This window comes from Citrobacter sp. GW821-FHT07H02, assembly GCF_059418505.1.
Genome location: NZ_JBWKPZ010000005.1, coordinates 57672 through 114832 on the forward strand (window position 1 = coordinate 57672; position 57161 = coordinate 114832).

Consider the following 57161-nt stretch of genomic DNA (forward strand, 5'->3'; position numbering starts at 1 on the left):
GCCGGTGCAGTTTGATGAGATTAAAAAGAATAAAGATCTGACGTTGCATACCGTTGATGCGCTAAACGTCGGGTATCTGGCGTTTAATACAGAGAAGAAACCGTTGGATAATGTTCTGGTCCGCCAGGCGCTGAATTACGCCACGGACAAAAACGCTATCATAAACGCGGTCTTTTTAGGTTCTGGCACGGTTGCAAAATCGCCCATTCCGCCGAAGATGATGGGCTTTAAAAAAGACCTTAACGACTACACTTACGATCCACAAAAGGCGAAAGAACTGCTGAAACAGGCCGGGCAGGAGAAGGGCTTTGAAGTGACGCTCTGGTCGATGCCGGTTCAACGTCCATATAACCCCAACTCGCGGCGAATTGCCGAGATGATCCAGAGTGACTGGGCAAAAGTGGGCGTAACGGCAAAAATTGTCTCTTTTGAGTGGGGCGAGTACCTTTCCGGCATGCGTAAAGGCGAACACGATACTGCACTGTTTGGCTGGATGTCTGATAACGGTGACCCGGATAATTTTGCCGATGTCTTGTTAGGGTGTAATAGCATCAAAACAGGATCGAATGCCGCACGCTGGTGCGATAAGGGGTATGATGCGCTTGTGCAGAAGGCGAAGCTGGTCAGCGATCCGGCCGAACGCGCGGCGTTGTACGGTCAGGCACAGGACATTTTTTATCAACAAGCGCCCTGGATAGCGCTGGCTAACGGAAAAACGTTCTACGCTACGCGCAGTAATGTGAGCGGTTACAGCGTAAGCCTGATGGGCAGCGATTTTTCAAAAGCGAAATTGAATTAAGACGTTAAGGAGAAAATATGTCGCATCTGGATGAGGTAAGTTTACGCGTCGATGCCGCCATTAACGAAGGCGTGATCAGCCATATGAATGAACTGCTGGTGGTGCTAAGCGATGATGGCGAGCTGAGTCGGGAAGATCGCTATACCCAGCAGCAACGCTTGCGGACCGCCATTGCGCATCACGGACGCCAGCACAAAGAAGAGATGGAAGCGCGCCGCGATCAGCTCACCAAAGGCGGCACGATCCTCTGATCATCCTAAAACGTGCGTCTGGCGACCAGCCAGGCGCCAATCACCAGCAACACCGCCCCGCACACGGGACCAGCCAGCGCCCGTATCGGCACCCCGTGACTTCGCACGATATCCAGCACTAAGCCACCAATCAATTGACTGGCGACCAGTACCGCAATGGTGGTCGCCGCGCCGACATATTGATAACCACTGATGCTGGCGAAAACAAAAAACGACCCTAACAGGCCGGGGAGCAGCGTCCACCAGCGCACGCTTGACATCAGCTCGCCAAATCCCGCCGCCCCCTGTTTGAACCCTAAAATGCTGACAAACAGAATAATGCCCACCAGCGAGTTGAGCAGCATCGCGATAAGGATAGTCGACGAGGTCTGGGTAATCCGCACCATCAGGGTGTTTTGTACAACCAGGCCAATGCCTGCGGCAATCAGGAAAGCAACGGTCAGCGTCTGGTTCATCTGTGTCCGTCCGGATCGATACGATCATCCAGTTGCAGTTGCATAAAGGTCAGATCCAGCCAGCGACCAAATTTCGTACCGACCTGCGGCATTTGCGCTGTTGTTTTAAATCCCAGTGATTCATGCAGATGCAGCGAGGCGAGGTTTTGCGACTCAATCCCGGCAACCATCACGTGTTTACCGCACGCACGCGCCTCATCAATCAGTCTTTTGAGCAGTGCTCGCCCCAACCCTTTACCCTGATGTTCCGGGTGAACGTAGACCGAGTGTTCAACGGTATGGCGAAAGCCCTCAAAGTTGCGCCAGTCACCAAAGGAGGCATAGCCGGTGACCGTGTCATTTTCTTCGCTGACCAGCACCGGATAGCCCAGGAACTGACGCGCTTCATACCAGGCGATGCGGTTGTCGACATCGACAGTTTGATCGTTCCAGATAGCGGCGGTGTGTAAAACGGCATGGTTGTAGATTTCTGCGATGGCGGCACAGTCATCTTTGCTGGCAAATCGAATGGGCATGTTGAACCTCAGGGTGTGTTCACTATAGTATTACGATATGAATACTATTGAAGACAATATAAATCAACGGATCAGTGTCAGAATTCGCATTGAACGCGAGTCACGGGGCTGGTCGTTGACGGAGCTTGCCGAACGGGCGGGCGTCTCACGGGCGATGATCCACAAAATTGAACGGGGAGAGAGCAGTCCAACGGCAACGCTGCTTGGCAGACTTTCGGGCGCGTTTGGCATTAGCATGTCGACGCTGATCGCCCGCGCCGAGATGCAGGAGGGCAAACTGTTGCGCTTTGCCGATCAACCGGTCGGGCACGATCCGCAAACGCACTATCTGCGCCGCCATGTATCGCCGCGCAGCGACCTGCCGATCGATTTGGTGCAGATTGAGCTCCCCCCCGGCAGCGACATCCCGATGCCGGCATCGTCCTACGCGCTGGCCCGACAGCTTATCTGGTTACAACAGGGGGAACTGGTGTTTGTTGAAGGGGATACCCGCCATGAAATGAAGGCAGGAGATTGTCTTGAGCTCGGACCGCCCAATGACTGCCGCTTTATTAATGAAACGTCATCCGCCTGCGTTTATCTGGTGGTGCGTTTAAATCCTGGCAGTAATTAAGGTTAGTGCGTCATCAGTGGCAGGAGACTAGTATTGAGGAATTCATGCCAAATATACTGGAGAACATTATGGGTCAACAAACACATCGTAATCGTCGTTGGGTATTGGCGTCACGTCCACATGGCGCACCGACTGCCAGCAACTTTCGCCTCGAAGAGAATGAAGTTGCGCGCCCACGCGAAGGAGAGGTTTTGCTGCGCACCGTTTACCTTTCACTTGACCCCTATATGCGTGGACGCATGAGCGATGAACCGTCCTATTCGCCACCGGTTGATATTGGCGACGTGATGGTCGGGGGCACGGTCAGTCGTGTGGTGGAATCAAATCATCCGAATTATCCTGCGGGAGAGTGGGTTCTGAGCTACAGCGGTTGGCAGGACTATGATCTTTCCAACGGCGAGGGTCTGGTGAAACTGGGTCACAACCCTGAGCATCCCTCATGGGCGCTGGGGGTGTTAGGAATGCCCGGCTTTACAGCGTATATGGGATTACTGGATATCGGGCAACCAAAACAGGGAGAGACGCTGGCTGTCGCCGCCGCCACGGGGCCAGTAGGGGCGACGGTGGGGCAAATTGGTAAGCTGAAAGGTTGCCGGGTCGTCGGTGTTGCGGGTGGTGCTGAAAAATGTCGTCACGCCATCGAAGTTCTCGGGTTCGACAGTTGCCTTGACCATTATGCGAAAGACTTTGCGGAGCAACTGGAGAAAGCCTGCCCTCAGGGAATTGATATCTATTACGAGAACGTCGGCGGTAAGGTGTTTGAGGCGGTTCTGCCGCTGCTCAATACGTCCGCACGCATCCCGCTCTGCGGCCTGGTGAGCGGCTATAACGCCACACACCTGCCCGAGGGCCCCGATCGGCTTCCGTTACTGATGGCCACGCTTCTGAAAAAACGGATCCGATTGCAAGGGTTTATTATTAGCCAGGACTATGGGCACCGGATTCACGAGTTTCAGCAGGAGATGGGGCGCTGGGTGAAAGAAGGGAAAATTCACTATCGTGAACAGGTCACTCTCGGTCTGGAGAATGCCCCTGAAACGTTTATTGGCCTGTTAACGGGGAAAAACTTCGGCAAAGTCGTCATCCAACTGACGGATGAAGTGTAAAGTAATAATGGCGGTGCAATGCCGCCATAAAAAATGGGCAAATTTGTCATTTGCGGCTTTAATTAAAGCACCGCAAAATACGTCACAGAACGTTAACAAGCGAAATATCACACTGGTAAACTATCACTTTTGGTTTTTATTTTTATTATTCCTGACCAGGTTCACTTTTTTAAAATTAAATCCCTTGCTTTATATAGGGGTTTAATTGAGATGTCGCTCGATGAATAACTGAAGGATGTAAAATGCCCGGTTTGGAAAGAACATCACATATCAGCCTGACGACACAGGTTGAGAACGGTTTGAAACACCAGTTGACGATAGGTGTATTAAAACCAGGTGCGAGACTGATAACGAAAAATATTGCCCACGATCTGGGGGTCAGTATTACACCTGTTCGGGAAGCATTACTGCGGCTGGTCTCCGCCAGCGCATTGGCTGTTGCTCCGGCGCAGGCCTTTATGGTGCCAGACATCTCACTGGCGAGATGGGAAGAGATCAACCACGTCCGCACCGAGCTTGAAGGTATGGCGGTAGCGGCGGCGGCAGAGGCGATTTCTGCCGAGCATATGCAGACGCTCACCACGCTGCTGGAGCAGTATCAACAGGCGCACGAAGGCGGCACGATACAAGAGCGACTTCTGGCAAACCACGCGTTACGATTTGAAATTTACCGTTATGCCAATATGCCAACGCTCTATCAAATGATTGAACAACTGTGGGTACGAATGGGCCCCAGCCTGCATTTTTTATATGGCAATGGGGTGCCTGACGGTTATCAGAGCCGTGTGGAGTATTATCACAGGTTGCTCGACGCGCTGGCGCAAGGAGATAAAGACGAGTGCCGCCAGTGTCTGAAAGAGATCATTGCTAAAAATGTGACCGTCATTAGAACGCAATATCTTAATTAACCTCTCCGGAATATAGCGGGGATAACCCCGCTATTGATGCATTACTTTTCTGCGCTATTCAACACGTCAATACCCTTGTGACCATTCGTGCCTTCGTGGAGAAATTAAGAAGATTACGCGGCGGGTGAAAAGAATGCTCCACATATTGATAAATAATGATTACTATTCGCATTCATAAAAAGCAACACCATGATGTTGCTCGTCGAAGCCGTGTGAAGCAGTTATACAGATATTTATCAAAGGGAGTCGTCATGCATTTACGTCATCTGTTTTCGCCGCGCCTGCGGGGTTCATTATTGTTAGGTTCACTGCTTGTTGCGTCGTCATTTAGCACGCAGGCTGCGGAAGAAATGCTGCGTAAAGCCGTAGGTAAGGGCGCATATGAAATGGCCTATAGCCAGCAGGAAAATGCGTTGTGGCTGGCCACGTCGCAGAGCCGTAAAATTGACAAAGGCGGCATCGTGTATCGCCTCGACCCTGTCACGCTGGAAGTCACTCAGGCGATTCACAACGATCTCAAACCGTTTGGCGCAACCGTTAACAATGCAACCCAAACGCTGTGGTTTGGCAATACGGTCAACAGCGCGCTGACGGCCATTGACGCCAAAACGGGTGATGTCAAAGGTCGCCTGGTCCTCGATCCCCGCCAGCGTTCAGAAGAGGTGCGTCCGTTGCAGCCCCGCCAACTGGTGGCGGATGAGGCAACCAATACGGTTTACATCAGCGGCATCGGTAAAGAGAGCGTTGTCTGGGTGGTCGACGGTGAATCCATCAAACTGAAAACCACCATCCAGAATACCGGCAAGATGAGCACCGGTCTGGCTGTCGACAGTAAAGCCGGGCGTTTGTATACCACCAACGCTGATGGCGAATTCATCACCATTGATACCGCCGATAATAAAATTCTGAGCCGCAAGAAGTTGCTGGATGACGGTAAAGAGCACTTCTTTATTAACCTGAGCCTGGACACGGCCGGGCACCGCGCGTTTATCACCGACTCGAAAGCGGCAGAAGTGTTAGTGATTGATACGCGTGACGGCAAAGTGCTGGCAAAAGTGGCGGCGCCTGAATCGCTGGCAGTGCTGTTCAACCCGGCGCGTAACGAAGCCTACGTCACCCATCGTCAGGCCGGTAAAGTCAGTGTGATTGACGCGAAGCGCTACAACGTTGTGAAGACGTTTGACACGCCGACCTTCCCGAATAGCCTCGCGCTTTCTGCCGATGGAAAAACCCTCTACGTGAGCGTTAAACAAAAATCGACTCGCGAGCAGGAAGCCACCCAGCCAGATGATGTGATTCGTATCGCACTGTAATCCCCAACAGGAGAGGGAAATCCTCTCCTGTCTTTCCTCCCACAAGCCGACATGCCTCGTTACACCCCGCAAGTAGCCTGGTCAACATCAGGGAATTACACTACCGTCACGTTTGGATGATTGAAAAATACAGGAATATTATGAAGAAGCCACTTATGTGCCTTTGCGCGGGCGTTATGCTTTTCACTCTGGCGGGTTGCACCACCGATTACGTCATGACGACGAAACAGGGGAAAACCATTGTGATTCAGGGCAAACCAAAGTTGGATAAAGAGACGGGAATGACCAGTTACACCGATCAGGACGGCAATAAGCGGGAAATTAACAGCAATGACGTTGCTGAGCTTATCGAAGCGAATTAATTTCGCTCAGCCGGAACGTGCTGTCCGGCTTTTCGCAAATGCCCGGTAAACGTTGCGTCACCGGGCATCCAACACAAATTATCGCTGATCCGCTGTTGCTTCTTTGAGCGCAGCATCCTCTGAAACGCCCGGCGCATGACGGTGAATTTCCGCAACGCGGTTACGTACGCCAAACCAACCGGCAACCAGCAAAATCGCAATCAACGGCAGGGAAGCGATGGTCCAGGTTCCGTTAGGATAGTCAAACGCCATCAGCACCAGCACGCTGAGCAGGAACAGCAGTGTGAGCCAGGAGGTGAACGGCGCGCCCGGCATTTTGAAGCTGACGTCTGCCGCTTTGCCTTCTTTAATCGCCTTGCGCAGACGCATCTGGCAGACCACGATGAATCCCCACGACGCAATAATGCCCAGCGATGCAAAGTTCAGCACGATCTCAAAGACCTGAGCAGGAACCAGATAATTGAGCAATACGCCGAAAATGTAGACGAACAGCGTCGCCAGAATTCCGGCATACGGCACCTGTTGACGGCTCATTTTCGCCATAAATTTAGGCGCAGAACCGCCCATCGACATCGAGCGCAAAATACGTCCGGTGCAGTACAGACCTGAATTGAGACTGGAGAGCGCCGCAGTCAATACCACGATGTTCATAATGCTGCCGACATAAGGTACGCCCAGTTTTGAGAAAAAGGTCACGAACGGACTCTGGCCTGCCTGGTAAGCATTCCACGGCAGCAACAGCACCAGCAGTACCACCGATCCGACGTAGAACAGACCAATTCGCCAGATCACGCTGTTAATCGCTTTTGGCACCATGGTTTGCGGATCTTTGCATTCCCCGGCCGCTGTCCCCACCATCTCAACGGAGGCAAAAGCAAACACCACGCCTTGCACCAGCACCAGTGCTGGCAGCAGACCGTGCGGGAAGAATCCACCGTTATCGGTGATCAAATGAAACCCGGTAGTATTGCCATCCAGCGGTTGGCCTGATCCTAAAAAGACGGTACCGACCACCAGAAAAACCACAATCGCCAGCACTTTTACCAGCGCGAACCAGAACTCCATCTCGGCAAACCACTTCACGCCGATCATGTTCATGGTGCCGACGATCGCCAGCGCGCCGAGGGCGAAGACCCACTGTGGTACATCCCCGAAAGCGCCCCAGTAATGCATGTACAGCGCCACGGCGGTGATATCGACGATCCCGGTCATCGCCCAGTTGATGAAGTACATCCAGCCTGCGACAAAAGCCGCTTTTTCACCCAAAAATTCACGGGCGTACGACACAAAGCTCCCGCTGGTAGGGCGATGGAGCACCAGTTCGCCCAATGCACGAAGAATAAAAAACGAGAAAATACCGCACACCAGATACACCAGCGCCAGCGCAGGGCCAGCCATCTGTAAACGCGCGCCAGCACCTAAAAAAAGGCCGGTGCCAATCGCGCCGCCAATGGCGATCATTTGAACCTGGCGGTTCCCCATCGCCTTGTGATACCCCTCCTCGTGGGTATTCAACCAGCGTCGTTTCGCAGCGTGTTGCTCAAGTGAGCTTGCGTTGTCTGTTTTCATTACGTTACCTGTTAGCCTGTCTGTCCGAAGGAACGCAGCTTGCCGTACCGCTGGCGACTCAAACGATTGCTTCGCTGCATGCCACTCATCTTTTCCCGTTATTCTGGGTAGGGATAAACATGGGTGGCGCAGCATCCTACCTGCTAATTTTTTTTGACGCAAAACCAATGCATAAGAATTCATGAAGTCAGAAGAGGCAGGGGATGGCCTCGATTCAGCCAGTGGGGGTTATTGCGAAAATGACAGCGGTTTTAGCCCGTATTCCTGGGCAGAAACCTGCAACTGGCCAGGCTGTTCTACACTTAGCGTTTTACGCACGCTGGAGGCGGTATGATGACTGTTTATGGTGTACCCGGTTGGGGATCGGCAATCAGCGAGGTCATGCTGACCCTGGCTGAAATCCCGTATAAATTTGTCGATGTCACCGGTTTCGATGACGAGGGACCGCAACGCGATTTATTGAAAATACGCAATCCGCTGTGTCAGGTACCGACGCTGGTGCTGGAAAATGGCGACATCATGACGGAAACTGCAGCCATCGCGCTGATGATCCTCGATCGTCGTCCCGATCTTGCTCCGTCTGTTCATCATCCGGAGCGGCAGCAGTTCCAGCGTCTGCTTATCTGGCTGGTGGCGAATGTGTATCCCACCTTTACCTATGCCGATTATCCTGAGCGCTGGACCACAGACGCGCCATTGCAGCTGAAAACATCGTGCCTGGAATACCGCAAGTCGCTCTATCTCTGGCTAAACGATCGGCTCATTGCCGAACCGTACGCCTTTGGCGAACAGCTCACGCTGCTGGATTGCTATCTGGGTGTGATGCGCAGTTGGGGGCCAGGACATGACTGGTTTCAGGAACATACGCCGAACATTAGCGCGATTGCCGACGCGGTATGCCAGATACCGCAACTGCGGACGGTGCTGAAAAACAATGAAATTATTTAATCCGCTTGCGGGTGGGTATGCTAGTTTTGATCGCACATTCACAATAAGGAGCCTGCTATGCCGCACGTCGATATTAAATGTTTTCCCCGCGAACTGAATGACGATGAGAAGACCGCACTGGCCACAGACATTACCGCCGTGATCGTCCGCCACCTGCAAAGTAAAGAGAGTTCGGTGAGCGTGGCGCTAAACGAAATCCAACCCGCAGAGTGGAAAGCGGTCTGGGACGCGGAGATCGCCCCCCAGATGGAGACACTGATCAAAAAACCGGGCTACAGTATGTAACCGGCTAGCGTGACCAACGATTCCGCCCGGCCTGTTTTGCCCGATACAGTGCGGCGTCGGCCTCTGCAATCGTCTGTTCAGCCGTTTTATCTTTCGCTGAACAGGCGATACCCTGACTTACCGTGACGTTGTCACTTACCGTTGACGCGGAGTGGGGGATTGCCGCTGTCTCCAGACCGGCTTTGATTCTGGCGGCCACCTGCTCAGCCTCCGGCAGCGACGCGCCAAACAGCACTACCGCAAACTCCTCGCCGCCGTAGCGCGCAACCACATCTTCCGGGCTACGCACCGACTGCATCAACACTTCCGCTACCTGCGCCAGACATGCATCGCCTTTCGGGTGCCCATAGGTATCGTTGTAGCGTTTAAAAAAATCGACATCGAGCATCAGCAGAGTGAACGCGCTGTCATTGGCGGTGGCGCTGTGCAGCACATCCTCCAGCGCGCGTCGGTTTGCCGCGCCGGTCAGCGCGTCTCGGTGCGCGAGGGCGTCAAGGCGAGAAATAAGCACGTTGTTATGTTGGTTCTGATACCAGGCTTCATCGAACCAGCGAAGCAGGATGACGCGCCCACCGAGCATAATCAGCGTGAAGATGACCCAAACGACCGCAAAGTGGGGATTGATACCGTGGTTAAGCACGACACTGGCAACCGGCACCGTGAACCACAGCGGTATCACGTAGGAAAGCAAAGTCGGGGTGTGAAAATAGAGCGCCACGACGGCACTGAGCAGCAAGATGGAACACAGTGGATAGGCAACCGGTAATTGCCACTGGTCGATGAACGAGTAGATGCACAAGGACCAGAGTAGGCTCAGCAGTACCAACAACCCCTGATTCAGCCACGATTTTCGCCGTGGCGAGAAAATCAGGATGACGCTGATCAGCACAATTCCCATCACCGCGCTGTCGATGGACTGGAGGAGGCTTATCTTCGCCTGATACAGGGTATCCGCATCAGTAAACAGGGCGCGACGAAAAAGGAACATCAGCGCAAAGCTGATGTTCACAAAAGCGAACCACGGCAGGCTGATCGCCATTCCGCGTTCAACCATATCTTCACGTTTGGCCCAGATGGTATAGGCAGGTTTTCTATTATTTGGCGTCATAAACTTCATACATACGTAAAACGGGCGGAAAGTCCCGCCCCCAGAGAGTGTGGATTAGGGTGTAATAACCGTGGAGCAGAATTCAACTTTATCCTTAACGTGAGGCGTTCATCCCGCCGTGACCCGTTTCCCGCTGGTGATAAAGGTTCCGGCGCCTAAATGGTGAAGGGTATTGAGCTTGTCGTCGTCAAATTGCCAGCGACCTTCCACAAAGGCTCGCTCGTCAGCAGAGGCCGAGACGACTTCGCCAAACAGTGTATCGTATTTCTCTTGCGCAGACGTCGCAGGCAACAACCGGCATTCCATCCAGGCCAGACATTTTTCTTCAATCATCGGCAATCCGAGCACCGGGCCTTTCACCACCGGGATCCCGTAGCAGTTGAATTTGTCTTCCACACGCCCTGAAACGCTGCCGACCGCATAGGTCCAGTTGGTGGCGGCCACTCCAGGAACCACAATGCCAAACATGCCGCTACGCTCAATCAGTTCGCGCGACCAGGTACTTTTGTCGACCACAATTGCGATACGGGGTGGCTCAAATTCGACCGGCATGGACCACGCCGCCGCCATCACGTTACGTCGTTCAGTGTGACTGTCCCGACAGGTGATCAGAATCGTCGGGCCATGATTTAACAGACGGCAAGCATGCGTTAACTCAACAGGGCGAAAATGGCTCATGGCAGTTCCTCAGAAAGATGAAAAACGTAACGGGAATAGTATTGATATTAACGGGATTAGCGATTTTGTCGCCCCGTTGTCGCTATTCACCGCACAAAATCGCCTGTGCAACAATAAAAATACGTTATAAATACAGGATGCTATCAACAGGAATGCCTTATGACGCCTTTTTTACACGCTTATTTTTCCCGCCTGGGTTGGTCAGCCACGGCGGCGGTCAACATCGATACCCTGCGGGCGCTGCATTTACATCACAACAGCGCCATCGTGTTTGAAAACCTTGATGTGTTGCTACCCCGCGAGATACAGCTTGACGATCAATCGCTGGAAGAAAAACTGATCGTTGCACGTCGTGGCGGATACTGTTTCGAACAGAATGGTGTTTTTGAACGGGCGTTACGTGAGATCGGATTTACCGTCCGCAGTTTGCTGGGACGAGTGGTGCTGGCGAATCCGGCGAGCATGCCGCCGCGCACGCATCGCCTGTTACTGGTTGAGTTAGAGGGTGAGCAGTGGATAGCCGACGTAGGATTCGGTGGGCAAACGCTGACCGCGCCGATCCGGTTGCAGGCCGACCTTGAACAACAGACACCTCACGGAGAATACCGTCTGGTTCAGGAGAACGAAGAGTGGATTTTGCAGTTCCGCCATCACGATCACTGGCAATCCATGTACCGTTTCGATCTCGGCATACAGCATCAAAGCGATTATGTGATGGGCAACTTCTGGTCGGCGCACTGGCCGCAATCGCATTTCCGTCACCATCTGTTGATGTGTCGCCATCTGTCGGACGGCGGAAAACTGACGTTAACCAACTTTCACTTTACCCACTACCAGGATGGTCACGCGATAGAGCAGATCAATTTACCCGATGTGGCCAGTCTGTACGCGCTGTTGCAGACGCGGTTTGGACTGGGCGTTGACGATGCGAAGCACGGTTTTACCGAGGCGGAACTGGCGGCGGTGATGTCCGCCTTTGATACCCATCCGGAAGCAGGAAAATAATTGGGCCAGTCTCCGCCGAAGAGCCATGCCCTCCGGCGGATTGACCTGATGACGAGGACCCATGAAACACTCTGCATTGCCATTTTTTGCCGGTCAGCACCGTCAGGAGCGCCTCGGTGCCCGCACCGTATTCAGCCCCCTGCCGGTGATGACCAATGTGCCGCCGGTGCGCCGCACCGACTGGCTGACCAGGAAGCACCCCCACTATATCGAGCTGGGGGGAGCGGGAGGGTCTCTCTTTCAAACACAAACCCTGTATATGTTTTGGGTGCTTGGCTTACTCCTCTCTGCTGGAATGTTTTGGGGGCCACCAGGTGATGGTTTGAGCAATGGTCAGGGCTGGGCCGGCGTCTGGGCTGGCAACTATCAGGAAGTCTGGGTGGGGCCAGGGCAATGGGTGATTGAATTTAGCTGGATGAATCTGGTGGGGGTCGTTCTGGGGTTGGGGATGGGGCCAGGTTTTGCTTTACTCCTAACGGTAAAAATGTTGTGGGAGCATCAGCAGCAGCTACGTCGGGTGTTGCCTTTTCGCTTTCACCGCCAGCGCCGCGAGGTGATGCTGTCGCGCTGGGACAAGCGCACCAGACGCACCGAGGTCCGGATTTTCCCCTGGGAAGATATGTGCGCCATGGTGGGAGAGGGCTCAGCCGTTTCGGTCAGCGGTGTCATGACCATGGCGAGCCTGTTTTTCGGTATCAATTCGGACGAGCGGCCCGGTTATTTCTGGTCCGGCATGAATGTCGGCACCCTCAGCAAGGAGGTGGGGGCCGGCGAGTGGGAGATGCTCCGCCGCTATATGGAAGAGGGCCCCGAGGCCATCGACGAGCCGGCCTCCGTCACCTTTGACGGCATGATTGAGGAATTCTGCCGGGAACGGAAGATACCCCGCAGCGCCTTCTCCCCCCTGCGCCGGCTCTGGTGGGAACTTAACGGCACCCGCTTTGGCATATTGCGCATCAATATCCAGAGCCGCTTGCAGCAGCGCTTCGCCGGGCGATACTTCGCAGCCCATCCCGAGCTGGCAGCCTGGAGTGCGCCATTGCCACCCGAACAGTGGGCCAAACCGAGCGAGCGGCTGACCCGTTGCAACCAGCTGTTGGCCGAGCAGTACGCCCAGGGCCGGACCATCTTTACCGTGGGTGACGTGCGCGAACTGCTGGGGGAGGTTATCACGGAGGAGGAGGAACAGGTGTTGGCACCCTAGGCCGCAAGATGGCGTGGTCTTGCAAGCGCCCCCTCGGGGCGGTTGTGTCGCATTAAGGCAGTGTCAGGTAATCTGCTGTTTTCTTGATGCTACCTGATCATGCAGGCACTGTTGCAAAGTTTTATCGCAGAACATTTCCCTGGCACATTTTGTGGACCAATACGGGAGTTGGCACAATAACTTGTGGCTGCAATTCCCTATTTTTCGGGAGAATCAAACTTTGCAACAGTGCCGTTCAACGCTCCCTGGTCAGTCAGTACAAAAAATCATCTTAACGTACAATAATTTTCGATATCCAAACTGACCCCTTACAGGTCAATAGCCCATTCGGTGCTAAATAAGATCACCGCGGTGCCGGAGATCGTCACTTTTACTGGCTGATTATCGCGGATAGTGACGTTCACATCGACGACGCCATCGCGCCCCAGCGCACGTCCCTGATGCCCCAGAACACGCAGCGTTTTGCCGTCGTGCGCCATCACATTGTGATGAACCAGCCATGCCCCCATTGGACCATTGGCGTTGCCTGTCACCGGATCTTCAACAATACCGATCGCCGGTGAGAACATGCGTCCATCGGTTTCATTTTTGCCAGAGCGGATCTGGAACGGAAAAAAGCCGTTGCAGCCAATCTGCTGGCTGATGGCCGTCAGTGCTGCAAGATCAGGGGAAAGGGCGTCAATATCGACGCCGGGTTTCAGCGGGATCATCACTTTCGAATGTCCCGTTGTCGCCACCTGAATCGGCAGGCCAGGGAGAATATCGTCTTCACCAAGGTGGAATGCGCTGATGATGGCGGCGCGCGTTTCACCCTCAAGCGGCGGCTCAAAACCCGGCGTACCTTGTTCCAGCGTGATGCGATAGCCGTTGTCTTGCGCAAGGATATCGACCCGGTGGCGTCCGGCGAGCGATCGTTGCCAGACGGTGCCATTCCCCAATCCAAGTACAGTGGCGCGAACATAATGCGCCGCAATGGTCGCATGGCCGCAAATCGGTACTTCAACCGTTGGCGTAAAGTAACGAATGCGTACATCGCTCTCGTCGCTTTTTAAGACGAATGCCGTTTCACTGTGGCGGAGTTCGCGGGCGATAAGCTGCATTTGCGCCTCGCTGAGTCCATCAGCATGTAACACGACGCCCGCCGAGTTACCGCGAAACGGTTCGGAGGTGAAAGCATCAACATGATAAACCTGGGGTTTCATTCGGGTTCTCCTTAGGTCGGAGAACCATCATAACGCGCCAGCCGCCGGAGAGTGAAGGCTATCCGGCGGCACAGAGGATTAGCGACGCGAGCGGACAATCTGGTAGCGACGCGTGAAGTATTCAAACGGCGCGCTCCAGACATGAACCAGACGGGTAAAAGGAAAGATCAGGAAGATGGTCATTCCCAGCACCAGATGCGCCCGGAAGACCAATGCCACACCGTCCAGATGCGCAGACGCTCCCCCCTGGAAGGTCACCACTGACTGCGCCCAACCGACCAGTTTCAGCATTTCGCTGCCGTCCGGGTGCTGCGCGGAAAAGGGGATCGATATGAGACCCAGGATGCACTGAAACAGCAGGATGCAGAGGATGAGAATATCGGCGGTGGAAGAGGTCGCGCGAATTCGGGGATTGGTCAGGCGGCGAACCAGCAAACCCGTACCGCCGACCAATGTCAGCACGCCACAGAGGCCGCCGGCAATCATCGCCATCTGCTGTTTCATCGCCATGGGCAGAAACCAGGCGTACATCCAGTGCGGGGTTAACATCCCGAACAGGTGTCCGAAGAAAATCCCCAGAATGCCGATATGGAACAGATTCGACCATAACACCATGCCGCGTTTGTCCAGCATTTGGCTGGAGGCGGCGCGCCAGGTGTACTGTCCGTAATCGTAGCGTAACCAACTGCCGAGGATAAATACCGTACCGCACAGGTAAGGGTAGATATCGTAAAAAAAGACGTTCAGGTACTGTATCATTTCGGACCTCCCGAACTGACGTCAACATACTGTGGCGCCACGTCCTGGCTAAAGCGGCGTTGATAATGTTGTAACGGTGAACTGTCACAGGCGGTGGCGTTATCTTCGATAAACTTCACCTGTTCTTCTTCCCACACCGCGTCCAGTGCCTGAGACGTGTCATCGCGCGTTTCACTGCTGACCTGCTTGGTGACACTGTCACTTGAAAGTGGGCTTCCTGCCAGAGCAAGCAACGCGTCAAACAGGTGATACCACGGGGTTTCGCGCTGTTTTAAGCGCCCGCCCAGCAGGGCCAGAATAGGGGCGACATTCTGTAATCCCTCTTTGGCCTCGGCCTCCGGCAAAACGCTCAGGTACTCCAGATAGAGGGGAAGATGGTCCGGCAATTCCCGGCAGTTAAGCTGCAGTCCGACCTTTTCATATTGCGCCAGCAGATCCACCATCGCCTGACCCCGGTCACGGGACTCCGCATGGACATGTTCAAACAGCAGTAACGAGGTAGCGCGGCCACGATCAAACACTTCGCACCATTGCGCCTGTTTCTCGAGCAAGGGCGCATTAAGGAGATCGGCCGCGAAGTCGCTCAGCATCGGCGCTTCATTGTGGACCAGCGCGAGGGCATCGTCCCGACACTCCCAAAGAAACTCATCGGGATATTCCATCAGCAGCCCAATCACTTTGAGAATTTGCATTATTCGCCCTCCGCTTTATCGCGCACTTCCGTGACATCGATGGCGTCGATTCGGCTACTGTTAAACAGGTTGAATTTGGTGTCTGAGCCGTGGCAACCGTCGCCGAAGGTAAAGCCGCAGCCGTTTTTCTCCGGGAAGGCGTCGCGCGCCATCTCCCGGTGGCTGGTCGGGATCACGAAGCGGTCTTCATAGTTGGCAATAGCCAGATAGCGGTACATCTCTTCAACTTGTTCAACGCTTAATCCCACCTCCTCAATCGCGCGGGTGTCCGTAACGCCTTCCACGGTTTGCGAGCGTTTGTAATGGCGCATCGCCATCATTCGTTTCAGGGCGCGCAGCACGGGACCGGTGTCGCCCGCGCTGAGCATATTGGCGAGATACTGCACCGGGATCCGCAAACTTTCGACGGCAGGCAGGATACTGTCAGTCTGCGGCAATCCGCCAGCATCGGCATACGACTGGATGGGCGACAACGGCGGGACGTACCAGACCATCGGCAGGGTGCGGTATTCCGGGTGCAGCGGCAGGGCCAGCTTCCAGTCCATCGCCATCTTGTAGACCGGCGAACGCTGTGCAGCCTCAATCACGTTGTGCGGAATTCCCTGTTTCAGCGCCTCTTCAATCACCGCCGGGTCATGAGGATTCAGAAACACGTCGCACTGACGCTCATAGAGGTCGGTTTCATGTTCGGTACTGGCCGCCTCTTCAATCTTGTCGGCATCGTAGAGCAACACGCCGAGATAACGGATGCGGCCCACGCAGGTTTCTGAACAGACGGTCGGCTGGCCCGATTCAATACGCGGGTAACAGAAGATGCATTTTTCAGATTTGCCGCTCTTCCAGTTAAAGTAGATTTTTTTGTACGGACAGCCGCTGATGCACAGACGCCAGCCCCGGCATTTGTCCTGGTCAATCAAGACAATGCCGTCTTCTTCACGTTTATAAATCGCGCCGCTCGGGCAGGTCGCCACGCAACTTGGGTTCAGGCAGTGTTCGCACAGGCGCGGCAGATACATCATGAAGGTGTTTTCAAACTGGCCGTACATCTCCTTCTGCATTTTGTCGAAGTTACGGTCGCGGGCGCGTTTTTCAAATTCCCCGCCGAGCAGCTCTTCCCAGTTTGGCCCCCAGATAATCTTGTCCATCCGTTTGCCGTCAATCAACGAGCGCGGACGGGCAGTGGGCAGATTTTTGCCCTCAGGCGCGCTATGCAGATGCTGGTAATCGTAGGTGAACGGCTCGTAGTAATCATCGATTTGCGGAATGACCGGGTTGGCGAAGATTTTCGTGATGACGCCCATTTTGCCGCCCAGACGCGGCCTGATCTTACCGTTAACGTCGCGAACCCAGCCGCCTTGCCACTCCTCCTGATCTTCCCAGTTCTTCGGATACCCGATACCCGGTTTGGTCTCAACGTTGTTAAACCACGCGTACTCCATGCCTTCACGCCCGGTCCAGACGTTTTTACAGGTCACCGAGCACGTATGGCAGCCGATGCACTTATCAAGATTGAGGACCATGCCAACCTGCGAACGTATTTTCATTTTTTCGCCTCCTGTACCTGATCCCGACCTTCATCATCCAGCCAGTTCACATGTTTCATTTTGCGGATTATGATGAATTCATCGCGGTTCGAACCCACCGTGCCGTAGTAGTTAAAGCTGTACGCCAGTTGGGCATAGCCGCCAATCATGTGCGTCGGTTTCGGGCACACGCGCGTCACCGAGTTGTGGATGCCACCGCGCATACCGGTGATTTCCGATCCGGGAATATTCATGATGCGTTCCTGGGCGTGGTACATCATGGTCATCCCTGGTGGAACACGCTGGCTCACCACCGCGCGGGCGGTGAGAGCGCCGTTGGCGTTGAAGGCTTCAATCCAGTCGTTGTCTTCAATACCTAACTCTTTGGCGTCGGTCTCGCTAAGCCAGACAATCGGCCCGCCGCGCGACAGCGTCAGCATCAGCAGGTTTTCGCTGTAGGTGGAGTGAATGCCCCATTTCTGGTGCGGCGTCAGGAAATTGAGCGCCTTTTCGGGGAAGCCGTTAGGGGGGATCTCCCGCATCGCGCTGACGCTGCGGGTGTCGATAGGCGGTCGGTACGCCACCAGACTTTCGCCAAACGCGCGCATCCAGGCGTGATCCTGGTAAAGCTGTTGGCGACCCGAGAGCGTGCGCCACGGGATCAACTCATGGACGTTGGTGTAACCGGCGTTGTAGGAGACATGCTCGCTTTCCAGACCGGACCAGGTTGGGCTGGAGATAATCTTACGCGGCTGCGCCTGGATATCACGAAAGCGGATTTTCTCGTCTTCTTTGTTGAGCGCCAGATGGGTGTGTTCGCGACCGGTAATGGCACCTAACGCTTCCCAGGCTTTCACCGCCACCTGGCCGTTGGTTTCCGGCGCCAGCGCCAGGATCACTTCAGAGGCATCGATGGCGGTGTCGATCAACGGTCTCCCTTTCGCCGGGCCATCCAGCTTGGTGTAGTTGAGCTTGCCGAGGAAATCGACCTCCGTCTGGGTGTTCCAGGAGATGCCTTTACCGCCGTTACCCAGCTTGTCCATCAGCGGTCCAAGTGAGGTAAAACGCTCGTAAGTGGCCGGATAGTCACGTTCGAGCACCGCAATATTGGGCGCAGTTTTTCCGGGAATGAGGTCGCATTCGCCTTTGCGCCAGTCCTGAATATCAAAGGGTTGTGACAGTTCGGCCGGAGAGTCGTGTTGCAGCGGTTGCAGTACGACATCCGTTTCTTTGCCAAGATGCCCGACGCACACCTCTGAGAACGATTTGGCGATCCCTTTGTAGATATCCCAGTCGCTTTTCGATTCCCAGGCCGGGTCCACGGCGGCCGATAACGGATGAATAAACGGATGCATATCCGAGGTGTTCATGTCGTCTTTTTCATACCAGGTGGCGGTCGGCAGCACAATGTCGGAAAACAGACAGGTACTCGACATCCGGAAATCGAGCGTCACCAGCAGGTCAAGCTTGCCTTCAATTGCGGCGGACTGCCATTCGACCTCTTCAGGCTTGATCCCTTCGTTCGACCCTAACGCCTCGCCCTGAATACCGCTCTCGGTACCCAGCAGGTATTTGAGCATGTACTCGTGGCCTTTACCCGAGGAACCCAGCAGGTTTGAACGCCAGACGAAGAGATTGCGCGGATGGTTTTTCCCGCTGTCCGGTTGCTCACAGGCGAAACGAATTTCACCGGATTTAAGCGCCGCAACGGTGTACTCCGCCGGGGATAATCCGGCCTGATCCGCTTTAGCTTTCAGGGTTAACGGGTTGAGATTGAGCTGAGGCGCAGAAGGCAGCCAGCCCATGCGTTCTGCCCGGACGTTGAAATCAATCAGATGCCCGGTAAATTTCGTGGCGTCCGCCAGCGGCGAGAGCAACTCCTGCGCGGTCAGTTTTTCATAGCGCCACTGACTGGAGTGGTTGTAGAAAAACGAAGTGCTGTTCATCTGGCGCGGCGGCCGGTTCCAGTCCAGCGCGAACGCCAGCGGGAGCCAGCCGGTTTGCGGACGCAGTTTCTCCTGCCCGACATAGTGCGCCCAGCCGCCGCCGCTTTGCCCGACACAACCGCAGAAGACCAGGATGTTGATCATCCCCCGGTAGTTCATGTCCATGTGATACCAGTGGTTCACACCGGCACCGAGGATAATCATCGACCGTCCGTGGGTTTTGTGGGCGGTATCGGCAAACTCACGGGCGATCTGTTCGATATGACGGCGTGGCACGCCGGTGATGTGTTCGCCCCACGCAGGCGTATAGGCTTTGAGCTCGGCGTACTCTTTGGCGGCGCAGTCATCATCAAGACCCCGATCCAGCCCGTAATTGGCCAGCACCAGATCGTAGACGCTGACCACCGGACGCACGCTACCGTCGGCCAGCGTCAGGCGTTTTACCGGGAGCTGGCGAATGAGCACAGGTTCCTGCTTCACACTGCGAAAATGGGGATTCTCATTACCGCCGAAATAGGGGAACGCCACGCCCGCGACATCATCATGTTGACCCAGCAACGATAGCGACAGTTCCGTTTCGTTTCCTGCCGCCAGCGCTTCAAGGTTCCATTTGCCTTTTTCACCCCAGCGAAAGCCAATCGAACCGTTGGGTGCCACCAGTTCTCCCGCGCTATTCAGGGCGACCGTTTTCCATTCTGGATTATTGCTCTCGCCCAGACCGTCCACCAGGTCGGAGGCGCGCATCATCCGCCCGGGAACGTAACTGCCGTCGTCACGCGCATCCAGCAGAACCAGCATCGGCATATCGGTGTAGCGACGACAGTAGTTGATAAAGTAGTCGCTCGGGTTGTCGAGATGGAACTCCTTCAGGATCACATGGCCCATCGCCATGGCCAGCGCGCTGTCGGTACCTTGCTTCGGCGACAGCCACTGGTCGCACAGTTTGGCGACTTCTGAATAATCGGGCGTGATGGCAATGGTTTTGGTGCCTTTGTAACGCACTTCGGTAAAGAAGTGGGCGTCCGGGGTACGCGTCTGCGGCACGTTAGAACCCCAGGCGATAATGTAGCTGGAGTTGTACCAGTCGGCCGATTCCGGGACGTCCGTTTGCTCGCCCCAGGTCATCGGCGATGCCGGGGGTAAATCACAGTACCAGTCATAAAAACTCAGGCAGGTGCCGCCGAGCAGCGACAGGTAGCGGGTGCCAGCGGCGTAGGAGACCATCGACATGGCCGGGATCGGCGAGAAACCGACGACGCGATCGGGACCGTAGGTTTTGACCGTCCAGACGTTGGCGGCGGCGATCAACTGATTGAGTTCTTTCCAGTTTGAGCGAATAAATCCGCCGCGTCCGCGCACCTGCTTGTAGCTCTGGCACTTTTGCGGGTCGTTCATGATCGATTCCCAGGCCAGAACCGGGTCGGGCTGGCGGGAGAGGGCGTCGCGCCAGAGTTCGATCAACCGTTTGCGCACCAGCGGATATTTGAGTCGGTTAGCGCTGTATAAATACCATGAGTAGCTGGCGCCGCGTGGGCAGCCGCGCGGCTCGTGATTGGGAAGATCCGGGCGAGTGCGCGGATAATCGGTTTGTTGTGTTTCCCAGGTCACCAGGCCATTTTTGACGTAGATTTTCCAGCTGCATGAGCCGGTACAGTTAACCCCGTGAGTCGAGCGCACGATTTTGTCGAACTGCCAGCGTTGGCGATAGCTGTCCTCCCAATCCCGGTTGGTATGCATAACCTGACCGTGACCTTCAGCGAAGGTGTCACCTTTTTGCTTAAAGTAACGGAAGCGATCCAGCAGTTTACTCATGACATTTCTCCTGCTCCGATAATGTGTCAGGCATGTAGGCCGGATAAGGCCTTGTGCCGCCATCCGGCATTATTTCAACGCCTGATGGCGACGCTAACGCGTCTTATCAGGCCTACATGAATATGTTTGTTATTTTTTTTGTGATTTACGGCCATAGACCAGCCAGGTCACCAGCACGCAGACGATGTAAAACACTAAGAATATTTTCATTGCGCCAACCGGAGAGCCGGTCAGCGCCAGAGATGAACCAAACGCTTTCGGGATGAAGAAACCGCCCACCGCGCCAATAGCGGAGATAAACCCAAGCGCGGCAGCGGTATCCGTCACCGCTTCACGCTGAGCCTGTTCTTCCGTCCCGCCGTGCAGTTTCACCCGGTAAATCGTGATTTTGCGAAAGATCACCGCAATCATCTGGAAGGTCGAGCCGCTTCCCAGACCTGCGGTCAGGAAAAGCCCCATGAACACCAGATAAAAGGCGGTAAAACTGCCGGAACCCGAACCCGGCAAGGTGAGAAACAGCAGGGCGCTAAACAAGGCCATAAAAATGAAGTTAATCAGCGTCACGCGCACGCCGCCGAACTTATCGGAAATAACGCCGCCGGCAGAGCGTGCCAGCGCGCCGATAAACGGGCCGAAAAAGGCCAGTTTCAGTATGTTCACATCGGGAAATTGTGTTTTCGCCAGCATGGCGAATCCGGCGGAAAAGCCGATAAACGATCCAAACGTGGCGAGGTACAGCAGGCTTAACAACCAGAGATGAAAACGTTTGAGTACCGGCAGCTGTGCGGCGACAGAGGATTTTGAGCTGGAAATATCATTCATTCCCAACCCGGCCGCAATGGTGGCGGCAATCAGCAACGGAACCCAAATCCAGGTGGCATTCGCCAGCGACAACAACGACCCGTCGGCTTGTGGGACGCCTTGTACGCCGAGAAACGTGAAAATGGGCAGAAAAATCACCAGCGGCGAGACCATCTGCATCACGCTGACGCCCAGGTTGCCTAAACCGCCGTTAATCCCCAGGGCGCTGCCTTGCTTCGATTTGGGAAAGAAAAAACTGATATTGCCCATACTCGAGGCAAAGTTGGCACCCGCAAAACCGCACAGCAACGCGATAATAATAAATACCCCATAGGGAGTAGCGGGATTTTGCACCGCAAAACCGAGCCACAGGCAAGGAATAATCAGAATCACCGTGCTAAAAATCGTCCAGCGACGCCCGCCAAATATGGGCACCATAAAGGAGTAGGGAACGCGTAATATGGCGCCGGAAAGCGACGGTAATGCGGTTAATAAAAAGAGTTGATCGGTGGTGAAATTAAAGCCTACTTTATTCAAATTAACGGCGACGGCGCTGAACAGCATCCAGACGCAGAAGGCGAGAAGCAGGCAAGGGACTGATATCCAGAGGTTTCTTCGGGCGATATGCTTACCTTTGTTTTCCCAGTAAGCGGGGTTTTCAGGCTTCCAGTCACTTAAAAGATAACGATTTTTTTTCTCATTTTGTGGTGCCATATTACCCTCACATGCCCGCGTCGTTCATGAAAAAGAAATAATAAGAGGCTGAGCCGCAATGGCTCTTTTTAGAAATTATTGGCTTTTTTTGAGAATATTGTTTGAAAGGATAGATAAGAAAGCGAAGCCACGTGACGTGAAGGGGGAATAACAGGTTGCTTAAGTGTTACTAAATGTAAATTATGAAGGTGTATTATTCATTCATATTTAACGTCAGATATACAGTTCCCGTGAAATCATGTGATCCAGATGCCGTTCAAAGGCAGGATCGGCCATTTCCGTCATGCCAAGCGCGTACATACCGTCCAGACCACACACCAGCGCAATGAAACGCCAGGCGATGTCCTCCGCCGCGCCGTCGGTAAAGGTGAACTCACCGGCCTCACGACCTTGCTCGATCAGTCGCGCGGTATCTTCGTGCCACATCTTCATCGTCAGCAGATACGCATTTTTGATTTCAGGATCTTTGTCCGCGAGTATTTGTGCTTCCCGCCAGAGTTTAATGTACGGCTCAAAACCGCCGTCGTGGCTACCCAGCATGACATGAAGGCGCGTGCGCCAGGTGGCGTTCTCCGGTGCAATGTTGGTATCCAGCAGGGTACGAATCAGACGAATAAATGCCTGCGATTTCAGTTCACCCGCATTGCTGAAATGGTGGTGAAGTTGCCCGGTCGCCACGCTGGCTTCTGTCGCAATACGTCTTACCGTCATGGCGTTAAAGCCTTCCTGTAACGCAACGCGCATGGCTGCCTGCAGAATCACTTCGCGTCGTTCATCCCGATTTAAATAGCCCATACGTTTCTCACTCTGGTCACCATGACGGCAGTGTAACAAAAAGCTGGACATGCGTTCAACTTTCCGTAGGATCGCTAAAGCTGGACATGTGTCCAACTTTGTTTTTAGTGGGAGTTTTATGTTTCGTCAGTGGTTAACGTTAGTGATTATTGTGCTGGTCTACATCCCTGTTGCGATTGACGCAACGGTGCTACATGTTGCCGCCCCCACGCTGAGTATGACGCTGGGCGCCAGTGGCAACGAGCTGCTGTGGATCATTGATATTTATTCTCTGGTGATGGCCGGGATGGTCTTACCGATGGGCGCGCTGGGCGACCGCATAGGTTTTAAACGTCTACTGTTGCTGGGCGGGAGCCTGTTTGGTCTGGCCTCGCTGGCTGCGGCGTTTGCCCACAGCGCCAGTCTGCTGATTGCAACGCGGGCGCTGCTGGCGATCGGTGCTGCAATGATTGTACCTGCGACGCTGGCGGGGATCCGCGCCACCTTCTCTGAAGCGCGTCATCGCAATATGGCGCTGGGTGTGTGGGCCGCCGTTGGATCGGGGGGCGCGGCGTTCGGTCCCCTGGTCGGCGGTATGTTGCTGGAGCATTTCTACTGGGGCTCGGTATTTCTGATCAACGTCCCGATTGTCTTACTGGTGATGGGACTGACGGCGCGCTTTGTTCCGCCACAGGCAGGCCGTCGCGAGCAGTCGCTCAACCTGGCGCACGCGATCATGTTGATCATCGCCATTTTGCTGTTGGTCTATAGCGCAAAAACGGCGCTGAAAGGGCACCTCGCGGTCGGCGTGATTGCGTTGACGTTACTGGTGGGAGCGCTGTTACTGGCTGCGTTTGTGCGCATCCAACTGGCGGCTTCGCGCCCGATGATCGACATGCGTCTTTTTACCCACCGCATCATCCTGAGCGGCGTGGTGATGGCGATGACCGCGATGATAACGCTGGTGGGATTTGAACTGCTGATGGCGCAGGAGCTTCAGTTTGTTCACGGTTTAACGCCGTATCAGGCGGGGCTGTTTATGTTGCCCGTGATGGTGGCCAGCGGATTCAGCGGTCCGATTGCCGGAATGCTGGTATCACGACTGGGGTTGCGTTGGGTGGCGACGGGCGGGATGGCGCTCAGCGCGTTGAGTTTCTACGGTCTGGCGCTGACCGACTTCAGTAGCCAACAGTGGCAAGCCTGGGGGCTGATGGCATTGCTGGGATTCAGCGCTGCCAGTGCGCTTCTGGCGTCAACGGCGGCCATTATGGCGGCGGCACCGGCAGAAAAAGCCGCCGCAGCGGGCGCCATTGAAACGATGGCCTATGAGCTGGGCGCAGGCTTAGGTATCGCCATCTTCGGTTTACTGCTGAGCCGGAGTTTCTCGGCGTCTGTCATGCTGCCGGAGGGGTTAAACGAGCAGGAGATAGAACGCGCGTCGTCATCAATGGGTGAGGCGGTACAACTTGCCCATACACTCTCACCGAATCTTGGCGAAGCGGTTCTTGGGGCGGCCAGACAGGCGTTCACCTGGTCGCACAGTGTGGCGTTAAGCAGCGCCGGAAGTTTGTTGATCCTGCTGGCACTCGGGATGTGGTTCAGTCTCGCCCGCATAAAACAGCATTAATTTAGTGGGCTAACTGGCAAGGGTAATCCATCTCCTCAACTTCCTTACCGCTCAGGCGGGCATATTGCCCCGTGAGCCGCCAGAAAGCGGGTTGCGTTTCGGTGTAGATTTCGGCTGCCAGGATCAGGCGACGGCGATCGACCTCGTTAAGCTCCAGCAATGTCCACGGAATAAAATAGCGCTCACTGTCGGTCAACGTAAACCACAGTGGGCATCCGCAACCGGAACAGAAAAAACGTTCTCCACGTGTTGAAGAGGGAAAGTGCGAAGGTTCTGATGACTCTGGCGACATCAGCGGTTGACCGCTGGCTTCCAGATACATGGCAATACCACCTGACCATTTCTGGCACAACGTGCAGTGGCAGGCATAAACATCAAGCATTTCGACGTTAACGGTAAAATGACTTTGTCCGCAAAGACAACGACCTGTGAACGTCTGCACGGCATACTCCTTATGACCGAGTCTGGATCAAGAGAAAAAGCCAGCCCATCATGGGCTGGCTTTGATTTCAGGCTACAACAAAATTAGAACTGGTAGGTCAGGCCTACAGCCACAACGTTGTCAGTGCTTACGCCAGCAATCTGAGTGAAGTTGTTGTCATCCAGCAGGTTGATTTTGTAATCAACGAAGGTAGACATGTTTTTGTTGAAGTAGTAGGTCGCGCCCAGGTCAACGTATTCAACCAGATCCTGGTCGCCGAAACCGCCGATGTCTTTACCTTTGGATTTCAGGTAAGCGATGGACGGACGCAGACCGAAGTCGAACTGGTACTGAGCAACCGCTTCAAAGTTCTGCGCTTTATCCGCGATACCGTTAACATTTGAACCATAGGTGGTCATGTTACGGGTTTCGGAGTAGGTGGTTGCCAGGTAGATGTTGTTCGCATCGTATTTCAGACCAGCAGCCCATACTTCAGCGTTGTCGCCGTCAGCGGTGAACACGCCGTTAGTGCTCTTGTTCTGACGGTCGGTACGGTCAGATTTAGCATAGGTCGCACCGATGCCGAAGCCTTCGTACTCATAAGTGGTAGACAGACCAAAACCGTCGCCGTTAGCTTCTTTAACGTTGCTACGGTCGTTTTTGCCCTGGTACTGAGCGGCGAAGTTCAGACCTTCAACCAGACCAAAGAAGTCGGTGTTACGATAGGTTGCAACGCCAGTAGTACGGCTGGTCATGAACACGTCAGTCTGGGTCCAGGTATCACCACCGAACTCAGGCAGAACGTCGGTCCATGCGCCGATGTCGTACGCTACGCCGTAGTTACGGCCGTAGTCGAAAGAACCGTATTCTGCGAATTTCAGACCAGCGAATGCCAGACGAGTTTTGTCGCCTTCGGAACCCTGATCTTCAGTACGGTTGCCTTTAAATTCATATTCCCACTGACCAAAACCAACCAGTTGGTCATTGATCTGCGTTTCGCCTTTGAAGCCCATACGAGCGTAGGTTTTGTCGCCATCACTCTTGGTGTCATCAGAGAAATAATGCTGAGCGTGTACTTTACCGTACAGATCCAGTTTGTTGCCGTCTTTGTTATATATCTCTGCTGCGTTTACAGCACCTGCTGCCAACAGGGTAGTCACTGCCACTGCAACTAATTTAAGTTTCATGCTCAATAATCCTTATAATTTTCTTAGTGTGTTTCCTAAACCATTTCTAAACGAACCCGTCAGTCAATGGCAGACCATTTTTAAATTACGCAGTGGTATAAGTTCAATAATAAGTTTCATAATATTACTGAATATTTACAGTTATGTGATCCAGATCTACATAATAGAGCTGAGAAATTTAGTTTAAATTAGGAACTTACTGCATAGATATATTTACGAGAGGGACTATATCTGTATTTATTGTTTGATATTCGTTAGTTGCCCTTACTAACTATATGCATGAATACAGTTTCCTTTGAGCATAAAATGCTGAGTGTTATCAAAATATAATCATATTGATAACATATTTAACACAAAAGAAAATGGTTGCATACAATTTGTTCATGTGACGCCAAAATGAGCAGCCGGTATGGTATTAACGGTATGGCAATAAAACGGTGAAAAAGCAAATAAGAATTTTCTACGTGTGGGATATCCACGTAATAACTGTCAGATAAGAATTTGTAACAGGAAATAGGCAGTCGGGTCGTTTTTCATCCAGTGGACGATATTAAGACCCGATATTTGGCGTCAGGCACGGCGTGTTGCCAGCCAGCAGAGCAGTGAACCGACACACACCATAATAGCGCCTTGCCAGAACGAAAATGAAAGTGGGGCGCTTAAAAGAACCGCAGCCAGCGCAGACGACATCACGGGGGTGAAATAAGAACCCACGGCCATGATAGTGACATTTCCGTGCAAAATTCCAACATTCCACGCCGCGTAAGCAAAACCTAACGTTAATGCCGCCGAAAATAACTTGATGGTGACGGGAAGGGTGAAATGCATTTCAGGCTGTGGCGTCAGTAAATAGTAGACCCATAAACTTGCGGCAGTGAGCAAAACAAAGACAGTGATTCCGTTAAATCCCCGGGCATATTTGTTGGTGACTGTACAATATGTCGCCCAGATAAATGCGCCCAGAAAGGCGAGAAAATAGCTTAATGGGTTGGTGGCAATGTTGCTGATTATTTCACCAGGATTGAGTCCATTTTCACCGCCTAATACCCAACAGACACCGGTCAACGCCACAATTAATCCAGGAATGACCAGCCAGGTTGTTTTTTGTCCATTAAACAATATGGCAAAAAGAATCGTCAGGCTGGGCCATAAATAGTTGACCATGCCGACCTCAATAGCCTGATGTCGCGTCACCGCATAACCCAGCGACAGCGCCAGGCATATTTCGTAAGTAACGAAAAGGAAACTGCCAGCGATTAAATAACGAACAGGAAAGTGACGAATATTAGGAAAGCCAACCGTAAAAATAAGCAACAGTCCGCTTAATGAATAGATCATTGCCGCGCCGCCCACCGGTCCAAGTCCTTCACTCACGCCACGAATCAACCCCACCATGGTGCTCCAGAGCACGATGGCAATCAGTCCAATTAGCGTTGCTTTTTTTCTCGTCATTCTGTTCGTCTGTCCTCGTTCCTTTTCATTAAAGAAGCTGAAATTTATAGCACTTTTAAACAGTCGGCGTTAATAAATCATCCTGCCTGCTACTTCTTTGTGGGTATAAATGTTCGACAAACGGCACTATTTAGTAGCGGAACCGATTCGTTATTGATTTGACGCAAAAAAGATATGGTCATAGCTGTTAGTTTCGTCGCGAAGTTACATCCCTGTAAAAAAGAGGAAAGCAATGGACGTCAGCCGCAGACAATTTTTTAAAATCTGCGCGGGCGGTATGGCAGGAACAACAGTCGCAGCGCTTGGTTTCGCACCTAAGTCTGCACTGGCTCAGGCGCGTAATTACAAACTGCTGCGCGCCAAAGAGATCCGAAACTCCTGCACATACTGTTCCGTGGGATGCGGGCTATTAATGTATAGCCTCGGAGATGGAGCCAAAAACGCGAAGGAAGCGATTTACCATATTGAAGGGGACCCGGACCATCCGGTAAGCCGTGGGGCGTTATGCCCTAAAGGCGCGGGTCTGCTGGACTATGTTCACAGTGAAAACCGCCTGCGTTATCCACAATATCGCGCGCCGGGTTCAGACAAATGGCAGCGTATCAGTTGGGATGAAGCATTCTCCCGTATCGCAAAACTGATGAAAGCTGACCGTGACGCCAACTTTATTGAAAAGAACGAGCAGGGCGTCACCGTCAACCGCTGGCTGTCTACCGGGATGCTTTGCGCTTCTGCGGCAAGTAATGAAACCGGTATGCTGACGCAAAAATTTGTGCGCTCGCTCGGCATGCTGGCAGTCGACAACCAGGCACGCGTCTGACACGGACCAACGGTAGCAAGTCTTGCTCCAACATTTGGTCGCGGTGCGATGACCAACCACTGGGTTGATATCAAAAACGCCAACGTCGTAATGGTGATGGGCGGTAACGCCGCTGAAGCACATCCGGTGGGATTCCGCTGGGCGATGGAAGCGAAGAATAATAATGATGCGACATTGATTGTCGTCGATCCTCGCTTTACGCGTACAGCATCGGTTGCGGATATCTATGCGCCGATCCGTTCCGGTACGGACATTACGTTCCTGTCTGGCGTTCTGCTGTACCTGATCGAAAATCAGAAAATCAACGCGGAGTATGTGAAGCATTACACCAACGCCAGCCTGCTGGTACGGGATGATTTTGCTTTCGACGACGGCCTGTTTAGCGGTTACGACGCGAAAAAACGTCAGTATGATAAGTCATCATGGAACTATCAGTTCGATGAAAACGGCTATGCAAAACGCGATGACACGCTAAGTCACCCACGCTGCGTGTGGAACTTACTGAAACATCACGTTTCCCGTTATACGCCGGATGTGGTGGAAAACATCTGCGGTACGCCAAAAGCCGACTTCCTGAAAGTGTGTGAAGTGTTAGCCTCCACCAGCGCGGCCGATCGTACGACCACCTTCCTCTATGCATTGGGGTGGACGCAACACACCGTCGGGGCGCAGAACATTCGTACGATGGCGATGATCCAGTTGCTGCTCGGCAACATGGGCATGGCCGGCGGCGGCGTGAACGCCTTGCGTGGGCACTCCAACATTCAGGGCTTAACGGATTTAGGTCTTCTTTCTACCAGTCTGAGCGGTTATCTGACGCTGCCGTCTGAGAAACAGACCGATCTGCAAACCTATCTGCAGGCCAATACGCCGAAAGCGACGCTTGCCGAGCAGGTGAACTACTGGGGCAACTATCCGAAGTTCTTTGTCAGCCTGATGAAATCGTTCTACGGCGACGCGGCGCAGAAAGAGAATGACTGGGGATTTGAGTGGCTGCCGAAATGGGATCAGTCCTACGACGTCATTAAATACTTCAACATGATGGATAGCGGTAAAGTGACCGGCTATATCTGTCAGGGCTTCAACCCGGTGGCGTCCTTCCCGGACAAAAACAAAGTGGTGCAGTCCCTGAGTAAGTTGAAGTACATGGTCGTTATCGATCCGCTGGTGACAGAAACGTCTACGTTCTGGCAGAACCACGGCGAGTCAAACGATGTCGACCCGGCGTCGATTCAGACCGAAGTGTTCCGCCTGCCGTCCACCTGTTTTGCGGAAGAAGATGGCTCGATTGCTAACTCCGGTCGCTGGCTGCAGTGGCACTGGAAAGGCCAGAATGCGCCAGGCGAAGCCCGCAATGACGGCGAAATTCTGGCCGGGATTTACCATCGTCTGCGCGATCTCTATCGCAATGAAGGCGGTAAAGGCGTAGAGCCGCTGCTGAAAATGAGCTGGAACTACAAGCAGCCCGACCATCCGGAATCCGAAGAGGTCGCCAAAGAAAACAACGGCTATGCGTTGGCCGATCTCTATGACACCAACGGTGTGCTGATTGCGAAGAAAGGCCAGTTACTGAGCAGTTTCGCTCAGTTGCGCGATGACGGTACCACGGCCTCCTCCTGCTGGATTTATACCGGTAGCTGGACGGAGCAGGGCAACCAGATGGCCAACCGTGACAACGCCGATCCTTCTGGTCTGGGTAACACGTTGGGTTGGGCGTGGGCGTGGCCATTGAACCGCCGCGTACTGTATAACCGCGCTTCCGCCGATCCGCAGGGTAAACCGTGGGATCCGAAGCGGATGCTGATCCAGTGGAACGGTGCGAAATGGACGGGTAACGATATTCCGGACTTCAACACTGCCCCGCCGGGCAGCGCAACCGGGCCGTTTATCATGCAGCCGGAAGGGCTGGGGCGTCTGTTCGCCATTGATAAAATGGCGGAAGGGCCGTTCCCGGAACACTACGAGCCGGTTGAAACGCCGCTGGGAACCAACCCGCTGCATCCAAACGTGATTTCCAATCCGGCGGTGCGCTTGTATGAAGAAGATGCCTTGCGCCTGGGTAAAAAGGATAAGTTCCCGTATGTCGGTACCACCTACCGTCTGACGGAGCACTTCCACACCTGGACCAAGCATGCATTGCTGAATGCGATCGCCCAGCCAGAGCAGTTTGTGGAAATCAGCGAAACCCTGGCCACCGCGAAAGGTATCGCCAACGGCGACTATGTGAAAGTCAGCAGCCAGCGCGGATTTATTCGTGCCGTTGCGGTGGTCACACGCCGTCTGCGCACCTTGCAGGTTAACGGTCAGCAGGTTGAAACGGTGGGGATCCCGATTCACTGGGGCTTTGAAGGGGTCGCGCGTAAAGGCTATATCGCCAACACTCTGACGCCGAACGTCGGTGATGCAAACTCGCAAACGCCGGAATACAAAGCGTTTTTAGTTAACATCGAGAAGGCGTAAGGGAGGCGAACATATGTCTTTGGAAACGCAGGACATCATCAAACGGTCCGCAACAAACGCCATCACGCCGCCTCCCCAGGCGCGTGATTACAAGGCTGAGGTCGCCAAACTGATCGACGTTTCCACCTGCATAGGCTGTAAAGCCTGCCAGGTGGCATGCTCGGAGTGGAACGACATTCGCGATGAGGTTGGGCATTGTGTTGGGGTGTATGACAACCCTGCCGATCTGAGCGCGAAATCCTGGACGGTGATGCGCTTTAGCGAAACCGAGCAAAACGGCAAGCTGGAGTGGTTGATCCGTAAAGACGGCTGTATGCACTGTGAAGATCCGGGCTGCCTGAAGGCATGCCCGTCAGCCGGGGCAATCATCCAGTACGCTAACGGGATTGTCGATTTTCAGTCTGAACACTGCATTGGCTGCGGCTATTGCATTGCCGGGTGTCCGTTTAATGTACCGCGCCTCAATAAAGAGGATAACCGGGTCTACAAATGTACGCTCTGCGTCGATCGCGTCAGTGTCGGCCAGGAGCCAGCGTGCGTGAAAACGTGCCCGACGGGGGCGATTCATTTCGGCACCAAGCAAGAGATGCTGGAAATGGCCGAGCAGCGCGTGGAAAAACTCAAAGCGCGCGGGTATGAACATGCCGGTGTTTATAACCCGCAGGGTGTGGGTGGGACACACGTGATGTATGTACTGCATCATGCTAACCAGCCAGAGTTGTATCACGGTTTGCCGAAGGACCCGAAAGTCGACACCTCAATCAACCTGTGGAAAGGGGCGTTGAAGCCGTTGGCGGCAGCTGGGTTTATCGCCACCTTCGCCGGACTGATTTACCACTACATTGGTATCGGCCCGAACAAAGAAGTGGACGACGAAGAGGAGGATCATCATGAGTAAGTCAAAAATGATAGTGCGCACGAAATTTATCGACCGCGCCTGTCACTGGACGGTGGTGATCTGTTTCTTCCTGGTGGCGCTGTCGGGAATTTCGTTTTTCTTCCCGACGCTGCAATGGTTGACGCAAACCTTCGGTACGCCGCAGATGGGGCGCATTTTGCACCCGTTCTTCGGCATCGCGATCTTCGTTGCGCTGATGTTTATGTTCTTTCGTTTTGTACAACACAACATCCCGGATAAGAAAGACATTCCGTGGCTGAAAAATATTGTGGAAGTGCTGAAGGGCAATGAACACAAAGTGGCGGACGTGGGTAAGTACAACGCCGGGCAGAAAATGATGTTCTGGTCGATCATGAGCATGATTTTCGTTCTGCTGGTCACCGGCGTCATCATCTGGCGTCCGTACTTTGCGCAGTTCTTCCCGATGCAGGTAGTGCGTTACAGCCTGCTGATCCATGCGGCAGCGGGCATTATTCTGATGCACGCCATCCTCATCCATATGTATATGGCATTCTGGGTGAAAGGATCGATCAAAGGTATGGTCGAAGGGAAAGTCAGCCGTCGCTGGGCGAAGAAACACCACCCGCGCTGGTATCGCGACGTCGAGAAAGCCGAAGCCAAAAAAGAGAGTGAAGAAGGGCTATAATCTCTTTAGACTCTATACAGTAAAAATGGCGCTGAAAAAGGCGCCATTTTTTTATCAGATGAATTATTGCGTTGCCAGATGACGGAGCCTTGAAATATCAACGGTTTTTTCGGCTTCTGTCAGACTCCAGGCGGTTTGCAGATTCAGCCACATTTGCGGTGAGCTGCCGATCACCACGGAGAGCTTAATCGCCATTTCTGGGGTTAGCGCCGCTTTTCCGGTGAGTAACCGGCTTGCTGTAGAGGGAGCAATGTCCATTGCTCTGGCAAATTCGCGCAGACTAACGTTAAGTTCGTTCAGCGCCTCCTGAATAATCTCCCCCGGGCGGGGATGATTTGCCATTTTCATGCGTGATAGTCCTCGTAATCCAGTATGTATGCATCGCCATTGACGAACTCAAAGGTTATTCGCCAGTTCCCCGATACCGATATCGCCCAAACGCCATCACGATCACCGCTCAACGAGTGCAGCCTGTAGCCTGGCATGTCGATATCGTTAATATGGCAGGCGGCATCAATAACAGCGAGACGGTGACGCAGTCGTTTTACCTGCGTTGTCAGAACGCCTGACGTACGCCCATGAAGAAACAAGTCACGCAATCCCTTGTGTCTGAAGCTCATGATCATCCAAATCATCCTTGTTCCTTCAGGAGGAACGCTATCATTATTGTTCCGTGTAACGCAACAACATTCGCTACGATTGTCGAAATTTTGTCGGGAAGGCGTTTAAAGAGGAAGCAGGAGAGGATGTTTGTGGAAAGCGCTTCGCAAAACAAACGGCGACGAGCAGTAAAGCCGTCGCCGTTTACCGATTAACGGCGGAAATCAATCACCATACGGCCACGAATCTGGCCTTGTTCCATCTCTTTAAAGATAGCGTTGATGTCGCCGAGCGGACGCAGGGCCACTTTAGGCACCACTTTGCCTTCAGCGGCAAACTGGAACGCTTCGGTCAGATCCTGACGCGTACCCACCAGCGAACCGACCACCTGAATACCGTCCAGCACCAGGCGTGGAATATCCAGACTCATGGCTTCCGGCGGCAGGCCAACGGCAACCACACGACCGCCAGCACGGACAGCATCGACGGCAGAGTTAAACGCCGCTTTCGCAACGGCAGTCACCACCGCTGCGTGTGCGCCGCCCGTTTTCTCCTGCACGATTTTCGCCGCATCATCAGTGCGTGAATTGATGACCAGATCGGCACCCATTTCTTTGGCGAGTTTCAGCTGTTCGTCGTTCACGTCGATGGCAATCACTTTGGCGTTAAAGACGTTTTTCGCATACTGCAGCGCCAGGTTGCCCAGACCGCCAAGTCCGTAGACAGCAATCCACTGACCGGGTTTGATCTTCGAGATTTTCACGGCTTTATAGGTGGTGACGCCCGCACAGGTAATGCTGCTTGCTGCGGCGGATTCCAGACCATCCGGCACTTTCACCGCATAATCCGCTACCACGATGCACTCTTCAGCCATACCGCCATCAACGCTGTAACCTGCGTTTTTGACGCTCCGGCACAGCGTCTCGTTGCCGCTGTTACAGTATTCACAGTGACCACATCCTTCAAAGAACCATGCCACGCTTGCGCGATCGCCTGGCTTAAGGGAGGTCACGCCTGGCCCAACGGCAGTGACAACGCCAATGCCTTCATGTCCCAGAATGACGCCGGTTTTGTCGCCAAAATCGCCGTTTTTAACATGGAGATCGGTATGACACACACCACAGCACTCCATTTTCAGAAGCGCTTCACCGTGTTGCAGCGAGCGTAGCGTTTTCTCAGTGATATCAACCTGATGATCTTTAGTGACAACAGCAGCCTTCATAGTCTTCTCCTTATCATGATGGTGAACTGCATAGCGAGTAAAGCGAGTGAGTCTTATTATCCTCTACCTCGTAAGGATTAATTTTTCTGATGATATATGCAAGTGTGAAGCACGATTATTTCCCTGTTCTGGCCTGTTTTTACCGCCAACGGGCCTGTCAAAGCATAATAAATACTAATATTAATAGCTTGACGAGACAGGTAAGAAAGGGCACCTGGCCGGTGCCCTGATGTCATGCTTATTCTAGCCGCAAAATCAGCGCGTCGATTTCCTGACGCCATTGCGCCTGCAAATGTGGCTTCTGATGCTTTGGCTTACGCGCCAGGTCATTCGCTAATTGCTGTTCCAGCAGCAACAGCTTTTCCAGCAGGCTATCGCTGTCATCCGGGAGGGGATTCGCCGATGCCTGAGCCGTGATAGTCGCCGTTGGCCACGTAACAGCCGTTTCCCGAATCCGCGAGTTGATCGCCTCGAGATCGTGCCATTCGCTCAACACACCCCGTTCAATAAACCAGAAGCGGTTACAGCTTTGGCTGATCAACTGTCGGTCATGACTCACCAGCAATACGCCGCCGCTGAAGGTTTGCAGGGTTTGCGCCAGCGCCTCTTTCCCATCCATATCCAGATGGTTAGTCGGCTCGTCAAGCATCAGCAGGCTAAACCGCGCCAGCGACAATCCCACAAACAATAACCGTGAGCGCTCGCCGCCGCTTAACGTTTTGACCTGCTGCTGATGACGGTTCCAGGGAAACCCCGCGCCAATTAGCGCCATCTTGCGTACGTCTGGCTGTGGGGCAAACGGTTCAAGCGCATCAAACAACGAATCATTATCTGCGAGCTGCTGTAGCGTTTGATCGTAATAGCCCAGTGAGACGCGAGGGTGCAGAGACACATTCGCATTGTCCTGCTGAGACTGAAACTGCTGCCAGAGAAGCCGGAGCAGCGATGATTTTCCGCAGCCGTTACGCCCGACAATCGCCACCCGGTCACCGCTTTTTAGCCGCGCCCCCGGAACAGAAAACAGCACTGGGGTTTCCGCCGCCGGTGACACGGACAGGTCGTTCATCTCCAGCAGGCGATCAGCGCGGACGCTATCACCCTGTAATGTTAGTGACCACTGACTTCCTGCCGTGACGTCTGTCTGCACGGCTTTCAGACGGGAAACCTGTTTTTCCATCTGCTTCGCTTTGCGGGACAAATCTTCGTTGTCATAAACCCGTCCCCAGTTCGCCAGCCGTTTGGCGCTGGCGGTGACTCTGTCGATCTCTTTTTGCTCTGCTTTGTGGCGCAGCGCATCACTGACATCCGCGTCCGCTAATGCTTGTCTCGCCGCGCTACAGGGCAGCGCGAACGCGTGCAGGCGACGATCGCGCAGGATCCAGGTGCCGTTAGTGACCGCATCCAACAGATTAGGATCATGCGAGACCACCACGAAACTGCCTGACCAGCGTTGTAAGAACTGCTCCAGCCACAATAAGGTAGGGAGATCCAAGTGGTTGCCAGGTTCGTCCAGTAACAGCAGGTCAGGACGGTGCATCAACGCGCGGGCCAGTAACAGACGCGTATGCTGTCCGCCACTCAGCACTTGCGCTGACAGTGACAACTCCTCTGCAGTAAAACCCATTTCCGCGAGTAATGACTCCGCCTGCCATTGCTGGCTGAGGCGCTCGCGTTCCGGCAGCTGCGCCAACAGCGCTTCCCGCAGGGGTAACGAGAGAATGTCAGACGGCAAATGTTGTTCAACACGGGCGAGATGACAGTGACTGGCCAGAGCAACAGTGCCTGAGGTTGGCGTTTCGCTGCCGTCGAGAATTTTTAGCAGTGTGCTTTTGCCACAGCCGTTGTCGCCGATAAGCCCTATACGATCGCCTTTTTTCAGCGTAAAGGTGAGATCACAGAATAACGGGCCAAACGCCGTATCAACGTGTAAAGATTGTGCGGTTAATAAAGTGCTCATTGCTGCTTACTCAAGAGTTACAGGCGTGAAAACGCCTCGTCAAACATCGCTGACGATAACCCGGTAAGCCCGAGAGAAGGGGAAAGAGAAAGTCGCTTCGCTCAAGCCGAAGTTATCGCAGCACGATATCGATAACGCTTGAGCACTGACGATCGCCTAATGTATGTGAAGCGATGAAACGTTCACAGTACAGCATAAGTATCCTCCTTTTATTTTCCGAATGTTAATGGGTGGTGAAAGTGTAAGCACAAAGAGGGAATTTCGCCACTGTAAACATCGGCGGGAGAATAACCCGGCAAGCATTGCGCCGCCGGGCTATAGGGGTAGTTAGATGGACGTACGGCGGTAATCGCGATATTCCGCCTGCCAGAAGTTATCGTCGATAGCCTGTTGCAGCGCCTCGGCGGAGGTTTTCACCGCGACACCCTGTTGCTGGGCCATTTTGCCGACGGCAAACGCAATGGCGCGCGACACAGCCTGGATATCTTTCAACTCCGGTAAAACCAGTCCTTCACCGTTGAGTACCATCGGCGAATATTTCGCTAACGTTTCACTGGCCGACATCAGCATCTCGTCGGTAATACGTGACGCGCCTGCGGCGATCACGCCCAGACCGATACCCGGGAAGATATAGGCGTTATTACACTGGGCGATAGGATAGGTTTTATCTTTCCACACCACCGGGGCGAACGGACTGCCCGTCGCCACCAACGCGCTACCTTCCGTCCAGGCGATGATGTCCTGCGGTGTGGCTTCCACGCGAGAGGTCGGGTTAGACAACGGCATCACGATCGGACGCGGACAATGCTTGTGCATCTCGCGAATGATCTCTTCGGTAAACAGCCCCGTCTGACCGGAAACGCCGATCAAAATATCCGGCTTCACATTTCTCACCACATCAAGCAGGGAGAGCACGTCGTTTTGCGTATCCCACTGGTGCAGATTTTCACGTTTTTGCACCAGTTTGGTCTGGAATGGCAGCAGGTTAGGCATCTGGTCGGTTAACAGACCAAAGCGATCCACCATAAACACGCGCTGGCGAGCGGCTTCTTCGCTCAATCCTTCGCGCTGGATCTGCGCAACTATCTGCTCGGCAATCCCACAACCTGCGGAACCGGCACCGAGGAAGACGATTTTTTGCTCACTTAACTGGCTACCCGCAGCATGGCTGGCCGCAATGAGCGTGCCGACGGTGACCGCAGCAGTCCCCTGGATATCATCGTTGAAAGAGCAAATTTCATCACGATAGCGGTTGAGTAACGGCATCGCGTTTTTCTGGGCAAAATCTTCGAACTGCAACAGCACGTCCGGCCAGCGTTGCTTCACCGCCTGGATGAAGTCATCGACAAATTCATAGTACTCATCGTCGGTGATACGCGGGTTACGCCAGCCCATGTAGAGCGGATCGTTCAGCAGTTGCTGGTTATTGGTGCCGACATCCAGCACCACCGGGAGGGTGTACGCCGGGCTTATCCCGCCACAGGCGGTGTACAGCGACAATTTACCGATGGGAATACCCATACCGCCAATTCCCTGGTCGCCCAGCCCCAGAATACGCTCACCGTCAGTCACCACGATCACTTTGATATTGTGGTTCGGGACGTTTTGCAGGATATCGTCCATGTTGTGGCGATTCTGGTAGGAGATAAACACGCCGCGCGAACGACGGTAGATCTCAGAGAAACGCTCACAGGCGGCACCGACCGTTGGGGTGTAGATGACCGGCATCATCTCATCGAGATGGTTATGCACCAGTCGGTAGAACAGGGTTTCGTTGGTATCCTGAATGTTGCGCAGGTAAATGTGTTTGTCGATTTCAGTTTTGAATCCCTGGTACTGGATCCAGGCGCGTTCGGCCTGTTCTTCAATCGTTTCGACGACTTCCGGTAGTAACCCCAGCAGGTTGAAGTTACGACGCTCTTCCGCACTGAATGCGCTGCCTTTGTTCAGGAGAGGAAATTCAAGCAGTACAGGGCCAGCGTAGGGGATGTAAAGGGAACGCGGTTTCTTGGTTTTGATGTCCATGTCACTCACTCTTTTTTGAATTACCGACCCTGGCATTGTCGTTTATCGTCATATGTTGCCTTGCCGCCAGGGAATCGGGCACAGATTATAAAGCATTGTGTATGGATAGAGGGGTTTTATAAGCAAAAACACCATTGCGGTGGCAATGGTGTTTGTCGTCATATCAACACAGGCGGGGACTAGTTGCTGTCAGCGCGGCGTTTTCTTCCGGTTGGATTGTTGACCACGCTGGTTTTGTCGCCTTCGGTCACGGTTTTACGTTGATTGGAGATTTTGTGGTCCTGTCCAAGAATATGACGGGCCTGACGGTTCGATTTCATTCTAACTCCTTAATCCTGCTAATGGTTTCAAGGATGAGCCCGCGCGATGTCGGACGAAATACAACCCCATAGAACGCCGTTCTCAGCGAAAACGGCTTACTGGATGGTCGACTATTTTATCTGAAAGGTCAATGTTTAAGCGGTAATTCAGAACGTTCTCTTATCTATCCGCTTTGCGTACAGGCGTCCTATACTTGTTATCCCGACGACAATTAAGGAGAGTAGCAATGACAATCCATAAGAAAGGTCAGGCACACTGGGAAGGCGACATCAAACGCGGAAAAGGCACCGTTTCAACCGAAAGCGGCGTGCTGAACCAGCAGCCTTACGGGTTTAACACACGCTTTGAAGGCGTTAAAGGCACCAACCCGGAAGAGCTGATTGGCGCCGCGCATGCGGCCTGTTTCTCGATGGCACTTTCGTTGATGCTGGGAGAGGCCGGGTTTACGCCAACCTCAATCGATACCACGGCAGATGTCTCACTGGATAAAGTGGATGCTGGTTTTGCGATCACCAAAATTGCGCTCAACAGCGTGGTGGTGGTGCCCGGTATTGATGCGTCGACCTTTGACGGGATTATCCAGAAAGCGAAGGCCGGGTGCCCGGTATCTCAGGTATTGAAGGCAGAAATTACCCTTGATTATCAGTTACAGTTAACACCGTAACTGACCCCGTTGCGCTTACCGGCCTGCGATCGCCCAGGCCGGTAAAGGTAACAAGATTTACTGTGCGACCCAGCCACCATCCATATTCCACGCCACGCCGCGCACCTGGGCTGCCCCTTCGGAACATAAAAAGAGCGTCAGCTCGCCAAGCTGTTCTGGGGTGACAAACTCACGGGAAGGCTGTTTTTCCGCGAGCAGCGCATCGCGGGCGCTTTCCGGCGCTGCGCCGTCGGCAATCCGTTTGTCGATTTGCTGCTGTACCAGTGGCGTCAACACCCAACCAGGGCAGAGCGCGTTACAGGTGACGCCGCTTTGCGCTGTTTCCAGCGCGGTGGTTTTGGTCAGTCCCACCACCCCGTGTTTTGCCGCCACATAGGCGGATTTCTCTTTCGAGGCGACCAGCCCATGTACCGAGGCAATATTGATGATGCGTCCCCAGTTACGCTCGCGCATCCCCGGCAGCGCCAGTCGCGTGGTGTGGAACACGGACGAGAGGTTAATCGCAATGATGGCGTTCCATTTCTCCACCGGAAAGGTCTCGACCGGGGAAACATGCTGGATCCCGGCATTGTTGATGAGAATATCCACGCCGCCAAATTCGCTTTGCGCATAGCGCATCATGTCGGCGATTTGTGTTTCGTCACTGAGATCGGCGCCATGATAGCCCGGCGTGGTGCCGTATTGCGCCACGCGATCTTTTGCCGCCTCAATATCGCCAAAACCATTAAGAATAATGTTTGCGCCTGCTTTGGCGAGCACCTGCGCAATCCCCAAACCAATACCGCTGGTGGAACCGGTAACCAGAGCGGTTTTACCGTGTAAATTCATCATGATTCTCCTCAGACAATGCCGGTGGCGTAAAAGACGCCGATAACAAACAGTACGGCCAGACTTTTAATCACGGTGATGGCAAAAATCCCGCCGTAAGCCTGACGATGACTCAATCCGGTGATCGCCAGCAGCGTAATCACCGCCCCGTTGTGCGGCAGCGTGTCCATACCGCCACTGGCCATTGAGGCCACGCGGTGTAGCACTTCCAGCGGAATGTTCGCCGCGTTCGCCGCCGCAATAAAGGTGTCGGACATCGCGGCCAGGGCGATACTCATCCCACCCGATGCCGAGCCGGTGATCCCGGCAAGCGTGGTGACGCTAATGGCTTCGTTGAGCAGCGGATCAGGAATCGCCGCCAGCGCTTTCGACAACACCAGAAAACCTGGCAGGGCGGCGATAACGGCGCCGAAACCATATTCTGATGCCGTATTCATTGCCGCCAGAATGGCACCGCCAACCGCGGTTTTACTGCCTTCCGCCATGCGGCCATGAATATTGCGATAACCGAACACCACCACCAGGATGATCCCGGAAATCAGCGCCGCTTCAACGGCCCAGATCGCAGTGATTTTGCCCACTTCGGTGGTAATCGGTTTGGCAAGGCCAGGCAGTTCCAACTGATGCGTCGCACCGTACCACTTCGGGATCCAGCGGGTAAACAACAGGTTAAACACCCCCACCAGAATCAGTGGCGAAATCGCAATGATCGGGTTTGGCAGATTAATATTATCCGGCGTTTCCGGCTCATTGAGCAGGTTGCTACCGTACCCTTCGTTTTTCGCCTGCGCTTTGCGACGCTGGCGTTCCAGATAAAAAAGCCCGACGCAGATGATAAACAGCGAGCCAATTAATCCGAGCCAGGGCGCTGCCCAGGCGTTGGTGCCAAAAAAGCTGGTCGGGATAATGTTCTGGATCTGCGGCGTTCCCGGCAGGGCATCCATCGTGAAGGAAAACGCCCCCAGCGCCACCGTTGCCGGGATCAGGCGTTTAGGAATATTGCTTTGTCTGAACAGTTCTGCGGCAAACGGATACACCGCAAACGCTACCACAAAGAGTGACACCCCGCCGTAGGTCAGCAGCGCGCAGACCAGCACAATCACCGGAATGGCGTGGCGCCGCCCCAGAATGTTGATTGCCGCGGCGACAATCGAGCGGGAAAAACCAGACAGTTCGATCAACTTGCCAAACACGGCGCCCAGTAAGAAGACGGGGAAGTAGAGTTTTACAAAGCCGACCATTTTCTCCATGAATAAACCGGTAAAGGTCGGGCCAACGGCGCTCGGATCCGTCAACAGAACAGCGCCTAATGCCGCGATGGGGGCAAACAGGATGACGCTGTATCCACGATAGGCTGCCAGCATTAGCAGGCCTAACGCGGCCAGGGCGATTAACACACTCATCAAGACTCCTCAGTATCATTGTTATAGTGGGGTACAGAAAGAGAAGTTACGGCTTTAAGGCAAAGCGCAGTTGATGCTCCCGACGCTGTTGGATGTACTCCTTACGGGCGTCATCCCAACGATAAAATCCCTGACCGCTGCGTAGGCCAGTCTCACCACGTGCCACTTTTTCCGTGACCAGCGACAGCATGTCGCTGCCGGTTGCCAGTTCAGGCAGCAGATGCCGACAGATATCCTGCACCGTGGCAAGACCGGTCATGTCTGCGGCCTCGAGCGGTCCCACCATGGCGTAACGGCGACCTAACGACGCGCGCATCACCTGATCGACCACTTCTGCGCTGGCGATCCCACTCTTCACGATATGCAGTGCTTCACGCAGCAGGGCGAATTGCAGACGATTACCGACAAACCCAGGCGCAGCGCGATCGAGCACCACCGCTTCCAGCTGCATGTCGAGCAGGAGATGTTGCAGCCAGCCCGTCAGCTCAGGCCGGGTGGCGGTGCCGGGCACAATTTCGACCAGCGGGATAAAGTGGGGAGGATGCCAGAAATGGGCAATCAGCAAGCGCTCAGGGTGCTTCAGCGGCGCGGCCAGCGCGTCCGGCGGCAAACCGCTGGTGTTACTGGCGATCACCGTGTCGGGACCGATGCACGCTTCCAGCTGTGCATACAGCGCATGTTTAAGCTCGAGACGCTCAGGAATGGCTTCTACCAGAACGTGCGAGGAGGCGACATCCTGTAGCGTAGTGGTGCCTTTCAGTCGGCGAATCACCGCCGTTTTATGCTCGGGCGAAAACTGCCCGGTGGCGATCAGCTCATCAAGAATTGAACCTGCAACGGCGCTAATTTCGGCAATTCTGGCGCTATCGGTATCAAACAGCCAGACTTCATGCCCGTAACGGGCAAAGTGGGTGGCAATCCCGACGCCCATCAATCCCGCCCCAAGCACGGCGAAATGGTTACTTTGCATGATGGGCTCCCGTTGGGCGTTCTACCGCCAGCGCCACGCCCTGGCCGCCGCCGACGCACAGCGTCGCCAGCCCTTTGGCAACGTCACGGCGCGCCATTTCATGCAGCAGCGTCACCAGAATACGGCAGCCGGATGCGCCGATCGGGTGCCCCAGCGCAATCGCACCGCCGTTGACGTTGATCTTGTCACTGTCCCATTGCAGCGAATCGCCGACCGCCAGCGCCTGGGCGGCAAAGGCTTCATTGGCTTCGATAAGATCAACGTCATTAAGCGTCCAGCCTGCACGGGACAAACACTCGATACTGGCATTCACCGGCCCGATACCCATGATTGACGGGTCAACGCCGGAAACCGCATAACCGGAGATGCGAGCGAGAACCGGCAGATTCAGCGCTTGTGCTTTACGTGCGCTCATCACCATCACCGCCGCCGCGCCGTCGTTGAGAGAAGAGGCATTTCCCGCCGTGACGGTGCCGGTTCCCGGGCGAAACGCCGGTTTGAGCTGTGCCAGTTTTTCGGCGGCGGTGTCCGGTCTTGGTTGTTCATCGGCAGTGACCAGACGCGGCGGTTTTTTGCCCTGCGGAACGCTCACCGGGGTGATTTCCGCGACAAAGCGCCCGGATTCCATCGCGGCGGCCGCCTGTTTCTGCGAGCGCAGGGCGAAGGCGTCCTGGCGCTCCCGGCTAATGGCGAACCTTTCCGCCAGATTTTCGGCGGTAATGCCCATATGGTAATCGTTGAAGGCGTCCCATAAGCCATCATGCACCACGCTGTCTTTCAGACTGGTGTGACCCAGGCGTAATCCGGCGCGGGCGCCGTCGAGAAAATAGGGGGCATTGCTCATGCTTTCCTGTCCCCCGGCAATGACGATTTCCGCATCGCCGCAACGAATCGCTTGCGCGGCCTGCTGTACCGCTTTTAGCCCGGATCCGCAAACCAGATTGATGGTCACGGCGGGGGTTGTGACGGGTAAACCGGCGTTTAACGCACTCTGTCTGGCGGGGTTTTGTCCGCTGCCGGTGGTGAGTACCTGACCAAAAATCACTTCATCAATCAGTTCAGGCGAGACGGCAGTTTTCTCCAGCAAGGCCTTAATGACCGCCGCGCCGAGTTCAACAGCGGAAAGGGGCGCCAGTGCGCCATGAAAACTGCCAATCGGTGTCCGCGTTGCCGCGACAATAACGACGTCCTGCATGATGTTCTCCTCAGGCAAAGTGCATTTCAGGAACCCGATCCGCAACGATCAGCTTGCCTGCGGTTTTCTCAATGATTTCTTCCACGCTGACGCCAGGGGCCCGTTCACGCAGAATGAACGCGCCATCGGCGATGTCGAGCAACGCCAGGTCAGTCAGAACACGTTTGATACATCCCACGCCGGTCAGCGGCAGGGTGCAGGCGGGCAGTAATTTGGATTCGCCGTTTTTGGAGGCGTGGGTCATGACGACGATGATATTCTCGGCGCCGGCAACCAAATCCATTGCGCCGCCCATTCCTTTCACCATCTTGCCGGGGATCATCCACGAGGCGATGCTGCCGTTGACGTCGACCTCAAACGCGCCGAGCACCGTCAGATCGACGTGACCGCCACGGATCATGGCGAACGACTGCGCCGAGTCGAAAATCGCCGCCCCTTTGCGGGCCGTCACGGTCTGCTTCCCGGCATTGATCATGTCGGCGTCGAGTTCCATTTCGGTCGGAAATGCCCCCATACCCAGCAAACCGTTTTCTGACTGCAACATCACGTCCATACCGTCGGGAATGTAGTTCGCGACCAGCGTAGGGATGCCAATCCCCAGATTAACGTAGTAACCGTCGCGCAGTTCGCGGGCGACACGCATCGCCATTTGTTCACGCGTTAACATGGTCAGACTCCTTGGGCTCGCAGGGTGCGTTGTTCGATACGTTTCTCGAAATGCCCCTGGATAATGCGGTTGACGAAAATACCGGGGGTATGGATGGCGGCGGGATCAAGCTCACCGGGAGGGACAATCTCTTCAACTTCCACCACCGTGATTCGCCCGGCGGCCGCCATTAAGGGATTGAAGTTTTGCGCGGTATGGCGGTAAATCACGTTCCCGTACCAGTCGGCCTTCCAGCCTTTAACCAACGCGAAATCACCGGTGATCGCCCGTTCCATGATGTAAGGACGACCGTCAAATTCACGCACCTCTTTACCTTCAGCGACGGGCGTACCGTAGCCGGTGGCGGTAAAGAAGGCGGGAATGCCCGCACCGCCAGCACGCAATTGCTCTGCCAGCGTGCCTTGCGGTGTCAGCACGGCATCCAGCTCGCCGCTCAATACCTGTTTTTCGAACAGCGCATTTTCACCAACATACGAGGCAACGACTTTGCGTACCTGGCGGTTGTCCAGCAGGACGCCAAGCCCAAAACCGTCCACGCCGCAGTTATTCGACACCACCGTTAACCCCTGAACACCCCGGCGGCGAACCTCCTCGATCAGGTTCTCCGGAATGCCGCATAAACCAAACCCGCCCGCCAGCAGCGTCATGTTGTCGGTCAGTCCTTCCAGTGCCTCTTTATAGGTGGCAACCCGTTTATCCAGTCCAGCCATACACTTGCCCCTCCTGTTAACCTTGCCGACATCATTAGGGGCGAAAAATAATTTGTTAATTTTAAATTTGTGACTCACTCATTTGGTTTTTTTATCAATTTAATGTTAATTAAACGTATTCAATAGGTTAAAGAGAAGAAAAATGAGAATGAGCATCAAACAGTTACGCGCGTTTTTAGCGGTAGCTCACACTCTTAATTTTGCTCATGCCAGTGACCGGCTGAATATGTCGCAGCCCGCACTGAGTCTGGCCATTAAAGGGCTGGAAGAGGCGCTTGGCGGGGCGCTCCTGTTGCGAACGACCCGCAAAGTCACGCTAACGCAGGAAGGGGAAACGTTTCTGACGATGGCGCGACAGCTGCTCGCCGACTGGGAAAACACCGAGGAGGCGATGCGTCAGCGGTTTACCCTACAGCGTGGGAAAGTCTCCGTTGCCGCCATGCCGTCATTTGCTGCGAATGTTTTACCGCCGGTACTGAAAACCTTTCGCGATCGCTATTCCGGGATCAATGTCACCGTCCACGATGTGATCAATGAACAGGTGATTGAGATGGTCAGTGAGGGGCGGGTGGAGATGGGCATTGCGTTTGAACCGGAGTTTTCCGGGCACCTCCATTTTACGCCGCTGGGGATGGATCGCTTCATCGCGATTGTTCCACCCGACAGTAAACTGGCCACCCGTGAACGCATTTGCTGGCGAGAGCTGCTGAGTCTGGATTTCATTGCGTTGCAGCGTCCCTCTGCAGTTCGCCTGATGTTAGAAGAGAAGCTGGCGCAAAGCGGTCGACCGCTGGAAGTGGCGCTCGAAAGCCACCAACTGGTGACTATCGGGCGGCTGGTGGCGAACGGGTTAGGCGGCAGCGCGGTACCGGCGTTATGCCGCACCCAAATGACTGAACTGGGCGCGACCTGTCTGGATCTCGACGGGCCGGTGATCGAGCGTCGGGTGGGGGTGCTGTGCGCGGCGCATCAAAAACTATCTACGGCGGCTCAGGCGTTGATGGAAACCCTGAAAAAGGCCTACAACGCCTGACGCAGAGCGGCGTCAGCGATTCTCAAGCGCCCGCCAACAGCGCACATCACGCCCCGACTCTTGCGGGAGTAGCGCCTGCTTTTTCTCGCATCCCTGCGTCGCTAACGGGCAACGGTCGCGAAAAAAACAGCCCTGTGGCAGGGTGCGATTGCCGGGAAGCTCAGTTTTGCGCAACACGAGATCTTCCGCCAGCGGCGCGCCCGTTTTAGGAACCGAATCAAGCAACAACCGCGTATAGGGATGCGCGGGCGAAGTTAACACTTGCCGGGCATCACCCAGTTCAACAATCTGCCCGAGATACATCACCGCGACGCGATCGCTCATGTGCCTGACCACCGACACATTATGTGAGATCAACACATAGGTCAGGTTTCTGCGGGCCTGGAGAGAAACCAGCAGATTGAGGATTTGCGCCTGTACGGAGATATCCAGCGCCGACGTGGGTTCATCCAGCACAATCACATCCGGCTCAGAGGAGAGCGCCCGCGCGATAGCAATACGCTGGCGTTGCCCGCCGGAAAACGCGTGGGGAAGACGGTCGAGATACTCCGGACGAATGCCCACCAACAGCGCCAGCTCTTCTGCCAGCGCACGGCGTTCCCGCTCGCTGTTATGCTTTTGGATCCAGACCGGTTCGGTGATGATCCGCCAGATCGGCAGTCGGGGGTCGAGCGAGGAGAGCGGGTCCTGAAACACCATCTGCATCCCCTTGTTTGATCCACGCCCCCGGGAGCATTGCCCCTGACTGGGTTTCAGCATCCCCATCAACAGCTGCGCCAGCGTGCTTTTGCCGCAGCCGGACTCTCCCACAATGCCGAGGGTTTCGCCTTCGCGGATCTGCAAATCCAGTCCGTTCAGGGCGTGAACCCGTTCGGTGACGCGCCCCAGCCAGTTGCTGCGGGCCGGGAAATTGACGTGCACATCCTGTAGCGCCAGTAAAATATCAGACATGCGTTGTCTCCAGTTGCGGATACCAGCAGGCAGATTGCTGCGTCGTGTCGCCTGTGCGGCGCATCGGCGGGATAACATCACACTGCTGTCCTGCGGCGAAACAGCGCTCGCGAAAGGCGCATCCGGTGGGTAAATGGGTGAGATTCGGTACCGTTCCGGGGATCGCGGGCAGCGGTTCACGAGGCAAACCGTGTTCCGGGGCGCATTTCAACAAACCGATAGAGTAAGGATGCGTGGGATGGCGAATCACCTGTTCCGTCGGGCCGCTTTCGATAACGCTGCCGGCATACATGACATACAGCCTGTCGCACAGTTGCGATACCACCGCCATATCATGGCTGATAAACAGCACGGCAGTGCCGCTGGCGCGCGCTTTATGTTTGAGCAAGCGCAACACCTGAAGTTGAACTGTCACATCCAGCGCGGTAGTGGGCTCATCGGCGATGATCAGTTCCGGCTCGCAGGAGAAGGCCAGTGCTATCATCACACGCTGGCGCATACCACCGGAAAGCTCAAACGGATATCGCGACATCACCTGAGCGGCGTCCGGGATTTGCATCTCTTCCAGCAGAGCGACGGCTTTCTGTCGCGCATCGTAACGGCGCATTGGCTGGTGGTGGCGGATCACTTCCACCATCTGTTGCCCAATGCGTCGGGTCGGGTTCAGTGCGGTCATCGGCTCCTGGAAAATCATCGCCACCCGCGCGCCACGCCACTGGCGCATCTGTTTTTCACTGGCGTTCAGAACATCTTCACCCAGTAACGAGACGCGTCCCTGATGAATGCGATAACTGCCTTCCGGCAACAAACGCATCGCCAGCATCGCGGTCACCGATTTACCGGAGCCCGACTCACCAACCACGCCAACAATTTCGCCACGCTGAATATGCAACGACACCCGGTTCAGGGCATGAACCTCGCTTTTATAGCCCGGAAAACTCAAATGCAGATCTTCAATTTCCAGTACGGGTTGCGTCATGACTGTTTTCCTCCGGCTTTGGGGTCCAGCAGATCGCGAATACCGTCGCCAAACAGATTAAATCCCACGGCGGTGATGAGGATCGCCGCGCCGGGGAAGGCGCAATACCACCACTGGTCGAGAACATAATTACGGCCAATCGCCACCATCGCTCCCCATTCTGCACTCGGCTGTTGTGCGCCGAGGCCAATAAAGCCCAGCGTCGCGGCCATCAGAATCGCGCTGCCGATATCCAGCGAAGCCTGAACAATCAGCGGCGGCAGCGAATTGCGCAAAATATGCCAGCTGATCAGGTGCCAGCGTGATGCGCCATAGGTTCGTGCCGCCTGCACATAGGCGTACTGACGGACAACCAGCGTTTGTCCGCGCGCGAGGCGCACATAAAACGGGATACGGACAATAGCGATCGCCATCATGGCGTTAAACAGACTGGGGCCGAGGGCGGCCGCCAGCGCCATGGTGAGCACCAGCGAAGGAATCGACAACATAATGTCCATCATGCGCATGATGACGGCATCGGCACGCCCTCCCATCACGCCCGATAAACAGCCGAGCAGCGAACCAATGCCGCCCGCAATACCGACCACCACCAGACCGGCAACGATAGATTGCTGGCTGCCCACCAGGACGCGGCTAAACAGATCGCGTCCGACTTCATCGGTGCCAAACCAGTGGCTGGCAGAAGGTGGCAGCAGGCGGGCGGTTAAATCGATGGCGTTCGGGTTATAGGGCGTGACCCACGGCGAAAGCACCATCAACAGCAGCATCAGAACGATAATGACGCCGCCAATCAGCGTCAGCGGACTGCCTTTGATCAGCCACCACAACTTCGCCCAGTCGGTGCGACGGCGGGTGGTTTGCGGTGGCGTCTGCGTTTCCTCGGTTAACATCATTCAGCACCTCCGCGACCAATACGGGGATCGATCCACAGGTAGAGTAAATCCACGAGCAGATTTACCAGTACGTAAGCAAAAGAGACCACCACGGCAAAGCCCATCACGGCGGGGAAGTCGAGCGCCTGAATTGAGGTCACGACCCAGGCGCCCATCCCCGGCCAGGCAAACACCGTTTCGGTGAGTACCGCGCCATAGAGCAAATCGCCCAACGCCAGTCCCAGAACGGTGATGGACGGAATCAACGCGTTAGGCAGCGCATAACACAACACGATGTACCCGCCTGGCAGGCCGCTGGCGCGCGCCGTACGAATATAATCCTCGCTCAGTTGTTCCAGCATCGCGGAGCGAATTTGGCGCGCCACAATGCCCAGATGCACAAAGGCGAGGGTCAGGGCGGGTAAAATCAGGTGCTGTAGCGCATTGAAAAAGACCTCGCCATTGCCTTCCAGCAGGGCATCGATCAGATAAAACCCGGTGACGTGATTCGGCGGGTCCAGCCAGTCATCAAGTCGTCCGCCGCCAGGCAGGATTTGCAGGTGACCGTAAAACAGCACAATCACGCCAAGCCCCAGCCAGAACGCCGGGGTTGAAATGCCGGTAATGGCCATCAGACGCACCAGATGATCCAGCCAACGGTTGCGCCAGACAGCGGATAAAATGCCCAGCGGAATGCCGATAACCAACGCCAGCAGCAGCGAGCAAAACGCCAGTTCCAGCGTGGCGGGGAAGAAGACGCGCAGTTCGTCCATCACCGGGCGTCCGGTACGAATCGAGGTGCCCAGATCGCCATGAAAGAGATCGCTCACATAGCGAAAGAACTGGATATACAGCGGCTGGTTAAGCCCTAACTGCTGGCGAATATTCTCTACGATCTCGTCACTGGCGCGATCGCCTGCCAGCAGGCGCGCAGGGTCGCCAGGAATCAGGTGCGAAATAATAAAGGTAATCACGCAAACCCCAGCGACCACCAGGACGAGTCCCCAGCATCGCTGACGTAAAATGGTCCAGAACGTCATTGGCTTCCCCTTGCGGAGCCTGTACGGCTCCGCATCAACGTGGCTTATTTGCTCATGGTGGAAATATTGAACACCTGCTCCAGCATCGGGTTGAATACAAAGCCTTTGACCTCTTTGTTCATCGCCAACTGGTAGTTTTTCTGGAACAGATAAACGTAAGCGGCCTCGTCAATTACGATGGTTTGCGCCTGTTGGTAATCCTTGGTCCTCGCCGTCTGGTCGGTGGTGGCCAGCGCGCTATGCAGCAGTTTGTCGACGTCGGCGTTTTCATAGAATGAGCGGTTGCCCGGCAATCCTTTCTTATCGGATTCAAACCAGTAGTTCATGAACATATAGGGGTCGGCGAAATCCGGGCTCCAGTTACCAATCGCAATGTCATAATCCCCTTTGCCGACGCGGTCGCGCATGGTGGCATTCGCCAGTTTTTCCAGTTTCACGTTGATACCCAGCTTACTGAGACTGGCCTGGGTCGCGAGGGCGATCGGTTCCCAGTTCGGATCGTTATCCGAGTAGAGGAAACTGAGGGTCTTCGGTTTGGCGGCAACGTTCTCCCACGCGGCTTTGGCTTTTGCCTCGTCTGTACTGTATTGCATCGCATTGGCATCATAGCCCCACATGCCTTCCGGAATCGGCCCGCGCATCTGCTTGCCGTTACCGCTCAGAATGCCGTTCACCATGCCCGGATAGTCTGTTGACCAGGAGATAGCGCGGCGTAAATCGACCTGATTCAACGGCGCTTTACTGTTGTTGAGATAGAGATACGTCACCCGCAATGACGGATACTCGGCCACCGTCACGTTGCCTTCCTGTTTTAAGGCGGTGAGCTGATCAACCGGTAGGGCATCTGCGATATCAATGTCCCCACGCGACAGTTGCAGGCGACGGGAGGCGCTTTCACCAATGATTTTCACCGAGACACGTTTAAACGCCGGTTTCGCGCCAGCGTAATGGGGGTTTGGCACCAGGATCAATTGCTGGCCTTTCTGCCAGCTTTTCAGCATAAAGGGTCCGGAACCCGCCGTGTTCTGCGCCAGAAAACCGCGCGCATCGTCCGCCGCATGCTCTTTCAACACCGCCGGGTTGATGATGGAGGCACCATCGTTAGCCAGCGTATACAGGAACGGCGCAAAGGGCTGAGTCAGCGTAAATTTCACCGTATGATCGTCAAGTGCTTCCACTTTCAAATCTTTCGGGAAGGCTTCCGCGGGTCCCTGACCAATCTTCAACAGACGCTCAAAAGAGAGCTTCACCGCCTCGGCGGTCACCGGTGTGCCATCCGCAAATTTGGCCTCTTTATTGAGCGTGAAGGTCCACTCTTTTTGATCGTCAGAAGCTTTCCAGCCGCTTGCCAGATCGCCTTCCACCTCCGTAGAACCTTTACCGCCCTCCGTTTTGTACTGCACCAGACGCTGGTAAGAGGGGTAGGTCACCGTCCAGTCGTTGTTGTCGATAGTGACCGCCGGGTCGAGGGTTTGCGGATCGGCCGCTTTGCCGATCACCAGCATATCTTTGGGGACGGCGGCATAACCTGGCAACGCCATTGCCAGAGCTGCGGCGATCAACGCAGGGCGAAACAGCGAGGCTAATGTGATTGTTGTCTTCATGACCTTGCTCCAGAATTAAAGTGTGTGTTGTGTTGTCGTGGGTGAAAAACAGGCAATGCAGTCGTCGAGTAAGGGGTATTTTGCGGCGGCAGGTAATTCAAAATGCCACCATTCGCTGCTGATCCCGACAAAACCGCCACCGAACATAATCGCGTTCAGCAGCAGGCGATTTCGCTGTGCCTGCTGCGGCACCGACGGGTGATATGCGTGAGAACGGTCGTGCATTTCGTCAAAACCCGCGCCCATATCAAGCACCTGACCATTTGCGTCCATCAGCGTAACGTCGATAGCGGTGCCGCGGCTGTGATTCGACCCAATCGCCACATCGACCACATACTGCGGATCAGGGCAGACATCCCACAGGATGGATTGCGCCTGCTGCGGGCGGTAGGCGTCGTACACCACCAGAGACAAGCCCGCCAGTTGCGCAATGCTGATGCTTTTTGCCAGCGCAGCAACGGCATCTTTGTGTAACAGGCAACGCGCTTCCCGATAAATGGGCGCGCCGGTGAGGTTATCGGCCGTGGCGTATTTGAGATCGATATGCAGCGACGGGAAGATCGCCGCCACATCGCGCAGTACGGGGTTTTCTGACATAGCACAGTTCCTGTTTATTGTTCGAATTGACCAAATTCTTGTTGTAATTGACGGTTGGTGTGTAAGCGTTCGGCGAGGGTATCGCCCAACTGCTCAACCACGCTGGAGAGTAACAAGTTGAACAGACAGCTGACGGGCGCCAGGGAATCCCAGAAATGCCCGGTATCGGTTTTTACCTGTAATAAATCAATGGAATAGTCTCTTGCCCACGGACACCAGACATCGGTGACCAGCGCCAGCGGAATGTGCCGTTCACTGGCCACGCGACAGTAATGTCGTGCGGTGGCGGAGTAAGCGCGGGTGTCGGTGATCACCACATAGGGCTGCGTAAACCCTGAATTCAGCGATTCCACCCAGCTCCCTGATAACCCTTCGGAGTAACTCACCTTAGGACGCAGATATTCCAGATGGCTAAAAAATGCGTTAGCAATTCCGCGAGTCGACTGGATCCCCAGAATGTAGACGGCTTCTGCGTGCGCCAGTTGCTGTGCAATCCGTAAAAACGTTTCACTTTGCGCCAGCTGATAGACATGGCTAATGGCGTCAATCTCCAGCGACAATGACTGCTGCGCCCGGTCCGGCAACCGCTGTTGTTGCTGCCACGACCCCAGACGCTCGTTCATTCCCCAGGGCTGATAGGGGATAGAGGGGAGTTCGCGCAGACTCGCTTTGGCATCCTCCAGATTGCGAAAACCGAGTTTACGCAAATAGCGTCCCACCGTGATCCCGCTGGTGCCGGTTGCTTTGGCGATGCCGTCTGCCGTTTCAAAGGGGATCTGCGCCGCGTGAGTCAACAGCCAGCCTGCAACACGCTTTTCGCTTGGCGTTTGCTGACTGAACGTGCGTTCAATGCGGGCAAATAATTCAGGTTTCGCTGTCATTACCGTCTCGCTGTTAAGTCGCTGTCAGATGCCGCGTTGCTGTTATCTGATTAACAATGCAGGACGCGTGCCATACCATCGACAGTCGTCCCGACGCCTTTTTTGTTAAATTTTGGTAATTTTTAATTAACTAATGATCAACATTTGTGCAGCGTAGTTCACTTTTGGTGCAACGGCTGTAGAGGTGGGGGCGGAATATGTTGAATTCGTAGACACGATCACAAAGCGCAGGGTGTTTTAATGTCCGATACATAAAAATCAGTCGCCGGAAATATCAATAATAGCCATAACAATTGCCAGCGACTTTATTCCTGAAACGTCTTGGGTATTATTTCTTTCGTCCTACATTAACGGTTTAAAGCGCGTGTGTAGATATTAATTATTGTGTTTATGGAGTCACAAAAATGAATAAGTTCTCCCTTTCTACAGCAGGTATTTTGGTGGCGGCGCTGTTGACCAGTGTAAGCGTAAGTGCAGCAACGGATAACGCCAAAACTGAAGTCACACCCAAAGGTATGAGCTGTCAGGAGTTCGTTGATCTGAATCCGCAAACTATGGCACCGGTGGCTTTCTGGGTGCTTAATGAAGATGAAGATTTCAAAGGCGGTGACTTTGTTAGCTTCGACGAAACCGTGACCACGGCGGTTCCGTTAACCGTTGAAATTTGCAAAAAACATCCTCAGAGTGAATTAAGTAAGATTAAAGACGAAATCAAAAAAGAATTATCTAAATAATTTTTAGCGTTATTAAAACCCGGCCAGAGTGCTGGGTTTTGTTATATGTGACATTGTCACGTTTAAATCATAAAACCCTCACCATGCTTTATCACCCAACCGCCATAAAGATATAAATTTGCGTGCCGATACTGGTTAAACGTTCGCCTTTTACATAAGGAGTTTGTATGGCCTGGTATCCCTCACGTATTTCTACCCGTTTAACCCTCGGCGGCATTTTGCTGTTGGTCGTCACCACGCTGGTCATCGTGGCGATTATGCTGTGGCGCGGTCAGCCACGGGTTATCGAGATCAATTCCGCCCTTATTGAGGAGACGGGACACGGTTTGACCCGGCATCTCAGTACCGTGTTATCACGTATTGAAGGGGAAACCGTCACCCTTGCGCGGATGGCCGAAGTGCTTCCCAATGATGAGGCGCTTTATCGCAGTGTGGTTCCCCATCTTATTGGTGAGCAGAATAACGCAATGATTACCGGCGGCGGGATCTGGCCAGAACCGGATGCCTTTACGCAAGGTGTAGAACGTCGCAGTTTTTTCTGGTCGCGTAACGCCGAAGGAAAGCTGATATTTTCAGATGACTACAACGTGCCTGGCGGCAACGGTTACCACAGCGAAAACTGGTATCAGCAGGCGAAAGGGCGTTCGCAGGATAGCTGTCTGTGGTCCGATGTTTATCGTGATGCGATCTCTGGCGTCAATATGGTGACCTGTAGCATTCCGTATCGTCACTCAGGCGCGTTTGCTGGCGTCGCCACCACCGATATCCGTCTGGATAATGTCGCGACGTTTATGCGCCAGCAAGGTAACAGCACTGGCGGCTATGCCTTTGTGGTGGATAAGCAGGGGCAGATTCTCTATTTCCCGCAGGCTGACCCGGCAAAATACAAGACGTTTAGCGATCTGCTCAGCACCTCTGACTGGCTGACGCCGGTGGCAGAGAGTCTGAAATCGCTACGCGGCAGCGCACAGGTGACATCTATAGCGCTCGAACATGACAACATCATTAACGCCCCTTCACGGGTCATGCTGTTCCCGATGGCGGACACCGGTTGGGTGGTCGGTCTGGTCACACCGCAAGAGCGTATTGTCGGCCTGGCGAAAGTGATGATGCAGGATGTTCTTGAAGTCCTGATCCCGATTATGACGCTGTTGCTGGTGGGTGCATGGCTGGTGGTGCGCAGGCTTATCTCCCGGCTGGATGATACACGCCGCGCACTGGATGATATTGCTCAGGGGGAAGGCGATCTCACCCGACGTCTGGATGTTCGTGGGAAAGATGAAATTTCTGATATCGCCCAGGCATTTAACCTTTTCGTCGACAAAATAGCCGCCATTTTGATCAACGTTCGTAGCAGTAGCGTCGTGGTTGCCAGCAACGCCGTCAGTCTGGCAGACAGCAATACGGAGTTATCCACGCGCGTGACCCAGCAAGCGGCGGCCCTTGAGGAGAGTGCGGCGGCCATGGAACAGTTAAATGCGACCGTGCATCAAAATTCAGGCAACACACAGTTAGCGGATGAGTTATCCGAAAGCACCGCGCAAACCGCGAACCGCTGCGGCGATGTAATGCAGGGGGTGATTTCGACCATGGATAACGTCAGTGCGTCATCCGGTCGGATGGTCGAAATTGTGGCAGTGATCGACAGCATTGCATTCCAGACGAATATCCTGGCGCTCAATGCGGCGGTCGAAGCGGCACGGGCCGGTGATGCCGGGCGGGGATTTGCGGTTGTCGCCTCCGAAGTGCGTACGCTGGCGCAGCGTAGCGCTACTGCCGCGCAAGAGATCAAAACCTTAATTGATGGATCGGTCTCGCATGTGAATACCGGAAGTCAGCAAATTCATCATGCGGGTGACCGACTGGAAGAACTGGTCAGCAATGTACGGCAGGTAAGACAGTTGATGGGGGAGATCCGTGTTGCCGGGGACGAACAGCGTAAAGGGGTTTCCGAAGTGACGCTGGCCGTCACCGAAATGGACAGTACGGTTCAGCAGAACGCCTCGCTTATCGACGATGCGGCGACGCGTACTCAGGTGCTGAAAGAAGAGGCGGAGCAACTGGCACTGCTGGTTTCTTCGTTCAGACTGCCGGAACCTGTCATGGCGAGTTAACTCCAATATTAAGTGCATTAAACTGTATTAATGCACTTAATTCTTTTATTTTGGGTGTTGTGCTGGTTTGCGCATATTCATAATTAACTCTATAATATTGTGGATAAAGTGCAATTAAGCGAGATAAGCCACCCTATTATGGATTTAATGCTCAGAACGCCCGTTGAAATCGTCAAACTTCTCTGCGAACGATTACGCAAAGAACGCCTGTCAAAACAGATGACCCAGGCGGAGGTTGCTGCACGCGCGGGGATTGGCGTGAATACGGTGTCGAATCTCGAGGCCGGACGAAATGTGGGCTTTGAGGGGCTGGTCAGGGTGGCAGTTGTTCTGGGGTTGGGGGATGAACTGGAAAACCTGTTCAAACCGAAAATTGAGAGCCTGGATGACATGGTGCGCTACGAAGAGAGTTCAGCACGTCAACGCGTGAGAAGGAAAAATGACGATGCCTGAACACATTGATGTCTTTTATGAAGGATGGGGTGAACGCTGGCGTTGGGGCCGACTGATGTCGTCTACCGCCATGACGGGACGCCCGCTGATTGCCTTCGAATACAGTGATGAAGCCGTACGCAAAGGCTTCGAACTCTCCCGGCTGACCCTACCTCTTAATGGTCCTCGCTTACGACAAGGTTTTCCCGCCCATCAGCTTGGTCTGCCTGGCCCCGTTTATGATTCATTGCCCGATGGTTGGGGAATGCTGCTCATGGATCGATTGTTTAAACGACGGGGACTCAATGCCGCGCGCATTGGTCCTCTGGAACGATTGACCTGGATCGGCAGCAATGCGATGGGCGCCATGACATTCCAGCCGGTTCAGCCGGACGCAGATACAGTCAGTGCACAGGAGATTCCCCTTATTCAGTTAGCCTCTGAAGTACAAGAGGTATTGAGCGGTGAGGGCGGCGAGTTCCTGCAAAAGTTACTGCAGATGGGAGGCT

General features: G+C 54.4%; 56 protein-coding genes (2 of these 56 cut by a window edge). 22 read left to right on the top strand and 34 right to left on the bottom strand.

The annotated features are described in order from the left end of the window. Nucleotides 1–799, top strand: the 3' end of a protein-coding gene (locus AC07NP_RS08320) for an ABC transporter substrate-binding protein (protein ID WP_494660127.1). 800 nt of this gene lie to the left of the window's left edge; only the last 799 of its 1599 coding nucleotides appear in the window; its start codon lies beyond the left edge, outside the window; its stop codon occupies nt 797–799. Nucleotides 800–816: 17 nt separating this feature from the next. Then, the gene (locus AC07NP_RS08325) at nt 817–1050 is read left to right on the top strand and encodes a YdcY family protein (protein WP_494660128.1); all 234 of its coding nucleotides are present in this window, start codon (nt 817–819) and stop codon (nt 1048–1050) included. 5 nt (nt 1051–1055) lie between these two features. On the opposite strand, the gene AC07NP_RS08330 is transcribed toward AC07NP_RS08325, so the two are convergent. After that, the gene (locus AC07NP_RS08330) at nt 1056–1505 is read right to left on the bottom strand and encodes a DMT family transporter (RefSeq protein ID WP_494660129.1); all 450 of its coding nucleotides are present in this window, start codon (nt 1503–1505) and stop codon (nt 1056–1058) included. Further along, complete coding sequence (locus AC07NP_RS08335) at nt 1502–2020, bottom strand: GNAT family N-acetyltransferase (RefSeq protein WP_494660130.1); 519 nt, start codon at nt 2018–2020, stop codon at nt 1502–1504. Before AC07NP_RS08335 ends, AC07NP_RS08330 begins: the two co-directional genes overlap by 4 nt. A gap of 37 nt (nt 2021–2057) precedes the next feature. On the opposite strand from AC07NP_RS08335, the gene AC07NP_RS08340 reads away from it, so the two are divergent. The 5 genes from AC07NP_RS08340 to AC07NP_RS08360 all read left to right on the top strand — a co-directional run bounded on the left by AC07NP_RS08340 (nt 2058) and on the right by AC07NP_RS08360 (nt 6322). Continuing rightward, nucleotides 2058–2633, top strand: coding sequence for a helix-turn-helix domain-containing protein (locus AC07NP_RS08340; RefSeq protein ID WP_494660131.1), 576 nt, complete (start codon nt 2058–2060; stop codon nt 2631–2633). Between the two features lie 68 nt (nt 2634–2701). Further along, on the top strand, nt 2702–3739 hold the full coding sequence (gene curA / locus AC07NP_RS08345; protein WP_494660132.1) for an NADPH-dependent curcumin/dihydrocurcumin reductase: 1038 nt from the start codon (nt 2702–2704) through the stop codon (nt 3737–3739). Between the two features lie 242 nt (nt 3740–3981). After that, nucleotides 3982–4647 carry a GntR family transcriptional regulator gene (locus AC07NP_RS08350; RefSeq protein WP_494660133.1) on the top strand — a complete coding sequence of 222 codons (666 nt, stop codon included), beginning with the start codon at nt 3982–3984 and terminating at the stop codon, nt 4645–4647. A 251-nt stretch (nt 4648–4898) separates the two neighbouring features. Further along, nucleotides 4899–5960: a 7-bladed beta-propeller protein YncE gene (gene yncE, locus AC07NP_RS08355; RefSeq protein WP_203361158.1), complete on the top strand. Its 1062-nt coding sequence runs from the start codon at nt 4899–4901 to the stop codon at nt 5958–5960. Between the two features lie 140 nt (nt 5961–6100). After that, the gene (locus AC07NP_RS08360) at nt 6101–6322 is read left to right on the top strand and encodes a YgdI/YgdR family lipoprotein (protein WP_203361159.1); all 222 of its coding nucleotides are present in this window, start codon (nt 6101–6103) and stop codon (nt 6320–6322) included. 78 nt (nt 6323–6400) lie between these two features. Here the strand turns inward: AC07NP_RS08360 and ansP are convergent, their stop codons facing one another. Then, on the bottom strand, nt 6401–7891 hold the full coding sequence (gene ansP, locus AC07NP_RS08365) for an L-asparagine permease (protein ID WP_494660134.1): 1491 nt from the start codon (nt 7889–7891) through the stop codon (nt 6401–6403). Between the two features lie 181 nt (nt 7892–8072). On the opposite strand from ansP, the gene AC07NP_RS08370 reads away from it, so the two are divergent. The 3 genes from AC07NP_RS08370 to pptA are packed head-to-tail and all read left to right on the top strand — an operon-like array spanning nt 8073 to nt 9124. Then, a complete protein-coding gene (locus AC07NP_RS08370) occupies nt 8073–8225 on the top strand; it encodes a hypothetical protein (protein WP_494660135.1) in 153 nt (50 codons plus the stop codon). After that, nucleotides 8222–8839, top strand: a complete 618-nt coding sequence (locus AC07NP_RS08375; protein ID WP_494660136.1) for a glutathione S-transferase family protein — start codon at nt 8222–8224, stop codon at nt 8837–8839. The genes AC07NP_RS08370 and AC07NP_RS08375 overlap by 4 nt, the downstream gene beginning before the upstream one ends. Before the next feature lie 57 nt (nt 8840–8896). Then, entirely contained in the window at nt 8897–9124 is a 228-nt protein-coding gene (pptA, locus tag AC07NP_RS08380; protein ID WP_494660137.1) for a tautomerase PptA, read from the top strand. Between the two features lie 4 nt (nt 9125–9128). On the opposite strand, the gene AC07NP_RS08385 is transcribed toward pptA, so the two are convergent. Both AC07NP_RS08385 and AC07NP_RS08390 read right to left on the bottom strand, forming a co-directional pair. Then, the gene (locus AC07NP_RS08385; protein WP_494660223.1) at nt 9129–10178 is read right to left on the bottom strand and encodes a GGDEF domain-containing protein; all 1050 of its coding nucleotides are present in this window, start codon (nt 10176–10178) and stop codon (nt 9129–9131) included. Between the two features lie 162 nt (nt 10179–10340). Further along, complete coding sequence (locus AC07NP_RS08390; protein WP_203361165.1) at nt 10341–10910, bottom strand: flavin reductase family protein; 570 nt, start codon at nt 10908–10910, stop codon at nt 10341–10343. A 159-nt stretch (nt 10911–11069) separates the two neighbouring features. Between AC07NP_RS08390 and nhoA the strand changes: the two genes are divergently transcribed. Further along, nucleotides 11070–11915, top strand: a complete 846-nt coding sequence (gene nhoA / locus AC07NP_RS08395) for an N-hydroxyarylamine O-acetyltransferase (protein ID WP_494660138.1) — start codon at nt 11070–11072, stop codon at nt 11913–11915. 61 nt (nt 11916–11976) lie between these two features. After that, complete coding sequence (locus tag AC07NP_RS08400; RefSeq protein ID WP_494660139.1) at nt 11977–13119, top strand: hypothetical protein; 1143 nt, start codon at nt 11977–11979, stop codon at nt 13117–13119. Between the two features lie 308 nt (nt 13120–13427). Here AC07NP_RS08400 and AC07NP_RS08405 read toward each other — a convergent pair whose 3' ends face one another. The 7 genes from AC07NP_RS08405 to AC07NP_RS08435 form a co-directional block, all read right to left on the bottom strand. Then, a complete protein-coding gene (locus AC07NP_RS08405) occupies nt 13428–14321 on the bottom strand; it encodes a PhzF family isomerase (RefSeq protein ID WP_494660140.1) in 894 nt (297 codons plus the stop codon). A 78-nt stretch (nt 14322–14399) separates the two neighbouring features. Next, nucleotides 14400–15080: a respiratory nitrate reductase subunit gamma gene (gene narI / locus AC07NP_RS08410; RefSeq protein WP_494660141.1), complete on the bottom strand. Its 681-nt coding sequence runs from the start codon at nt 15078–15080 to the stop codon at nt 14400–14402. Beyond that, nucleotides 15077–15772 (bottom strand): nitrate reductase molybdenum cofactor assembly chaperone, encoded by a 696-nt coding sequence (narW, locus tag AC07NP_RS08415; RefSeq protein WP_494660142.1) that lies wholly within the window; start codon nt 15770–15772, stop codon nt 15077–15079. The genes narI and narW overlap by 4 nt, the downstream gene beginning before the upstream one ends. Next, nucleotides 15772–17316, bottom strand: coding sequence for a nitrate reductase subunit beta (gene narH, locus AC07NP_RS08420; RefSeq protein ID WP_494660143.1), 1545 nt, complete (start codon nt 17314–17316; stop codon nt 15772–15774). Before narH ends, narW begins: the two co-directional genes overlap by 1 nt. Beyond that, a complete protein-coding gene (locus AC07NP_RS08425) occupies nt 17313–21053 on the bottom strand; it encodes a nitrate reductase subunit alpha (protein WP_494660144.1) in 3741 nt (1246 codons plus the stop codon). The genes narH and AC07NP_RS08425 overlap by 4 nt, the downstream gene beginning before the upstream one ends. A gap of 129 nt (nt 21054–21182) precedes the next feature. Then, nucleotides 21183–22568 carry a NarK family nitrate/nitrite MFS transporter gene (locus AC07NP_RS08430; protein ID WP_494660145.1) on the bottom strand — a complete coding sequence of 462 codons (1386 nt, stop codon included), beginning with the start codon at nt 22566–22568 and terminating at the stop codon, nt 21183–21185. A gap of 213 nt (nt 22569–22781) precedes the next feature. Continuing rightward, nucleotides 22782–23363, bottom strand: coding sequence for a TetR family transcriptional regulator (locus AC07NP_RS08435; protein ID WP_494660224.1), 582 nt, complete (start codon nt 23361–23363; stop codon nt 22782–22784). Nucleotides 23364–23481: 118 nt separating this feature from the next. Here AC07NP_RS08435 and AC07NP_RS08440 point away from each other — a divergent pair, with 118 nt between their 5' ends. After that, nucleotides 23482–24969, top strand: coding sequence for an MFS transporter (locus tag AC07NP_RS08440; RefSeq protein WP_494660146.1), 1488 nt, complete (start codon nt 23482–23484; stop codon nt 24967–24969). Nucleotide 24970: 1 nt separating this feature from the next. Here the strand turns inward: AC07NP_RS08440 and AC07NP_RS08445 are convergent, their stop codons facing one another. The 3 genes from AC07NP_RS08445 to yddG all read right to left on the bottom strand — a co-directional run bounded on the left by AC07NP_RS08445 (nt 24971) and on the right by yddG (nt 28029). Next, a complete protein-coding gene (locus AC07NP_RS08445) occupies nt 24971–25411 on the bottom strand; it encodes a GFA family protein (RefSeq protein ID WP_494660147.1) in 441 nt (146 codons plus the stop codon). An 83-nt stretch (nt 25412–25494) separates the two neighbouring features. Further along, nucleotides 25495–26577 carry a porin OmpC gene (gene ompC, locus AC07NP_RS08450; protein WP_494660148.1) on the bottom strand — a complete coding sequence of 361 codons (1083 nt, stop codon included), beginning with the start codon at nt 26575–26577 and terminating at the stop codon, nt 25495–25497. 570 nt (nt 26578–27147) lie between these two features. Then, nucleotides 27148–28029, bottom strand: coding sequence for an aromatic amino acid efflux DMT transporter YddG (gene yddG, locus AC07NP_RS08455; RefSeq protein ID WP_494660149.1), 882 nt, complete (start codon nt 28027–28029; stop codon nt 27148–27150). A gap of 232 nt (nt 28030–28261) precedes the next feature. On the opposite strand from yddG, the gene fdnG reads away from it, so the two are divergent. From fdnG to fdnI, 3 genes are read left to right on the top strand one after another with little or no spacing between them, the layout of a single operon-like run. Continuing rightward, nucleotides 28262–31309: a formate dehydrogenase-N subunit alpha gene (gene fdnG / locus AC07NP_RS08460; RefSeq protein ID WP_494660150.1), complete on the top strand. Its 3048-nt coding sequence runs from the start codon at nt 28262–28264 to the stop codon at nt 31307–31309. 13 nt (nt 31310–31322) lie between these two features. Continuing rightward, nucleotides 31323–32207 carry a formate dehydrogenase N subunit beta gene (fdnH, locus tag AC07NP_RS08465; RefSeq protein WP_192612223.1) on the top strand — a complete coding sequence of 295 codons (885 nt, stop codon included), beginning with the start codon at nt 31323–31325 and terminating at the stop codon, nt 32205–32207. Further along, nucleotides 32200–32853: a formate dehydrogenase-N subunit gamma gene (fdnI, locus tag AC07NP_RS08470; RefSeq protein ID WP_162382270.1), complete on the top strand. Its 654-nt coding sequence runs from the start codon at nt 32200–32202 to the stop codon at nt 32851–32853. Before fdnH ends, fdnI begins: the two co-directional genes overlap by 8 nt. Nucleotides 32854–32916: 63 nt before the next feature. Here the strand turns inward: fdnI and AC07NP_RS08475 are convergent, their stop codons facing one another. From AC07NP_RS08475 to sra, 6 genes are all read right to left on the bottom strand, one after another. Then, on the bottom strand, nt 32917–33201 hold the full coding sequence (locus AC07NP_RS08475; RefSeq protein ID WP_203361179.1) for a HigA family addiction module antitoxin: 285 nt from the start codon (nt 33199–33201) through the stop codon (nt 32917–32919). Next, on the bottom strand, nt 33198–33479 hold the full coding sequence (locus tag AC07NP_RS08480; RefSeq protein ID WP_203361275.1) for a type II toxin-antitoxin system RelE/ParE family toxin: 282 nt from the start codon (nt 33477–33479) through the stop codon (nt 33198–33200). Before AC07NP_RS08480 ends, AC07NP_RS08475 begins: the two co-directional genes overlap by 4 nt. 185 nt (nt 33480–33664) lie before the next feature. Beyond that, the gene (adhP, locus tag AC07NP_RS08485; RefSeq protein ID WP_494660151.1) at nt 33665–34675 is read right to left on the bottom strand and encodes an alcohol dehydrogenase AdhP; all 1011 of its coding nucleotides are present in this window, start codon (nt 34673–34675) and stop codon (nt 33665–33667) included. A 238-nt stretch (nt 34676–34913) separates the two neighbouring features. Continuing rightward, on the bottom strand, nt 34914–36632 hold the full coding sequence (locus AC07NP_RS08490; RefSeq protein ID WP_494660152.1) for an ABC-F family ATP-binding cassette domain-containing protein: 1719 nt from the start codon (nt 36630–36632) through the stop codon (nt 34914–34916). A 327-nt stretch (nt 36633–36959) separates the two neighbouring features. After that, complete coding sequence (gene maeA, locus AC07NP_RS08495) at nt 36960–38657, bottom strand: malate dehydrogenase (RefSeq protein ID WP_203357833.1); 1698 nt, start codon at nt 38655–38657, stop codon at nt 36960–36962. Nucleotides 38658–38836: 179 nt separating this feature from the next. Beyond that, nucleotides 38837–38977: a stationary-phase-induced ribosome-associated protein gene (sra, locus tag AC07NP_RS08500; RefSeq protein ID WP_203357834.1), complete on the bottom strand. Its 141-nt coding sequence runs from the start codon at nt 38975–38977 to the stop codon at nt 38837–38839. Between the two features lie 227 nt (nt 38978–39204). Here sra and osmC point away from each other — a divergent pair, with 227 nt between their 5' ends. Further along, the gene (osmC, locus tag AC07NP_RS08505) at nt 39205–39642 is read left to right on the top strand and encodes a peroxiredoxin OsmC (protein ID WP_192612216.1); all 438 of its coding nucleotides are present in this window, start codon (nt 39205–39207) and stop codon (nt 39640–39642) included. A gap of 57 nt (nt 39643–39699) precedes the next feature. Here osmC and AC07NP_RS08510 read toward each other — a convergent pair whose 3' ends face one another. Genes AC07NP_RS08510 through AC07NP_RS08535 form a run of 6 tightly spaced genes read right to left on the bottom strand, consistent with a single transcriptional unit; the run spans nt 39700 to nt 45415 of the window. Next, complete coding sequence (locus AC07NP_RS08510) at nt 39700–40470, bottom strand: 3-hydroxybutyrate dehydrogenase (protein WP_203361276.1); 771 nt, start codon at nt 40468–40470, stop codon at nt 39700–39702. An 11-nt stretch (nt 40471–40481) separates the two neighbouring features. Beyond that, on the bottom strand, nt 40482–41876 hold the full coding sequence (locus AC07NP_RS08515) for a GntP family permease (protein ID WP_203357835.1): 1395 nt from the start codon (nt 41874–41876) through the stop codon (nt 40482–40484). A gap of 43 nt (nt 41877–41919) precedes the next feature. Then, nucleotides 41920–42843, bottom strand: coding sequence for a 3-hydroxyacyl-CoA dehydrogenase family protein (locus tag AC07NP_RS08520; protein ID WP_494660153.1), 924 nt, complete (start codon nt 42841–42843; stop codon nt 41920–41922). After that, a complete protein-coding gene (locus AC07NP_RS08525; protein WP_494660154.1) occupies nt 42833–44038 on the bottom strand; it encodes an acetyl-CoA C-acetyltransferase in 1206 nt (401 codons plus the stop codon). Before AC07NP_RS08525 ends, AC07NP_RS08520 begins: the two co-directional genes overlap by 11 nt. A 10-nt stretch (nt 44039–44048) precedes the next feature. Beyond that, nucleotides 44049–44705, bottom strand: a complete 657-nt coding sequence (locus AC07NP_RS08530; RefSeq protein WP_494660155.1) for a CoA transferase subunit B — start codon at nt 44703–44705, stop codon at nt 44049–44051. A gap of 2 nt (nt 44706–44707) precedes the next feature. Next, the gene (locus AC07NP_RS08535; protein ID WP_494660156.1) at nt 44708–45415 is read right to left on the bottom strand and encodes a CoA transferase subunit A; all 708 of its coding nucleotides are present in this window, start codon (nt 45413–45415) and stop codon (nt 44708–44710) included. Nucleotides 45416–45557: 142 nt separating this feature from the next. Between AC07NP_RS08535 and AC07NP_RS08540 the strand changes: the two genes are divergently transcribed. Continuing rightward, complete coding sequence (locus AC07NP_RS08540) at nt 45558–46448, top strand: LysR family transcriptional regulator (protein WP_203357840.1); 891 nt, start codon at nt 45558–45560, stop codon at nt 46446–46448. Nucleotides 46449–46460: 12 nt separating this feature from the next. Here the strand turns inward: AC07NP_RS08540 and AC07NP_RS08545 are convergent, their stop codons facing one another. The 7 genes from AC07NP_RS08545 to AC07NP_RS08575 are packed head-to-tail and all read right to left on the bottom strand — an operon-like array spanning nt 46461 to nt 53372. Continuing rightward, on the bottom strand, nt 46461–47399 hold the full coding sequence (locus AC07NP_RS08545; protein WP_494660157.1) for an oligopeptide/dipeptide ABC transporter ATP-binding protein: 939 nt from the start codon (nt 47397–47399) through the stop codon (nt 46461–46463). After that, nucleotides 47392–48378: an ABC transporter ATP-binding protein gene (locus tag AC07NP_RS08550; RefSeq protein ID WP_494660158.1), complete on the bottom strand. Its 987-nt coding sequence runs from the start codon at nt 48376–48378 to the stop codon at nt 47392–47394. Before AC07NP_RS08550 ends, AC07NP_RS08545 begins: the two co-directional genes overlap by 8 nt. Next, nucleotides 48375–49271, bottom strand: coding sequence for a D,D-dipeptide ABC transporter permease (gene ddpC, locus AC07NP_RS08555; RefSeq protein WP_494660159.1), 897 nt, complete (start codon nt 49269–49271; stop codon nt 48375–48377). Before ddpC ends, AC07NP_RS08550 begins: the two co-directional genes overlap by 4 nt. Continuing rightward, nucleotides 49268–50290, bottom strand: a complete 1023-nt coding sequence (locus tag AC07NP_RS08560; protein WP_494660160.1) for an ABC transporter permease — start codon at nt 50288–50290, stop codon at nt 49268–49270. Before AC07NP_RS08560 ends, ddpC begins: the two co-directional genes overlap by 4 nt. Before the next feature lie 44 nt (nt 50291–50334). Continuing rightward, nucleotides 50335–51894, bottom strand: coding sequence for an ABC transporter substrate-binding protein (locus AC07NP_RS08565; RefSeq protein WP_494660161.1), 1560 nt, complete (start codon nt 51892–51894; stop codon nt 50335–50337). A gap of 15 nt (nt 51895–51909) precedes the next feature. Next, the gene (gene ddpX, locus AC07NP_RS08570; RefSeq protein ID WP_494660162.1) at nt 51910–52491 is read right to left on the bottom strand and encodes a D-alanyl-D-alanine dipeptidase; all 582 of its coding nucleotides are present in this window, start codon (nt 52489–52491) and stop codon (nt 51910–51912) included. 14 nt (nt 52492–52505) lie between these two features. Continuing rightward, the gene (locus tag AC07NP_RS08575) at nt 52506–53372 is read right to left on the bottom strand and encodes a MurR/RpiR family transcriptional regulator (RefSeq protein ID WP_494660163.1); all 867 of its coding nucleotides are present in this window, start codon (nt 53370–53372) and stop codon (nt 52506–52508) included. A 404-nt stretch (nt 53373–53776) separates the two neighbouring features. Between AC07NP_RS08575 and hdeB the strand changes: the two genes are divergently transcribed. The 4 genes from hdeB to AC07NP_RS08595 all read left to right on the top strand — a co-directional run. Continuing rightward, complete coding sequence (hdeB, locus tag AC07NP_RS08580; protein WP_276291775.1) at nt 53777–54106, top strand: acid-activated periplasmic chaperone HdeB; 330 nt, start codon at nt 53777–53779, stop codon at nt 54104–54106. Between the two features lie 167 nt (nt 54107–54273). Then, on the top strand, nt 54274–56220 hold the full coding sequence (locus tag AC07NP_RS08585; RefSeq protein WP_494660164.1) for a methyl-accepting chemotaxis protein: 1947 nt from the start codon (nt 54274–54276) through the stop codon (nt 56218–56220). Between the two features lie 138 nt (nt 56221–56358). Next, nucleotides 56359–56673, top strand: a complete 315-nt coding sequence (locus AC07NP_RS08590; protein ID WP_192612200.1) for a helix-turn-helix domain-containing protein — start codon at nt 56359–56361, stop codon at nt 56671–56673. Then, on the top strand, nt 56666–57161 hold the 5' portion of the coding sequence (locus AC07NP_RS08595; RefSeq protein ID WP_494660225.1) for a type II toxin-antitoxin system HipA family toxin. 773 nt of this gene lie beyond the right edge of the window; the window shows 496 of its 1269 coding nt (coding positions 1–496); it begins with the start codon at nt 56666–56668; the stop codon falls past the right edge of the window. The genes AC07NP_RS08590 and AC07NP_RS08595 overlap by 8 nt, the downstream gene beginning before the upstream one ends.

Bases quoted from the DNA above. Each gene is read 5' to 3' on its own strand.
- AC07NP_RS08325 (WP_494660128.1), top strand. From the start codon at position 817: ATGTCGCATCTGGATGAGGTAAGTTTACGCGTCGATGCCGCCATTAAC.
- AC07NP_RS08330 (WP_494660129.1), bottom strand. From the start codon at position 1,505: ATGAACCAGACGCTGACCGTTGCTTTCCTGATTGCCGCAGGCATTGGC.
- AC07NP_RS08335 (WP_494660130.1), bottom strand. From the start codon at position 2,020: ATGCCCATTCGATTTGCCAGCAAAGATGACTGTGCCGCCATCGCAGAA.
- AC07NP_RS08340 (WP_494660131.1), top strand. From the start codon at position 2,058: ATGAATACTATTGAAGACAATATAAATCAACGGATCAGTGTCAGAATT.
- curA (WP_494660132.1), top strand. From the start codon at position 2,702: ATGGGTCAACAAACACATCGTAATCGTCGTTGGGTATTGGCGTCACGT.
- AC07NP_RS08350 (WP_494660133.1), top strand. From the start codon at position 3,982: ATGCCCGGTTTGGAAAGAACATCACATATCAGCCTGACGACACAGGTT.
- yncE (WP_203361158.1), top strand. From the start codon at position 4,899: ATGCATTTACGTCATCTGTTTTCGCCGCGCCTGCGGGGTTCATTATTG.
- AC07NP_RS08360 (WP_203361159.1), top strand. From the start codon at position 6,101: ATGAAGAAGCCACTTATGTGCCTTTGCGCGGGCGTTATGCTTTTCACT.
- ansP (WP_494660134.1), bottom strand. From the start codon at position 7,891: ATGAAAACAGACAACGCAAGCTCACTTGAGCAACACGCTGCGAAACGA.
- AC07NP_RS08370 (WP_494660135.1), top strand. From the start codon at position 8,073: ATGAAGTCAGAAGAGGCAGGGGATGGCCTCGATTCAGCCAGTGGGGGT.
- AC07NP_RS08375 (WP_494660136.1), top strand. From the start codon at position 8,222: ATGATGACTGTTTATGGTGTACCCGGTTGGGGATCGGCAATCAGCGAG.
- pptA (WP_494660137.1), top strand. From the start codon at position 8,897: ATGCCGCACGTCGATATTAAATGTTTTCCCCGCGAACTGAATGACGAT.
- AC07NP_RS08385 (WP_494660223.1), bottom strand. From the start codon at position 10,178: ATGGTTGAACGCGGAATGGCGATCAGCCTGCCGTGGTTCGCTTTTGTG.
- AC07NP_RS08390 (WP_203361165.1), bottom strand. From the start codon at position 10,910: ATGAGCCATTTTCGCCCTGTTGAGTTAACGCATGCTTGCCGTCTGTTA.
- nhoA (WP_494660138.1), top strand. From the start codon at position 11,070: ATGACGCCTTTTTTACACGCTTATTTTTCCCGCCTGGGTTGGTCAGCC.
- AC07NP_RS08400 (WP_494660139.1), top strand. From the start codon at position 11,977: ATGAAACACTCTGCATTGCCATTTTTTGCCGGTCAGCACCGTCAGGAG.
- AC07NP_RS08405 (WP_494660140.1), bottom strand. From the start codon at position 14,321: ATGAAACCCCAGGTTTATCATGTTGATGCTTTCACCTCCGAACCGTTT.
- narI (WP_494660141.1), bottom strand. From the start codon at position 15,080: ATGATACAGTACCTGAACGTCTTTTTTTACGATATCTACCCTTACCTG.
- narW (WP_494660142.1), bottom strand. From the start codon at position 15,772: ATGCAAATTCTCAAAGTGATTGGGCTGCTGATGGAATATCCCGATGAG.
- narH (WP_494660143.1), bottom strand. From the start codon at position 17,316: ATGAAAATACGTTCGCAGGTTGGCATGGTCCTCAATCTTGATAAGTGC.
- AC07NP_RS08425 (WP_494660144.1), bottom strand. From the start codon at position 21,053: ATGAGTAAACTGCTGGATCGCTTCCGTTACTTTAAGCAAAAAGGTGAC.
- AC07NP_RS08430 (WP_494660145.1), bottom strand. From the start codon at position 22,568: ATGGCACCACAAAATGAGAAAAAAAATCGTTATCTTTTAAGTGACTGG.
- AC07NP_RS08435 (WP_494660224.1), bottom strand. From the start codon at position 23,363: ATGGGCTATTTAAATCGGGATGAACGACGCGAAGTGATTCTGCAGGCA.
- AC07NP_RS08440 (WP_494660146.1), top strand. From the start codon at position 23,482: ATGTTTCGTCAGTGGTTAACGTTAGTGATTATTGTGCTGGTCTACATC.
- ompC (WP_494660148.1), bottom strand. From the start codon at position 26,577: ATGAAACTTAAATTAGTTGCAGTGGCAGTGACTACCCTGTTGGCAGCA.
- yddG (WP_494660149.1), bottom strand. From the start codon at position 28,029: ATGACGAGAAAAAAAGCAACGCTAATTGGACTGATTGCCATCGTGCTC.
- fdnH (WP_192612223.1), top strand. From the start codon at position 31,323: ATGTCTTTGGAAACGCAGGACATCATCAAACGGTCCGCAACAAACGCC.
- fdnI (WP_162382270.1), top strand. From the start codon at position 32,200: ATGAGTAAGTCAAAAATGATAGTGCGCACGAAATTTATCGACCGCGCC.
- AC07NP_RS08475 (WP_203361179.1), bottom strand. From the start codon at position 33,201: ATGAAAATGGCAAATCATCCCCGCCCGGGGGAGATTATTCAGGAGGCG.
- AC07NP_RS08480 (WP_203361275.1), bottom strand. From the start codon at position 33,479: ATGATCATGAGCTTCAGACACAAGGGATTGCGTGACTTGTTTCTTCAT.
- adhP (WP_494660151.1), bottom strand. From the start codon at position 34,675: ATGAAGGCTGCTGTTGTCACTAAAGATCATCAGGTTGATATCACTGAG.
- AC07NP_RS08490 (WP_494660152.1), bottom strand. From the start codon at position 36,632: ATGAGCACTTTATTAACCGCACAATCTTTACACGTTGATACGGCGTTT.
- maeA (WP_203357833.1), bottom strand. From the start codon at position 38,657: ATGGACATCAAAACCAAGAAACCGCGTTCCCTTTACATCCCCTACGCT.
- sra (WP_203357834.1), bottom strand. From the start codon at position 38,977: ATGAAATCGAACCGTCAGGCCCGTCATATTCTTGGACAGGACCACAAA.
- osmC (WP_192612216.1), top strand. From the start codon at position 39,205: ATGACAATCCATAAGAAAGGTCAGGCACACTGGGAAGGCGACATCAAA.
- AC07NP_RS08510 (WP_203361276.1), bottom strand. From the start codon at position 40,470: ATGAATTTACACGGTAAAACCGCTCTGGTTACCGGTTCCACCAGCGGT.
- AC07NP_RS08520 (WP_494660153.1), bottom strand. From the start codon at position 42,843: ATGCAAAGTAACCATTTCGCCGTGCTTGGGGCGGGATTGATGGGCGTC.
- AC07NP_RS08525 (WP_494660154.1), bottom strand. From the start codon at position 44,038: ATGCAGGACGTCGTTATTGTCGCGGCAACGCGGACACCGATTGGCAGT.
- AC07NP_RS08530 (WP_494660155.1), bottom strand. From the start codon at position 44,705: ATGTTAACGCGTGAACAAATGGCGATGCGTGTCGCCCGCGAACTGCGC.
- AC07NP_RS08535 (WP_494660156.1), bottom strand. From the start codon at position 45,415: ATGGCTGGACTGGATAAACGGGTTGCCACCTATAAAGAGGCACTGGAA.
- AC07NP_RS08540 (WP_203357840.1), top strand. From the start codon at position 45,558: ATGAGAATGAGCATCAAACAGTTACGCGCGTTTTTAGCGGTAGCTCAC.
- AC07NP_RS08545 (WP_494660157.1), bottom strand. From the start codon at position 47,399: ATGTCTGATATTTTACTGGCGCTACAGGATGTGCACGTCAATTTCCCG.
- AC07NP_RS08550 (WP_494660158.1), bottom strand. From the start codon at position 48,378: ATGACGCAACCCGTACTGGAAATTGAAGATCTGCATTTGAGTTTTCCG.
- ddpC (WP_494660159.1), bottom strand. From the start codon at position 49,271: ATGATGTTAACCGAGGAAACGCAGACGCCACCGCAAACCACCCGCCGT.
- AC07NP_RS08560 (WP_494660160.1), bottom strand. From the start codon at position 50,290: ATGACGTTCTGGACCATTTTACGTCAGCGATGCTGGGGACTCGTCCTG.
- AC07NP_RS08565 (WP_494660161.1), bottom strand. From the start codon at position 51,894: ATGAAGACAACAATCACATTAGCCTCGCTGTTTCGCCCTGCGTTGATC.
- ddpX (WP_494660162.1), bottom strand. From the start codon at position 52,491: ATGTCAGAAAACCCCGTACTGCGCGATGTGGCGGCGATCTTCCCGTCG.
- AC07NP_RS08575 (WP_494660163.1), bottom strand. From the start codon at position 53,372: ATGACAGCGAAACCTGAATTATTTGCCCGCATTGAACGCACGTTCAGT.
- hdeB (WP_276291775.1), top strand. From the start codon at position 53,777: ATGAATAAGTTCTCCCTTTCTACAGCAGGTATTTTGGTGGCGGCGCTG.
- AC07NP_RS08585 (WP_494660164.1), top strand. From the start codon at position 54,274: ATGGCCTGGTATCCCTCACGTATTTCTACCCGTTTAACCCTCGGCGGC.
- AC07NP_RS08590 (WP_192612200.1), top strand. From the start codon at position 56,359: ATGGATTTAATGCTCAGAACGCCCGTTGAAATCGTCAAACTTCTCTGC.